53 protein-coding genes (2 of these 53 running past the window's edge) are annotated in these 57,671 nt (G+C 59.4%); 16 read left to right on the top strand and 37 right to left on the bottom strand.

The window, feature by feature from the left end:
- The 9 genes from tolB to ruvC form a co-directional block, all read right to left on the bottom strand.
- A protein-coding gene (gene tolB / locus ACR3EM_RS01930) for a Tol-Pal system beta propeller repeat protein TolB (protein WP_480469134.1) crosses the window boundary here: on the bottom strand, positions 1-832 show its 5' portion. Its footprint begins 488 nt before the window's first position; the window shows 832 of its 1,320 coding nt (coding positions 1-832); its start codon is at positions 830-832; its stop codon lies beyond the left edge, outside the window.
- Positions 829-1,947 (bottom strand): energy transducer TonB, encoded by a 1,119-nt coding sequence (locus tag ACR3EM_RS01925; RefSeq protein ID WP_480469133.1) that lies wholly within the window; start codon positions 1,945-1,947, stop codon positions 829-831. The genes tolB and ACR3EM_RS01925 overlap by 4 nt, the downstream gene beginning before the upstream one ends.
- A gap of 15 nt (positions 1,948-1,962) precedes the next feature.
- Positions 1,963-2,433 carry a protein TolR gene (gene tolR, locus ACR3EM_RS01920; protein WP_480469132.1) on the bottom strand — a complete coding sequence of 157 codons (471 nt, stop codon included), beginning with the start codon at positions 2,431-2,433 and terminating at the stop codon, positions 1,963-1,965.
- A 2-nt stretch (positions 2,434-2,435) separates the two neighbouring features.
- Complete coding sequence (tolQ, locus tag ACR3EM_RS01915) at positions 2,436-3,131, bottom strand: protein TolQ (RefSeq protein WP_170397391.1); 696 nt, start codon at positions 3,129-3,131, stop codon at positions 2,436-2,438.
- Positions 3,132-3,236: 105 nt separating this feature from the next.
- Complete coding sequence (gene ybgC, locus ACR3EM_RS01910) at positions 3,237-3,620, bottom strand: tol-pal system-associated acyl-CoA thioesterase (protein WP_480469131.1); 384 nt, start codon at positions 3,618-3,620, stop codon at positions 3,237-3,239.
- Positions 3,617-4,240, bottom strand: a complete 624-nt coding sequence (locus tag ACR3EM_RS01905; protein WP_480469130.1) for a hypothetical protein — start codon at positions 4,238-4,240, stop codon at positions 3,617-3,619. The genes ybgC and ACR3EM_RS01905 overlap by 4 nt, the downstream gene beginning before the upstream one ends.
- A gap of 61 nt (positions 4,241-4,301) precedes the next feature.
- On the bottom strand, positions 4,302-5,321 hold the full coding sequence (gene ruvB, locus ACR3EM_RS01900) for a Holliday junction branch migration DNA helicase RuvB (protein ID WP_480469129.1): 1,020 nt from the start codon (positions 5,319-5,321) through the stop codon (positions 4,302-4,304).
- Positions 5,322-5,325: 4 nt separating this feature from the next.
- Positions 5,326-6,000, bottom strand: a complete 675-nt coding sequence (gene ruvA / locus ACR3EM_RS01895) for a Holliday junction branch migration protein RuvA (protein ID WP_480469128.1) — start codon at positions 5,998-6,000, stop codon at positions 5,326-5,328.
- Positions 5,997-6,494 carry a crossover junction endodeoxyribonuclease RuvC gene (gene ruvC, locus ACR3EM_RS01890; RefSeq protein WP_480469127.1) on the bottom strand — a complete coding sequence of 166 codons (498 nt, stop codon included), beginning with the start codon at positions 6,492-6,494 and terminating at the stop codon, positions 5,997-5,999. The genes ruvA and ruvC overlap by 4 nt, the downstream gene beginning before the upstream one ends.
- A 333-nt stretch (positions 6,495-6,827) precedes the next feature.
- On the opposite strand from ruvC, the gene ACR3EM_RS01885 reads away from it, so the two are divergent.
- Positions 6,828-7,043, top strand: coding sequence for a DUF1127 domain-containing protein (locus ACR3EM_RS01885; RefSeq protein WP_480469126.1), 216 nt, complete (start codon positions 6,828-6,830; stop codon positions 7,041-7,043).
- A 105-nt stretch (positions 7,044-7,148) separates the two neighbouring features.
- On the opposite strand, the gene ACR3EM_RS01880 is transcribed toward ACR3EM_RS01885, so the two are convergent.
- The 4 genes from ACR3EM_RS01880 to ACR3EM_RS01865 all read right to left on the bottom strand — a co-directional run bounded on the left by ACR3EM_RS01880 (position 7,149) and on the right by ACR3EM_RS01865 (position 12,073).
- Positions 7,149-7,493 carry a hypothetical protein gene (locus tag ACR3EM_RS01880; protein ID WP_480469125.1) on the bottom strand — a complete coding sequence of 115 codons (345 nt, stop codon included), beginning with the start codon at positions 7,491-7,493 and terminating at the stop codon, positions 7,149-7,151.
- A gap of 104 nt (positions 7,494-7,597) precedes the next feature.
- Positions 7,598-8,470 (bottom strand): 50S ribosomal protein L11 methyltransferase, encoded by an 873-nt coding sequence (locus ACR3EM_RS01875; RefSeq protein ID WP_480469124.1) that lies wholly within the window; start codon positions 8,468-8,470, stop codon positions 7,598-7,600.
- A 65-nt stretch (positions 8,471-8,535) separates the two neighbouring features.
- A complete protein-coding gene (locus tag ACR3EM_RS01870; protein WP_480469123.1) occupies positions 8,536-9,768 on the bottom strand; it encodes an MFS transporter in 1,233 nt (410 codons plus the stop codon).
- A gap of 79 nt (positions 9,769-9,847) precedes the next feature.
- Positions 9,848-12,073, bottom strand: a complete 2,226-nt coding sequence (locus ACR3EM_RS01865) for a primosomal protein N' (protein ID WP_480469122.1) — start codon at positions 12,071-12,073, stop codon at positions 9,848-9,850.
- Between the two features lie 59 nt (positions 12,074-12,132).
- On the opposite strand from ACR3EM_RS01865, the gene fsa reads away from it, so the two are divergent.
- From fsa to ACR3EM_RS01845, 4 genes are all read left to right on the top strand, one after another.
- Entirely contained in the window at positions 12,133-12,786 is a 654-nt protein-coding gene (fsa, locus tag ACR3EM_RS01860) for a fructose-6-phosphate aldolase (protein ID WP_480469121.1), read from the top strand.
- A gap of 195 nt (positions 12,787-12,981) precedes the next feature.
- Positions 12,982-13,689: a DUF484 family protein gene (locus tag ACR3EM_RS01855; RefSeq protein WP_480469120.1), complete on the top strand. Its 708-nt coding sequence runs from the start codon at positions 12,982-12,984 to the stop codon at positions 13,687-13,689.
- Complete coding sequence (locus ACR3EM_RS01850; protein ID WP_480469119.1) at positions 13,686-14,606, top strand: tyrosine recombinase XerC; 921 nt, start codon at positions 13,686-13,688, stop codon at positions 14,604-14,606. Before ACR3EM_RS01855 ends, ACR3EM_RS01850 begins: the two co-directional genes overlap by 4 nt.
- 66 nt (positions 14,607-14,672) lie before the next feature.
- Positions 14,673-15,368 carry a CDP-alcohol phosphatidyltransferase family protein gene (locus tag ACR3EM_RS01845; protein WP_480469118.1) on the top strand — a complete coding sequence of 232 codons (696 nt, stop codon included), beginning with the start codon at positions 14,673-14,675 and terminating at the stop codon, positions 15,366-15,368.
- 2 nt (positions 15,369-15,370) lie between these two features.
- Here the strand turns inward: ACR3EM_RS01845 and ACR3EM_RS01840 are convergent, their stop codons facing one another.
- From ACR3EM_RS01840 to ACR3EM_RS01795, 10 genes are all read right to left on the bottom strand, one after another.
- Positions 15,371-15,838 carry a hypothetical protein gene (locus tag ACR3EM_RS01840; RefSeq protein ID WP_480469117.1) on the bottom strand — a complete coding sequence of 156 codons (468 nt, stop codon included), beginning with the start codon at positions 15,836-15,838 and terminating at the stop codon, positions 15,371-15,373.
- A 77-nt stretch (positions 15,839-15,915) separates the two neighbouring features.
- Positions 15,916-16,371, bottom strand: a complete 456-nt coding sequence (locus tag ACR3EM_RS01835) for a methylated-DNA--[protein]-cysteine S-methyltransferase (RefSeq protein WP_480469116.1) — start codon at positions 16,369-16,371, stop codon at positions 15,916-15,918.
- Positions 16,372-16,506: 135 nt separating this feature from the next.
- On the bottom strand, positions 16,507-19,425 hold the full coding sequence (gene ileS / locus ACR3EM_RS01830) for an isoleucine--tRNA ligase (protein WP_480469115.1): 2,919 nt from the start codon (positions 19,423-19,425) through the stop codon (positions 16,507-16,509).
- A gap of 163 nt (positions 19,426-19,588) precedes the next feature.
- Positions 19,589-22,279 (bottom strand): DUF2339 domain-containing protein, encoded by a 2,691-nt coding sequence (locus ACR3EM_RS01825; protein ID WP_480469114.1) that lies wholly within the window; start codon positions 22,277-22,279, stop codon positions 19,589-19,591.
- Between the two features lie 97 nt (positions 22,280-22,376).
- Positions 22,377-22,856 (bottom strand): DUF2269 family protein, encoded by a 480-nt coding sequence (locus ACR3EM_RS01820; protein WP_480469113.1) that lies wholly within the window; start codon positions 22,854-22,856, stop codon positions 22,377-22,379.
- The gene (locus ACR3EM_RS01815; RefSeq protein ID WP_480469112.1) at positions 22,856-24,160 is read right to left on the bottom strand and encodes an SDR family oxidoreductase; all 1,305 of its coding nucleotides are present in this window, start codon (positions 24,158-24,160) and stop codon (positions 22,856-22,858) included. Before ACR3EM_RS01815 ends, ACR3EM_RS01820 begins: the two co-directional genes overlap by 1 nt.
- A 95-nt stretch (positions 24,161-24,255) precedes the next feature.
- On the bottom strand, positions 24,256-24,966 hold the full coding sequence (locus ACR3EM_RS01810; RefSeq protein ID WP_480469111.1) for a VIT1/CCC1 transporter family protein: 711 nt from the start codon (positions 24,964-24,966) through the stop codon (positions 24,256-24,258).
- 54 nt (positions 24,967-25,020) lie between these two features.
- Complete coding sequence (locus tag ACR3EM_RS01805; RefSeq protein ID WP_480469110.1) at positions 25,021-26,010, bottom strand: YcjF family protein; 990 nt, start codon at positions 26,008-26,010, stop codon at positions 25,021-25,023.
- On the bottom strand, positions 26,003-26,458 hold the full coding sequence (locus ACR3EM_RS01800) for an N-acetyltransferase family protein (protein ID WP_480469109.1): 456 nt from the start codon (positions 26,456-26,458) through the stop codon (positions 26,003-26,005). Before ACR3EM_RS01800 ends, ACR3EM_RS01805 begins: the two co-directional genes overlap by 8 nt.
- Complete coding sequence (locus ACR3EM_RS01795) at positions 26,455-27,870, bottom strand: YcjX family GTP-binding protein (protein WP_480469108.1); 1,416 nt, start codon at positions 27,868-27,870, stop codon at positions 26,455-26,457. Before ACR3EM_RS01795 ends, ACR3EM_RS01800 begins: the two co-directional genes overlap by 4 nt.
- Before the next feature lie 107 nt (positions 27,871-27,977).
- On the opposite strand from ACR3EM_RS01795, the gene truA reads away from it, so the two are divergent.
- Positions 27,978-28,745 carry a tRNA pseudouridine(38-40) synthase TruA gene (gene truA, locus ACR3EM_RS01790; protein ID WP_480469107.1) on the top strand — a complete coding sequence of 256 codons (768 nt, stop codon included), beginning with the start codon at positions 27,978-27,980 and terminating at the stop codon, positions 28,743-28,745.
- A gap of 2 nt (positions 28,746-28,747) precedes the next feature.
- On the opposite strand, the gene ACR3EM_RS01785 is transcribed toward truA, so the two are convergent.
- From ACR3EM_RS01785 to ACR3EM_RS01770, 4 genes are all read right to left on the bottom strand, one after another.
- Positions 28,748-29,686, bottom strand: coding sequence for a nickel/cobalt transporter (locus ACR3EM_RS01785; RefSeq protein WP_480469106.1), 939 nt, complete (start codon positions 29,684-29,686; stop codon positions 28,748-28,750).
- Positions 29,671-30,318: a DUF1007 family protein gene (locus ACR3EM_RS01780; RefSeq protein WP_480469105.1), complete on the bottom strand. Its 648-nt coding sequence runs from the start codon at positions 30,316-30,318 to the stop codon at positions 29,671-29,673. Before ACR3EM_RS01780 ends, ACR3EM_RS01785 begins: the two co-directional genes overlap by 16 nt.
- 70 nt (positions 30,319-30,388) lie before the next feature.
- Positions 30,389-31,189, bottom strand: a complete 801-nt coding sequence (locus tag ACR3EM_RS01775) for a thioesterase family protein (protein WP_480469104.1) — start codon at positions 31,187-31,189, stop codon at positions 30,389-30,391.
- 15 nt (positions 31,190-31,204) lie between these two features.
- Complete coding sequence (locus tag ACR3EM_RS01770; protein WP_480469103.1) at positions 31,205-32,440, bottom strand: acyl-CoA dehydrogenase family protein; 1,236 nt, start codon at positions 32,438-32,440, stop codon at positions 31,205-31,207.
- A gap of 126 nt (positions 32,441-32,566) precedes the next feature.
- On the opposite strand from ACR3EM_RS01770, the gene ACR3EM_RS01765 reads away from it, so the two are divergent.
- Positions 32,567-33,502 (top strand): 2-hydroxyacid dehydrogenase, encoded by a 936-nt coding sequence (locus ACR3EM_RS01765; RefSeq protein ID WP_480469102.1) that lies wholly within the window; start codon positions 32,567-32,569, stop codon positions 33,500-33,502.
- A 3-nt stretch (positions 33,503-33,505) separates the two neighbouring features.
- Here ACR3EM_RS01765 and ACR3EM_RS01760 read toward each other — a convergent pair whose 3' ends face one another.
- Positions 33,506-33,862 carry a hypothetical protein gene (locus ACR3EM_RS01760; protein ID WP_480469101.1) on the bottom strand — a complete coding sequence of 119 codons (357 nt, stop codon included), beginning with the start codon at positions 33,860-33,862 and terminating at the stop codon, positions 33,506-33,508.
- A 174-nt stretch (positions 33,863-34,036) separates the two neighbouring features.
- On the opposite strand from ACR3EM_RS01760, the gene ACR3EM_RS01755 reads away from it, so the two are divergent.
- From ACR3EM_RS01755 to ACR3EM_RS01745, 3 genes are all read left to right on the top strand, one after another.
- On the top strand, positions 34,037-34,870 hold the full coding sequence (locus ACR3EM_RS01755; RefSeq protein WP_480469100.1) for a bifunctional allantoicase/(S)-ureidoglycine aminohydrolase: 834 nt from the start codon (positions 34,037-34,039) through the stop codon (positions 34,868-34,870).
- A 101-nt stretch (positions 34,871-34,971) separates the two neighbouring features.
- Positions 34,972-35,295 carry a hypothetical protein gene (locus ACR3EM_RS01750; RefSeq protein ID WP_480469099.1) on the top strand — a complete coding sequence of 108 codons (324 nt, stop codon included), beginning with the start codon at positions 34,972-34,974 and terminating at the stop codon, positions 35,293-35,295.
- 55 nt (positions 35,296-35,350) lie between these two features.
- On the top strand, positions 35,351-36,337 hold the full coding sequence (locus tag ACR3EM_RS01745; protein ID WP_480469098.1) for a type I glyceraldehyde-3-phosphate dehydrogenase: 987 nt from the start codon (positions 35,351-35,353) through the stop codon (positions 36,335-36,337).
- Positions 36,338-36,427: 90 nt separating this feature from the next.
- Here ACR3EM_RS01745 and ACR3EM_RS01740 read toward each other — a convergent pair whose 3' ends face one another.
- Complete coding sequence (locus ACR3EM_RS01740; RefSeq protein ID WP_480469097.1) at positions 36,428-36,913, bottom strand: ureidoglycolate lyase; 486 nt, start codon at positions 36,911-36,913, stop codon at positions 36,428-36,430.
- Positions 36,910-38,328, bottom strand: a complete 1,419-nt coding sequence (puuE, locus tag ACR3EM_RS01735) for an allantoinase PuuE (RefSeq protein ID WP_480471879.1) — start codon at positions 38,326-38,328, stop codon at positions 36,910-36,912. The genes ACR3EM_RS01740 and puuE overlap by 4 nt, the downstream gene beginning before the upstream one ends.
- 166 nt (positions 38,329-38,494) lie before the next feature.
- Here puuE and uraH point away from each other — a divergent pair, with 166 nt between their 5' ends.
- Positions 38,495-38,851: a hydroxyisourate hydrolase gene (uraH, locus tag ACR3EM_RS01730; RefSeq protein WP_480469096.1), complete on the top strand. Its 357-nt coding sequence runs from the start codon at positions 38,495-38,497 to the stop codon at positions 38,849-38,851.
- Positions 38,852-39,057: 206 nt separating this feature from the next.
- Here the strand turns inward: uraH and ACR3EM_RS01725 are convergent, their stop codons facing one another.
- Positions 39,058-39,978, bottom strand: a complete 921-nt coding sequence (locus tag ACR3EM_RS01725) for a LysR family transcriptional regulator (RefSeq protein WP_480469095.1) — start codon at positions 39,976-39,978, stop codon at positions 39,058-39,060.
- Positions 39,979-40,074: 96 nt separating this feature from the next.
- Between ACR3EM_RS01725 and ACR3EM_RS01720 the strand changes: the two genes are divergently transcribed.
- The 3 genes from ACR3EM_RS01720 (at position 40,075) to ACR3EM_RS01710 (ending at position 47,320) form a co-directional block, all read left to right on the top strand.
- On the top strand, positions 40,075-41,298 hold the full coding sequence (locus ACR3EM_RS01720; protein ID WP_480469094.1) for a urate hydroxylase PuuD: 1,224 nt from the start codon (positions 40,075-40,077) through the stop codon (positions 41,296-41,298).
- Between the two features lie 134 nt (positions 41,299-41,432).
- The gene (locus ACR3EM_RS01715) at positions 41,433-43,238 is read left to right on the top strand and encodes an autotransporter assembly complex protein TamA (protein ID WP_480469093.1); all 1,806 of its coding nucleotides are present in this window, start codon (positions 41,433-41,435) and stop codon (positions 43,236-43,238) included.
- Positions 43,238-47,320, top strand: coding sequence for a translocation/assembly module TamB domain-containing protein (locus ACR3EM_RS01710; RefSeq protein WP_480469092.1), 4,083 nt, complete (start codon positions 43,238-43,240; stop codon positions 47,318-47,320). Before ACR3EM_RS01715 ends, ACR3EM_RS01710 begins: the two co-directional genes overlap by 1 nt.
- 53 nt (positions 47,321-47,373) lie before the next feature.
- On the opposite strand, the gene ACR3EM_RS01705 is transcribed toward ACR3EM_RS01710, so the two are convergent.
- The 6 genes from ACR3EM_RS01705 to ychF form a co-directional block, all read right to left on the bottom strand.
- Complete coding sequence (locus ACR3EM_RS01705; protein WP_480469091.1) at positions 47,374-48,336, bottom strand: porin; 963 nt, start codon at positions 48,334-48,336, stop codon at positions 47,374-47,376.
- Positions 48,337-48,918: 582 nt separating this feature from the next.
- Positions 48,919-51,702, bottom strand: a complete 2,784-nt coding sequence (fdhF, locus tag ACR3EM_RS01700; protein ID WP_480469090.1) for a formate dehydrogenase subunit alpha — start codon at positions 51,700-51,702, stop codon at positions 48,919-48,921.
- Between the two features lie 13 nt (positions 51,703-51,715).
- Entirely contained in the window at positions 51,716-53,419 is a 1,704-nt protein-coding gene (locus ACR3EM_RS01695) for an NAD(P)H-dependent oxidoreductase subunit E (RefSeq protein WP_480469089.1), read from the bottom strand.
- Positions 53,420-53,504: 85 nt separating this feature from the next.
- The gene (locus ACR3EM_RS01690; protein ID WP_480469088.1) at positions 53,505-54,386 is read right to left on the bottom strand and encodes a LysR family transcriptional regulator; all 882 of its coding nucleotides are present in this window, start codon (positions 54,384-54,386) and stop codon (positions 53,505-53,507) included.
- 163 nt (positions 54,387-54,549) lie between these two features.
- On the bottom strand, positions 54,550-54,984 hold the full coding sequence (locus tag ACR3EM_RS01685) for an ester cyclase (protein WP_480469087.1): 435 nt from the start codon (positions 54,982-54,984) through the stop codon (positions 54,550-54,552).
- Between the two features lie 68 nt (positions 54,985-55,052).
- Entirely contained in the window at positions 55,053-56,150 is a 1,098-nt protein-coding gene (ychF, locus tag ACR3EM_RS01680) for a redox-regulated ATPase YchF (protein ID WP_480469086.1), read from the bottom strand.
- Between the two features lie 199 nt (positions 56,151-56,349).
- Here ychF and ACR3EM_RS01675 point away from each other — a divergent pair, with 199 nt between their 5' ends.
- Positions 56,350-56,835: an acyloxyacyl hydrolase gene (locus ACR3EM_RS01675; RefSeq protein ID WP_480469085.1), complete on the top strand. Its 486-nt coding sequence runs from the start codon at positions 56,350-56,352 to the stop codon at positions 56,833-56,835.
- A 70-nt stretch (positions 56,836-56,905) separates the two neighbouring features.
- Positions 56,906-57,671 carry the 5' portion of a tryptophan synthase subunit alpha gene (trpA, locus tag ACR3EM_RS01670; protein ID WP_480469084.1) on the top strand. The gene runs 26 nt beyond the window's last position, so only the first 766 of its 792 coding nucleotides appear in the window; it begins with the start codon at positions 56,906-56,908; the stop codon falls past the right edge of the window.

Raw genomic sequence — 57,671 nt, 5'->3', positions numbered from 1 at the left:
TCCAAAGGTCGGTATTCCCGCCCTGCGTCAGCGAATAGACAATCGAGCGTCCATCCGGCGAAAAGCGCGGAGAAAAGCTCATTGTACCTTCCAGTGTCGGCAATTCCTGACGTTGTACGCGCCCCACATCCAGCAGATAGATCCGTGGTTGGCCAGTCTCATAGCTGGTGTAAAGCAACCGATCGCCGGTGGGCGAGAACCGAGGGGCCAACACGATGGCCGCACTGTCTGTCAGATACTGTACATTCGCGCCATCATAATCCATGATCGCCAGCCGCTTAAGCCGCTGATCCTTAGGCCCGCTTTCCGAAACAAAGGCCACACGGCTGTCGAAATAGGCCCCCTCGCCCGTTATCCTTGTATAGACCTGATCAGCCACCTTATGCGCCATGCGCCGCCAACCGTCCGTAGTGCCCGCAAACTGCAACCCGTTGCCCAGTTCCTGACCCGAGAACACATCCCACACCCGGAACCGCACCGTCAGCCGCTTGCCCGAGACATTCACGGCCCCCGTCACAAGCGCCTGCGCGTTGATCGCCTTCCAATCCGCGAACTGCACCGGAGCATCAAAGCTGCTGACCCGGCTGATGAATGCATCCGACGAAATCTCGCGGAACAGGCCGGTTCCCGTCAGGTCCGACACCACCACGCGAGAGATGTCCTGCGCATATTGCGCAGCCGCCGCGTTGTCCGGGACGAAGTTTGGGACCGCAAAGGGCATCGGCTCAATGATGCCTTCGTCAATTTCCAGACGAAGCGGCCCGCTTTGAGCATAGGCCGGAGCCGTCAGCAGGGTCAGGCCAATAAAGAGGCTGGTCAGAAGTTTCATCATTTGATCCGCATCCTCTCGGGATTGAATGTAATCTCAATATCCTGCCACTGGTTGTATTTGTCAGCAGGCAGGTCGTATCCTTTTGCTCCACAGCGTAAAACCGCGCGACGCGCAGCTTCATAAGCTTGTTTGGCAGACGCCGCAGAGCCGCCAGAGCTATCCAGCATCCTCAGGCTACCGCCGACTACCTTACCATCTGGTGTCAGCGAAAAACCGACGACCACCACGGTCTGCAGCGCGTCGGTCGACAACGATCCGACATTCCAGCACTGCGACACGGCCACCCGCATCGCATCCTTTTCCCCGCTGGTCAGCGGCGGACCTGAAGGCTCGGAGCCACTCCCCAATGCCTCGGCCAGTGCGTCATTGATGGCCTGCTCATCCTGAACGGGCTCGGTCGGTGCAGGTTCTGTCGGCGCGGGCTCGGGCGTCTCGGCCACCTCGGGTTCGGGCTCAGGCGTCGGGCGATTGGGGCGCACACGCGGGCGTGGAGAGGTGCGCGGGGCCGGATTTTCAACCTCTTCCGCCTCGGTCACGATCTCGGGCGCGGCCTCTTCCGGCGCGGTCTGATCCTGCTGCTCCTGCTGCGTCTCTGCCCCTTCGTCCAATGAGACCGGAGGGGTTTCGATGTCATCCGGTTTCGCCTCTGGCGGAGGCGGTGCAATCGCCTCAGGTGCAACTCTGTCCGCAGGCTGCGGCTCAGCCTCAGGGCCCGGAGGCACAGGCAGTGCGGCCACTTCCGGTTCGGGCTGATCCAGCGTTGGCAGCTCCTCGATCAGTTCAGGTTCAGGCGCGATCTCGACGGTTTCCGGCTGGACCTCCGGCTCGGGCTCTGGCTCCGGTTGCGGTACAGCTTCCGGCTCTGGCGGAGTGTCCGGCACGGGGTCCGGTGCGGTGATCTGATCCGGGGTCTCGGGCTGCTCGAGCTCTTCCGGATCGGTTGGCATTTCGGGTGCATTGCGCTGCGCGCTCAGCGCCGCAAACTGTTCGGATGAAATCACCGAGACATCCTGCACAGCCATCGGCAGCGGCTCGGATCGGAACGTGCCTCCGAACAGCGCCCAGCTGATAAGGCTGACATGCGCAATTGCAGAAATCTTGGTGCCGGTATCCACCGTGCGACCTCACTCTCACCCATCGTCCAGCGTTGGCCCGCCGGTATCGGTCACAAGGCCCACATTGGAAAACCCACCCGCATTAAGCGCGCCCATCACCTGCATCACTTGCGCGTACGGGATCGCACCATCCGCGCGCAGGAACACCCGGTCGCTGCTGCGTTCTGCCGCAATCGCGCGCAGCCTGCCAATCAACTCTTCGCGCTGAATGTCGGTGGTCTGAATCTGCACCCGCCCATCGGCCGTGAGGGTCACGGTCAGCGGTTCTTCGTTGTCACCGGGCAAAGCGCTGGCAGCCGTCTTGGGCAAATCAACCGGTACGCCGACCGTCAGAAGTGGCGCGGCCACCATGAAAATGATTAGCAGCACCAGCATGACATCGACAAAAGGCGTCACATTGATCTCTGCCATCGGCTGCGCGCGCCCACGCCGCCGCCCGCGCCTGCGTCCGTTCCCACCCGAGCTTTGCTGAACCGCGGCACCCATCGTCAGCTATCCAACTGACGCGACAGGATGGTGGCGAACTCGTCGGCAAAGGCCTCATACCCGCCAACGATCCGATCACTATCCGCGCTGAGCTTGTTGTAGAAAATCACCGCCGGGATCGCAGCCAGCAGGCCAAGACCCGTGGCCAGCAGCGCCTCGGCAATGCCGGGGGCCACGACGGCGAGGTTTGTGTTCTGTTGCTCGGCAATCTCGATAAAGGCGTTCATGATACCCCAGACCGTGCCGAACAGACCGATGAACGGAGCCGTCGAACCCACGGTTGCCAGAATGGGCAGCCCCTTTTGCAGCCCTTCAGCCTCTTTGGCGATCGCCACATCCATCGACCGGTCAATCCGCGCAGTCGCCCCCGCGATCAGCCCGCCATCGGTGCGGTGTGAGCGCCGCCATTCGATCATGCCAGCCGCAAAAATCTTCTCAGAACTGCCATCGGGCTGCGTTCCGATCTGTTCGAACAGTTCATCCAGCGGATTGCCAGACCAGAAGCTCTCATCGAACACCTGCGCCTCGCGACGCGCAGCGCGGTAATTGATCAGCTTCTGAATGATAATGCCCCAGGACCAGATAGATGCACCGATCAGCATCAGCATTACCAGTTTGACGATAAAGGTCGCGCGGGCATACAGCCCCCACATGGAGAAATCGATCTCCTGCGCCAGCGCCAGCGTTTCAGCTTCCATGAACCTGCTCTTTGTTTTGCCTGATGGCCATTTGGCCTTGTTTTGCCAAACGCTAGCGCAGATGGATGTGAAAAGCCAACAGAACCACCCCCAAGGGTGAAATTGTTACATCAATGCGCGAATCTCTGCCGGAAGGCGCACCGGTTTGCCCTCGGCATTCATGCAGACAGCAGTTACCTCGGCGCGGAAAACTTCCGTCTCGCCGCGTTTGACCGACTGGGACATCGTCAACCGCGCACCCGACAGCGAGACCATCTCGGTCTCGACCATCAGCTCGTCTTCAAACCTAGCGGCTGCGAGATAATCCGCCTCGATCCGTCGCACGACCCAGACAATACCCGCATCCCGCATCGCGTTCTGATCATTGCCCAGCTTACGCACCCAGTCTGATCGGGCGCGTTCGATGAATTTCAGATAATTCGCATGATAGACCACGCCGCCCATGTCGGTGTCTTCGTAATAAACACGGACCGGGTAGTGATGCTTCATTGCGGCGGCTCCAATCTGGCGAACAAGCGCAACGCATGAGAGGGGTCCTGCGCAGCACCGGGCAGAATAGGATCGTAGGCGGCCTGGATCAAAGCGGCAATATCGGGCCGCAGGATCGTCGCCTCACCGGCGATAGCCAAAGGTGAAGTGCTGCGAAATGCAGCATCGGACCACAGCAGGATGGTCTGTACCACCTGGCTGAGCGCCAAGGTCTCTGCCGGCACTTTGGAGAGTTCTTTGTCCATGCGCAGAAATACAAAAGCCGCCCGAATGGCACCATCTTCCTCGAACCGGAAAATACGGTACTGGTTGGCGTCAGCAGCCACCAGTCGTTCGACCAGCGGTGCCAAATCCGGGATAAGCCGGTCCAGATCGGGCACCTCAAGCAGCTCTTGCCAATCGCGGAAGAAAAAAACCATGCAATTGGCGCCGAGTTCGGGATCCGTCTCGGCCATCTTGTGACCGGCCAACGTGACGACTGCTTCAAACGCGCCCTTGACGGTCGAGAGCGTCTCATCCTCGACACCGAACACGATCGGCACGATGGGACGCCCCCAACGCGCAAACAGGAATTCTCCACTTTCGCGGGTGAACAGCGCCTCAATCTCTTCCGGAGTCACGCTTGGCCCTTCATTCTAACAAATCTCTCACCGAGAGGCATAAGTTCTTAAGCGCACAGCTTCAACCAAACAGATCGCTCTGCCCCTTGGGTGCCGCCATTCCCAGATGGGTCCACGCCTTCTGCGCCAACATCCGCCCGCGCGGTGTGCGCTGGATCAGGCCTTGCTGCAGAAGATAGGGCTCGATCACCTCTTCCAGCGAATCCCGGCTTTCGGACAAGGCCGCCGAGAGGGTTTCAATCCCCACGGGACCGCCCGCGTAGTTCTCGGCAATCAGTTTCAGATAGCGGCGGTCCGCCCCGTCCAGTCCCAGATTGTCCACGCCAAGCCGGGTCAGCGCCCCGTCTGCCAGATCACGCGTGATCCGCCCATCGCCCTCGACAATGGCAAAGTCCACTACCCGTCTCAGCAAGCGCCCTGCAATCCGCGGCGTTCCACGCGAACGCCGCGCGATCTCGCGTGCGCCCTCATCATCGGCAGGCGCGCCCAACTTGCGCGCATTCCGCGTGACGATCTCGTGCAACTCATCGACGGTATAAAACTGCAATCGTGTCGGAATGCCAAAGCGATCCCGGAGCGGGGTTGTCAGCAACCCCATCCGCGTGGTGGCCCCGACCAGCGTAAACGGCTGCAGCTCGATCCGGACGGTCCGGGCGGCAGGGCCTTCGCCGATCACCAGATCCAGCTCGAAATCCTCCATCGCGGGGTACAGCACCTCTTCGACCGCCGGGTTCAGGCGGTGGATCTCATCGATGAACAGCACATCGCGCGATTCCAGATTGGTCAGGATCGCCGCCAGATCACCCGCCTTGGCCAACACCGGCCCCGAGGTCATGCGGAAATTCACCCCCAATTCCCGCGCCATGATCTGCGCCAGCGTCGTCTTGCCCAATCCCGGAGGGCCATGGAACAACGTATGATCCATCGCCTCGCCCCGTTGTCGGGCCGATTGGATGAAGATGCGTAAATTTGCACGTGCCTCTGCCTGACCGATGAATTCATCCAGGCCTTGCGGACGCAAGGCGCGGTCATTGTCCTCGGGCATCGGCTCGGGACGCAGGGTGGGGTCGGCGTCTACCATTCAATCACCCTTTCGGAGCCAGCAGTTTCAACGCGGCGCGGATCAGTTCGGCCTCACCTGCATCGGGCAGGTTCGCCGCTGCTTCAGCCACCGCCGAGGCCGCCTCGGACGGGCCATAGCCCAAATTACCCAGCGCAGACAGCGCCCCGGCCGAGGCCGCCGCTGAGCCCGAGACCGGTTTCGCCACGCGCGCCGGTGTAGGCGAAGGCTCAGTTTCGACCACTTCCAGCGCCGGTCCATCCATCGCTTCGGTCACGGTGCCCCCCATGGCCATCACGCCCGGGGCCTTGTCCTTGAGGTCCAGCACAATGCGCTGCGCCGTCTTCGGGCCAACGCCTTTGGCCGCCTTGACCGCGCCCCAATCGCCCAACGCAATCGCGCGGCTCACGCCATCCGGCCCCAGCGCACTGAGAATGGCCAGCGACACCTTGGCGCCCACACCTTGAACCGAGCACAGCAGGCGGTGCCATTCTTTCTCAACCAAGGATAGAAACCCATAAAGCTGCATCAGGTCTTCGCGTACGACCATGTCGGTGTAGATCGAGACCGCCTCACCCACACCCGGCAAAGCTGCCATGGTCCTGTCCGAGCAATAGACGATATAACCGACCCCGCGCACGTCGATCAGAACATGATCCGCGGCGCGGTAATCCAGCCGTCCCGTAAGTTTGCCGATCATGCACGCACCTCTTTCACCCGCGCCCGCGGGGTGGCCCCATAGTAGGAATGACAGATCGCGATCGCTAGAGCATCCGCAGCGTCCGCACCCTTGGGAGAGCACCCCGGCAGCTGTAACTTGACCATATGCAGAACCTGCTCTTTCTCAGCATGGCCGAAGCCGACCACAGTTTTCTTGACCCGATTGGGGGCGTATTCGCCCACAGGCAGGCCCGCTTGCGCCAAGGTCAACAACGCCACACCGCGCGCCTGACCCAGCTTCAATGTCCCTGCCCCGTCTTTGTTGACAAAGGTCTGTTCTATGGCGGCCTGATCGGGCTGATGCTCGGCAATGACTTCGACAATCTGGTTGTGCAGCGACAGAAGCCGTTCACCCAGATCATCGCCGTCGGATTTGCACAAGCCGTTCGCCACGTGACTTAGACGGCTGCCTGTCGATTCGATGATGCCCCATCCCAGGGTCCTGAGACCCGGATCAATGCCCAGAATTCGCATATTTTGTATTGGCCTGCTCGGGTTCGTGTGACCTTTTTCCATCGATTAGCACGAAGCGTGAACATTTTCCAAGGAATTCAACACACGATCTGAAAACGACATCCATGTCGCACCTGCAGCATGGAGGCTTGTTTGCGACAGCAATCCGTCTGTTTTCGACGCTTTTATAAACTGGAATTAATCAATGAATTAAGGGGCTTTCATGAATTTCGAGCATTGCAAAAAACGCATAGGACACATGCAAATTCTGCGCTTGCATGGGGCGGTATACATCCCTAGATGCCCGTCAGATCGCAAGATCAGAGATTAACGCAAACCAGAAGGAAACAGGATATGGCTGCATTGGATACCACCCGCACCACCACTGGCTCATTCGGCCTCGTCGGCCGTATCGGCGTAACTTTCGCATCGGTCGCAAACGCCGTTGTAGAATGGAATGACGCCCGCGCAACCCGCAACGCGCTGAGCGGTCTGACCGACCGCGAGCTGGACGATATCGGTCTGTGCCGCGGCGACATCGACGTTGTTGCCGAAGGCCGCCGTTACTAAGTCAACGCAATACCGCTCACGCCCCTTCCTCCTCCCTGTGGGGCGAACAGAAACACCGCGCGCCGAATGGCCCGCGGTGTTTTCGTTAGGAAGGACATCTTATCCTTAGTAAAGAACCTTGGTCAGCTGGGCTGCGAGGAGTTGAGTAACCGGATCCGCCTGCATGATCCAGGCTCCGGCCTTTTCAACGGGTGTACCCTGATCCAGGCTTGCAACGCGTGTGTCATACGCAGATGCGCCGATATTCGACAATAAGAATGCTTTGAAACCGAAGAAACCCAGCAAACAAAGAACCAGAACCTTCGCCGGGATGGCCGATCTCATCCGCTGAGGTTTCATAACAACCAGTCCATCCGAGCGCATCGTGGCCCGATAGCCCCGGCTGAGTTTCTGGTGTTTCTTGTTCAGACGCGTGATGCGCTGATCGAATTCGAGTTGTTTTCCTGTCATGGCAGCCTCCGAAAACCGCCCCCCGATTGCATCCAAAGACGGTAATTAGAGAATGCGACGAAAACGTGGCAAAAAACCACAAAACTCCTGCAAATGGCCCAGATTTAGCCCTGTTTGCTTAAGATTAGCGTCGTCCATTCACCAATCTCATCCCTGCGGACCAGATTGAACGCGTTTTGCAGATAAACCGAGATCACGTCATCGGCCTGTTCATTGAGGATTCCCGACAGGATCGCCTTACCGTCTGCGCGCAGATTCGCCCCGATTTCGGGGGCCAGTGCCACAAGCGGGCCTTTGAGAATGTTGGCAAAGATCAGATCATAAGGCGCGTGGGCCTTAAGTTCCGGGTGATCGAAACCGGCGGCTTCGACGCAGTGGACCTGACCGGCCATACCATTTGCCCTCAGGTTGGCCTCGGCCACATCGACCGCAACCTCGTCGATATCACTGGCGATGATATCGCCATCCCAGACCCGAGCTGCCGCCATCGCCAACACGGCAGTACCACACCCGATATCGGCGACCCTGGAGGCCGAAAAACCCTGGTCCAGAAGAAAATCCAGAGCTTTCAAACAGCCCAGAGTCGTTCCGTGATGACCGGTGCCAAAGGCCATCGCGGCCTCGATCAGCAACGGAATGCTGCCTTCGGGCAGCTTATCTGCATCATGACTGCCATAGACAAAGAAGCGTCCGGCCTCGACCGGGGCCAGCTCACGACGGACATGGGCAACCCAATCGGTTTCGGGTAGTTCCGAGACTACGAAAGGCTTGGCCTCAAACGCGGTGGCCAGAAGGGCCAGCGCTGCCTCGTCCGGGGTTTCGGTGAAATAGCCGCCCACTTCCCACAGACCCGAACCATCCTCAACCTCGAACACACCTACGCCGGTGGGTTCGGGTTCCAGACGTTCCATGGCTTCGCCCAGGCTTTCGGCCGCTTTCTTGCCGGTCAGAGTGGTCAGCGCGGTGAATGTGGGCATGGAGGCCTCCTGTTTCATTTGAAACAGCGCCTAGGCCCAGAGGCCGCCAAGGTCAAGCGCGGTGCTCACTCGGCGGGTGCAGGGGCATATTTCGACAGAATGGTTTCGTTGCCCGGTTCCGGATGGCGCGGGATCAGCAGGGACAAGGCCAGAGAGACCAACGCCATCGCCGCCGCCAACCCAAAGACCGCACCCGGAGACACCACCCACAGCAACCCCAACAGCGCTGGCAGGAACACAGCAGCGATGTGGTTAATGGTAAAGGCCACGGCGGCGGTGGGTGCGATATCCGCCGGATCGGCGATTTTCTGGAAATAGGTCTTCAACGCCAGCGCCAGTGCGAACAGCACGTGGTCGATCACATAGAGAATTGCGGCCAGCAATACGCCCCAGCTGAACCAATAAATCCCGCCATAGGCTGCGAAGACGATCGCCAGACCGGTGTATTCAAAGATCAGCGTGCGGCGCTCACCGAACTTGGCCACTGCTTTGCCCAGAAGAGGCGCCGCCATCATGTTGATCATCAGATTGATCAGATAGAGGCTTGTCAGTTCATGCACTTTGAAGCCGAACTTCTCGACCATCATGAAACCAGCGAAAACGACAAATATCTGCCGTCGGGCACCTGCCATGAACTGCAACGCATAATACAGCCAATACCGTTTGCGCAGGATCAGCTTCTTGGTCTGCGGTGTGGGGGCCTCGAACTGCGGGTAGGCGATCAAGCAGAACAGCGCCAGCAGGGCAGTCACACCACCCGCCGCCATGAAGACAAAGTTATAAGACAGATCGAAACGATCCCATGTCAGCACGATCAGCCCATAGACCACCGCCGTCGCGGCCGAACCCATCGCCACCAACCATCCCAGCATCTGCGGAGCGCGATCCTTGGGCAGCCATTGCAGTTGCAGTGACTGATTTACGGTCTCGTAATAGTGAAAGCCGATCGAACTGAACAACGTCACGAACAACAACCCGCCCAGGCTGGGGAACCAGGCCGTGACCGCCGTCGCAACCCCCAGCATCATCAGCGAGATCATGGCCAGAACCTGTTCGCGGATAAAGATGATCACTGCGATCACACCAACGGCCAGAAATCCGGGAATTTCGCGCACCGTGTGCAGCAGACCTATGTCGGCCCCGTCGAAATTCGCCACTTCGATGACGAAGTTATTGAGCAGCGCACTCCACGCGTTGAACGCGATCGGCATCATCAACGCCATCATGAACAGAAGCGTCATGGGACGGCGCCAGAATGGCAGGCTCTTCGCCTCGGAAAGCGGCATGGGTTTCAACATGGGACTCCCTCTACGCCCATTTTTGCGCTTTGGCGAGGGCCAAGGATGCGGCGCACATTGGCTCTGCACTGGCGCAGGGTCAGTAGAAGCTTTGCGGGTCGATATCGACGGCAAGGCGAATGTCGCCTTTTAGACGCAGGGGCGCGATCCAACGTGCGATGGCGTCCTGAATGGGCGCACCTTTGGGGGCTTTGACCAGCAGGCGCACGCGGTGTCTGCCTCGGATGCGCGCAATCGGCGCTGGTGCCGGACCAAATACCTGCGCTCCGATTTCTCGCAGAGGCGCATCGTTTCGCGCCATCGCGTTGCCGATGTCAAACACCGGCCCGACCTCAGGCCCGGACAAGACGATGCCCGCCATGCGCCCATAGGGCGGCACTCCGGCGGCTTGTCGACCGGCGGCTTCGGCTTTCCAGAACCCCTCTTCATCGCCTGACAGAATGGCGCGGATCACCGGATGTTCCGGTTGAAAGGTCTGCAACAACGCCTGACCCGGCTTATCCGCCCGGCCTGCCCGTCCAGCAACCTGCCGCATGAGTTGAAATGTCCGTTCTGCCGCGCGCAAATCAGCGCCGTGCAGGCTGAGATCTGCGTCAATCACCCCCACCAGGGTTAACTTGGGAAAGTTATGCCCCTTGGCCACCAGCTGCGTGCCAATGACAATATCTGCGTCCCCCTCGGCAATCTCTTCGATCTTGGCCTTCAGCGCCCGCGCCGAGCCAAACAGGTCAGAGCTGAGCATCGCAATTTTGGCCTCGGGGAAAGTCACCTCGGCCTCTTCCGCCAGCCGTTCGATCCCCGGCCCGACCGGAGCCAGCTTGCCTTCGACCCCACAAGACGGGCAGGCCTCGGGCATCGGTTTGGTCTCACCACATTGGTGGCACATCAGACGTTTGAGGAACCGATGTTCCACCATCCGCGCATCGCAATGATCACAGGCGATCTGCTCCCCGCAGGCCCGGCACAGCGTAACCGGCGCATAGCCTCGGCGGTTGATGAACAGCAGCGATTGTTCGCCCTTTTCGATCCGTTGCCGCACCGCCTGTCGCAGAGATGGAGAAATCCACGTCCCTGGCTGCATCTGCTCGGCCCGCATGTCGATGGGCTTCATCTCAGGCAGTACCGCCGCCCCAAAGCGCGAGGTCAGGTCAAGCCGCTCATACTTCCCGGCCTCGGCGTTGGCCCAGCTCTCCAGCGAAGGCGTCGCACTGGCGAGTATCACACGTGCGCTGCAGATTGAGGACCGCAGAACAGCCATGTCCCGTGCGCTGTAATGCACCCCGTCTTCCTGCTTGTACGAGGTGTCGTGTTCCTCATCGACGACGACCAGCCCCAGATCGCGGAATGGCAGAAACAATGCCGACCGCGCGCCCACGACCAACTGCGCCTCCCCCTGCCCGACCATGCGCCAAACCCGGCGGCGCTCGGTCATGGTGGCGCCGGAGTGCCACTCGGCTGGACGCGCGCCGAACCTCGCCTCAACGCGGGTCAAGAATTCGGCGGTCAAAGCGATCTCAGGCAGCAGAACCAACGCCTGCCGCCCCATGCGCAGCGCTTCGGCCACGGCCTCCAGATACACCTCGGTTTTGCCCGATCCGGTCACACCTTTGAGCAACGTGGTGCCGTAATCTCCGGTCCGCTGCCCGGCTTGAAGCCGCGCAACTGCAGCTGCCTGATCTTCGGTCAGATCTTTTCCCGGCAGATCGGGATCAAGATGCGGATAGGGCAGATCGCGCGGGCTGTCCTCTTCCCTTACAGCGCCCTGTTTCACCAGCCCCTTGACCACGGACGAAGTCACCCCCGCCTGCTCGGCCAGTTCTTTCAAGGTGAAGGCCAACCCGCCATACTCGCGCAACACTTCCAGCACACGGGTTCGCGCATCGGTCATCCGATCCGGTTCCGCGTCCCCCAACCGGTAGATCTTGCGCATCGATGGAGGATCACCCAACCCCGGCGCGCGGGTTGCCAGTCGCAGCATCGCAGGCATCGGTGTCAGGGTATAGTCGGCCACCTTGCCCAGAAATACCCGCATCTCTTCGCGCATCGGTGCAACTTCAAGCACCCGGATCACCGACCGCGCCTTGGCCAGATCAAAACCGCCCCGCCCCGGCCCCCAGACCACACCCAGCACCTTGCGCGGCCCCAGCGGAACCTCGACAAACGCGCCCAGAAAGCACCCACCCTCAGGCGCTTTATAATCCAGCGTCCGGTCCAGCGGCTGCGTGGTCAGCACCGCCACCAGCTCACCTTGGTCGAAATACTCCTGAACGCTCACCGCATATCCTTGGCCGGGGGGTTTCAGCATGTCTCTCTTTGGGGTAAAGCCATCCGCGACCAAGGCCAACCCATCAAAGGACTGCCCGCATGAAATTCTTCGTAGACACAGCCGAGATCGACGCCATCGCCGAACTGAACGATCTGGGCATGGTGGACGGCGTGACCACCAACCCCTCGCTGATCCTGAAATCGGGCCGCGACATTCTGGAAGTGACCAAAGAGATCTGCGATCTGGTCGACGGTCCAGTCTCGGCCGAAGTTGTCGCCACCGAAGCCGAAGACATGATCGCCGAAGGCCGCAAGCTGGCTAAGATCGCCCCGAACATCGCCGTCAAAGTGCCACTGACATGGGCTGGCCTGAAGACCTGCAAGACGCTGACCGATGAAGGTCAGATGGTCAACGTGACCTTGTGCTTCTCGACCAATCAGGCGATTCTGGCCGCCAAGGCGGGCGCGACCTTCATCTCGCCCTTCATCGGACGCCTTGACGACATCAACCTCGACGGCATGGATCTGATCGCAGACATCCGTCAGGTTTATGACAATTACGGGTTCGAAACCGAAATCCTCGCCGCGTCGATCCGCACTGTGAACCATGTGACTGACAGTGCCCGCATCGGGGCTGACGTGATCACTGCGCCGCCCGCCGTGATCAAAAAACTGGCCGACCATCCGCTGACCGACAAAGGTCTGGAAACCTTCCTAGCCGATTGGGCCAAAACCGGTCAGAAAATCCTCTGATCACTGGTGCTGCCGCGCGATGCCGTCAGGCATCGCGCCCGGCCCAACGGCCAAAGCTGATCTCTGATCAGCACATGGCGGGCGGGAGCCCCGCCACAGCGCAAACGAATTTCGCCCTTTGCGTGCATTTTTCCCAAGGCAAATCCGGCAACTCATGGTATAAGCCCGCAAAACAAAAAAACGACCGGACGGGACATGAGCAGCGACCCCAAATTGAAAGACAACCTCCGCGCGGCGATTCTGGCCGAGCCTGACGCCGTTCTGGACGACAAAGATCTGATGCAGGCCCTTGTTGCCGCCAACGAACAGGCGCGCGGCGATAACGTTATCGATCTGCGCGGAATCGCGATGCAGCGGCTCGAGGAACGTCTGGACCGGTTGGAAGACACCCACCGCTCGGTCATCGCAGCAGCCTATGAGAACTTGGCGGGCACCAATCAGGTCCACCGCGCCATTCTGCGCTTGCTGGAGCCCACGGTGTTCGAGGACTTCCTGCGCGCTCTGGGCAATGACGTCGCCGAAATCCTGCGCGTCGATCACATTACTTTGGTGCTGGAAACCACCGTCGTTCAGGACGATCCCGCCGTGGCTCAGCTGGGCGGTGTTTTGACCATCGTTGAGCCTGACTTTATCGACGGCTATCTCAGCACCGACCGTAGCGGCGCCACGCGAGATGTCACTCTGCGCGAGATCAGCCGCCCCAACCCTCAGGTCTATGGCACACAAGCCGAGGATTTGCGGTCCGAGGCCTGCCTCAAGCTGGACCTCGGCACCGGTCGGCTGCCCGGCATGATCGTCATGGGCGCCCGCGATCCACGGCATTTCACGCCGCAATTGGGTACCGATCTTCTGTCATTCTTCGCAGGCGTATTCGAACGCTCCATGCGCCACTGGCTGTCGTGAGCCTGATTTCACCAGCCTGTCGCGATGCATTACAGCACTGGCTGGACAGCCTGCGGGCGCTAGAAGGCCGGTCCGAGAATACCCAGAACGCCTATCGTGGGGACGTGACCGAGTTCCTCTCGTTCATGACCCTGCACCATAGCGAACGACAGGGGCTGGCCGCGCTCGAACGCATCACCGTCTCGGATATGCGGGCGTGGATGGCAGATCAGCGCGGTTCGGGCGTCGGCGCACGATCGCTTGCCCGCAAGCTTTCAGCTGTCAAAAGCTTCTACCGCTGGCTCGCCGAACGGGAAGGGTTCGAGCCCACCGCCGTCCTATCCACGCGCGCGCCCAAGTTCACCAAGAAGCTCCCCCGCCCTCTGGCCGAGGACGCTGCCCGCGCCATGATCGAAACGGTCGAGATGCAGTCGACCTCGGATTGGGTCGCAGCGCGCGATGTCGCGGTCGTGACCTTGCTTTACGGTTGCGGCTTGCGCATCTCCGAGGCCCTGTCGCTGACGGGACAGGACGCACCGCTACCAGAAACACTCCGCATCCTCGGCAAAGGTGACAAAGAGCGGATCGTCCCGGTCATCCCTGCTGCCCGCGCAGCTGTCGACCGCTATCAGCGGCTCTGTCCTCACCCCCATTCGCCCGAGGCCCCTTTGTTCCGAGGCGTCCGCGGTGGCGCGCTGAACCCGAGCGCAATCCAGGGTGTGATGGCCAAGGCACGCATGCAACTCGGCCTGCCTGCAACCGCCACCCCCCATGCCATGCGCCATAGCTTTGCCACCCATCTTCTATCCGCCGGAGGTGATCTGCGGGCGATTCAGGAGTTATTGGGCCACGCCTCTCTCTCAACCACTCAGACTTATACCGCCGTGGACACCGCCCGCCTGATGGAAGTCTACAATCGCGCCCATCCCAAAGCCTGACGTAAATCCCTTCACCGTACGTCTTTTTGCTTTGCATCTGCCGCACGCATCGTACATGACACGCCCATGACACTCAGATTCAAAGCTCTTTCCGTTCATCTATTTACTGCTACCGGAGCCGTTTTCGCGATGCTGGCCATGCTGGCCGCTGTCGAGGAGAAATGGAGCCTGATGTATCTCTGGCTGGTGGTCTCGTTCATCGTCGACGGGATCGACGGGCCGCTGGCGCGTCACTACCACGTCAAGAAGAACGCCCCCGAGTTTGACGGAGTGCTTCTGGACCTGATCATCGACTACCTGACTTACGTCTTCATCCCAGCTTTTGCGCTGTTCAAATCGGGCCTGATGGACGGGTGGACAGGCTGGTTTGCCATCATTGTCATCACCTTCGCCAGCGCAATGTATTTCGCTGATACGCGCATGAAAACCAAAGACAATTCTTTCTCTGGCTTTCCGGGCTGTTGGAACATGTTCGTCATCGTGATCTTCGCGCTTGAGCCGAATTTCTGGGTAATCCTGATGCTGGTGACACTACTGTCGATCGCGATGTTCGTCCCGCTGAAGTTCGTCCATCCGGTCAGAACCGAGCGTTGGCGGTCCCTGACACTACCCATGGCCTTCGGCTGGACCTTCTTTGCCGGCTGGGCTGCATGGGTTGATTTCCACCCCGAAAGCTGGGCCCATTGGGGTCTGGTGATCACCAGCCTCTATCTGGTCTTCGCGGGTATTGCGCAGCAGATCATCCCACCGCGCAAGGCCTGAGGTTACAGAACCTCCTGCACTTCAAATTCGGTCCCGTTGTGGGTGAACACATCCCCCTCCTGCAGGCCAGTCATGGCCAGATAGATCGGACTTTGGGTTGAAATGCCCATATAGGTCTTCCCGTCCACTTCGAACCGTGTGGTCGACACGCAAACCACGAAACATCGGTTGTTGAACTTAACCACAGCACCAGGCTGCACCCTGTCGGTCAAACTGAAATCAGTGTTTTCGATTACGTCGATCTTGGCATGATGCGCATGCACCGGCGCGTCGAAAGCCGCCGCCAAGTCTGCATTTTCGCGCGACGCGGCAATATCGTCTTTATCGTGTCCTTCCCGGTCATCCAGCTGGGAATCCTTCAGGAACGCATCGTAATGGGCCTGCGCCGTCGCAAGCTCTTCCGCCTCAAGCGACATCAGGTGATCGATAATGGCTTTCTTACGTGCTGCAGGGTCTGTCTGGCCGGTCATATGATCAGGTCCTTCAAATTCGGTATTTGGTATAAGTTGGAACCGAGCCTCTCTGATTGCAACAGCTATTTGCGGTCTCAGATCAATAGGCTCGCGGCGCCCTCATGGCGCAGCAAAGCCACTTTGGTTTCAACCCCTCCGGCTCCGGAGAACCCTCCCAACCCTGTTGCGGACAAAACCCTGTGACACGGAATGATCACGGGAATAGGATTTGCACCGCAAGCCTGACCCACGGGCTGCGCCGGCTGTCCCAGTTGCTTGGCAATATCACCATAGGTCAGCGTCTCACCAAACGGGATGGCATACATGATGTCGCAAACCTGCTGTTGAAACCTGGACCCATCCACGCGATAGGGCAGATCAAACCGCGTTAGTCGCCCTTCATCATAGGCCCGCAGTTGCGCCGCCACCTCAAGTAACAAGGGCGTCCTGGCACCCTCATCACGACCGTTCCAGACAAGGCGCGTTACCGCCCCGTCTTCTTCTTCAATCCCAAGGCGTCCGAACCGGGTATCCACTGCAATCATAGGCATGGCCAGATGCTGACAGCGTTTGCAGGTAAAGCGCAACCCAGATCATGCGCTACCTCTGCCTCTTCCGTTCAAAAAATGCGTCGGAGCGCGGTAGGGCCTTACAGTAGGCCCTACCAAATGCGCTCCGCCACTGATTTAGCTTAGGGCTTCGTCACACCGTCCGCAGACACCCGAATGCGTGTGAAGCCCGACGTCGGGCAGAATCTTCCAGCAGCGCTGGCATTTCGCCCCTTCGGCCTTCTCGAACACCACTCCGACACCTTCGATTTCCGGCACACGGAATGCTTCGGCAGGTTTTGGATCTCCCGTGACGGTCAATCCCGAAGTGATGCACAGATCGTCCACATCAAAGGTGGCCAGCAAATCACGCGTTTCCGCATCCGCGACATAGACGATCGGAGCGGCCTCAAGGCTTGATCCAATGACCTTCTCTTGCCGCTGCACTTCCAGGGCGGCGGTTACGGCGCGGCGCACGCGGCGCACCTTGGCCATGTTGGCCTCAAGCTCTGTATCGCGCCAGTCGGCGGGTGTGTCGGGGAAATCCACCAGATGAACAGAACTGTCATCGCCGGGGAAACGCTCCAGCCAGACCTCTTCCATGGTAAAGACCAATACCGGTGCCAGCCATGTGGTCAGGCGGTGGAACAGGACATCGAGGACAGTTCGCGCAGCACGGCGGCGCAACGTATCGCCATCGCAATAGAGCGCATCCTTACGGACGTCGAAGTAGAAGGATGACAGGTCAACCGTGGCAAAGGTGAACACGGCACTGAATACGCCCTGGAAGTCAAACGCGGCATAGCCCTTGCGCACTTGCTCATCCAGCTCGGCCAGACGGCTCAGCACCCAGCGTTCCAGACGCGGCATATCCTGCGGCTCCACCCGGTCAGCCTCGGTGAAGTCGGCCAGCGAGCCCAGCATGAACCGCATGGTGTTGCGCAGGCGGCGATAACTGTCGGCGGTGCCTTTCAGGATCTCAGGCCCGATCCGCTGGTCAGCGGTGTAATCGGTCTGAGCCACCCACAGCCGCAGGATATCGGCGCCGTATTGCTTGACGACCTCTTCCGGCACGATGGTGTTGCCCAGCGATTTGGACATCTTGTTGCCCTTGGCATCCAGCGTGAAGCCGTGGGTCACCACGTTTCGGTAAGGCGCGCGGCCCTTGGTGCCACAGGCCTGCAGCATGGACGAATGGAACCACCCGCGGTGCTGGTCGGTGCCTTCCATATAGACATCGGCGATGCCGTCCTCGGTGCCGTCTTCGCGGTCGCGCAGCACAAAGGCATGGGTCGAGCCGGAATCGAACCACACGTCCAGCACGTCGAACACCTGATCCCAGTCATCCGGGTTATAGTCATTGCCCAGGAACCGCTCTTTCGCGCCGTCCAGATACCAGCAATCCGCCCCGTCCTGTTCAAACGCGTCCTTGACGCGGGCATTCACTTCCGGGTCGCGCAGCAGGTAGTCGGCATCGGTCGGCAGAGCGCCCTTTTTGGTGAAGCAGGTCAGCGGCACTCCCCAGGCGCGCTGGCGCGATAGAACCCAATCGGGCCGCGCTTCGATCATCGAATACAGGCGATTGCGCCCGGTCTGCGGCGTCCATTTCACCAGCTCATCGATGGACCGCAACGCCCGTTCGCGGATGGTGTCGCCCATCTCACCCATGCCATCGTCCAGCTTGCGGTCAACGGATGCAAACCACTGCGGCGTGTTGCGGTAGATGATCGGCGCCTTCGAGCGCCACGAATGCGGATAGCTGTGCTTGATCTTGCCACGCGCCAGCAACCCGCCAACCTCGACCAGCTTGTCGATGACGGCTTTGTTCGCGTCACCCTCGCCGCCCTTGCGGGACAGGATGTATTTGCCGCCAAAGAACGGCAGATCGGCGCGAAAGCTGCCATCGTCCATCACGTTATAGGTGATGACTTGCTCGAGCATACCAAGGTCGCGATAGAGTTCGAATTCCTCCATCCCGTGCGACGGCGCACAGTGAACGAAGCCGGTCCCTTCAGTATCGGTCACGAACTCAGCAGCGCGGAAATCGCGGATGTCGTCCCATTCGCCATTGCCACCCTCGGCCCCGGCCAACGGGTGGGTTAGCTGGATCTTGGCCAGATCTTCCTGCGTGACATCGCACAAACGGCGATACATCGAGTCATCCAGACGCGCGCGCGCAAACACGTCCGCCGCGCGATCATCGGCCAGCAGATAACGCTCACCGATCCGCGCCCAGCATTCCTCGGGGCGACCTGTAACCTCGTAGAGACCGTAGGAGATGTCCTCACCGTACACCACGGCCTTGTTCGACGGCATGGTCCATGGGGTCGTCGTCCAGATCACCACATAGGCATTGTCCAGCGTTACATCGCCCGTGTTCACGACCTTGAACTTCACCCAGATGGTGAAGCTTTCTTTGTCGTGATACTCGACCTCGGCCTCGGCCAGAGCTGTCTTCTCGATTGGCGACCACATCACGGGTTTCGAACCTTGATAAAGCGTCCCATTCATCAGGAACTTCATGAACTCATCCGCAATCACGGCCTCGGCGTGATAGTCCATGGTGATGTAGGGATCGGGCCAGTTTCCGGTGATGCCAAGGCGCTTAAACTCTTCGCGCTGGATGTCGATCCAGCCTTCGGCAAACTTGCGGCATTCCTGACGGAAGTCGACAACGTTCACCTCATCCTTGTTCTTGCCCTTCTTGCGGTACTGCTCTTCGATCTTCCATTCGATGGGCAGACCATGGCAGTCCCAGCCGGGCACGTAACGTGAGTCAAAGCCCATCATCTGATGCGACCGCACGATCATGTCCTTGATGGTCTTGTTCAGCGCGTGGCCGATATGCAGGTGACCGTTCGCGTAAGGAGGGCCGTCATGCAGGGTAAAGGGTTTGCGGCCCTCTTTCTCGCGCAGGCGGTCGTAGACGCCGATCTTTTCCCAACGCTCCAGCCATGCGGGTTCGCGCTTGGGCAATCCGGCGCGCATGGGGAAGTCGGTCTTGGGCAGGTTCAGCGTGTCTTTGTAATCAGGTGCTTGGGTCGTGTCGGCGCACATTTGGGGCGTCCTCAGGATGTTCGGGTCGTGTATGGATCGAAGCGGTCAGTGCGATATCTCAAGCACCTTTGCCCGGCGTCTCGCGATATCAGAGCGCCGGGGATATAATTCGAATAATGATGGCCAAACGGTCATGCATGGCGGGCTTATAGGACGCCACAGCCTAATGGTCCAGAGGTTCCGAGCCTTGCGGCGAATGGCGCAGTTTGGCCCAGCGATTGAGCCACGCCAACCCCGCCAGTGCGAGGCCCAACGCGAGCAGTGAGAAGACCCGGATCAGCCCGCCCAGCCCCGCGATATCGATCAGAAACACCTTAGCCACGGCCAGCCCAATCACGGCCAGCCCTGCCTTGCGCATCAGATCGGACCGGCGGGCCAGCGACTGATAGAACAGCGCGCCCCCAACCACCAGCAAGGTGATGGTATAGGTGTAAAGCTCGGGCTGCGTGACGCCATTGCCCTCGAACATGCCACCAGCGCCCTGCCAGACATGCCGGATCGCCAGCCCCAGCCAGACAGCGGCCAGAGCGCAGGCGCTCCCATAGCTGGCCTGCCTCAGCAAAACCGGCATCGTTGGAATACGCCAAGCGGAAAAGCCGATAGCCAGCGCAGGAACAAGATAAGCCACCGCAAGAGTATTCAGAACTGGCGGGCCAAGCACAGGGTCTGTCAGCGGATTCAGCAACGGATTCGCCTCGGACAGCGCCTGCGCCAGCCGCGCGATCCCGTGCGCGGCAAAAAAACCAGCCAGGAGATAGCGCGCGTAGTTCAGCTTGCCGCCGAGTGAGAAGCGCTGAACCTGCGCATAGGCCAGCAGCAACCAGATCACCGCCAGCAGGCCCAGCCCCCAGTGACTGTCTTTCGCCCCACCTTCGCCGAACCCCTCAAGCCAGCGCAACACAAGCAGCGACAGTAGGATGCCCGCCGTCGCCCAGGCCGCGCTTTCCAGCAGCAGGGACGCGATGGGTCGGTTCAGTGGCCTCAGCAAAGCCCAACCCGCCACAAACCCGACCACGGCAGCGGCATAGACCAGCACCATTTCGGCCAGCGGTGCGGTGTTGGCCCAATCCAGGCCCGGATCCAGCACCAGCCGGACCGTCACCGTGAGCACTCCGGCCCAGATGAACCAGCTCATTGGTGGCAGCGCAAATCGCCGGTCCAATGCTGCGGCCACAACGATCATGACGGTTAATGCAACTGTCAGCGCGGCTGAACTGAGTACGATGATGCAGGCAAAGCTCAGACAGGACAGCGCTGAAAGCGTGGCCAGAGAAGCCCGCATGCAGTTATCTCCGTCCACCCGCGCAAACCGCTCGGCCAGAACAACCATCATCGCCCCCAGTGCGATGGCGTGTAGTGCCCAAGGGTAAGCTCCGATCACCTCAGCCGGATGCCACCCAACCTCAAGCGCAATCGCCATCAGCGGCGCGAACAGAACCGCAGCCCCAGCCCAGATCACAGCCACGCGTCCGCCTGAGAAAGATCGCCACGCCGCCAATACCGAAATCAAGGCACCCAATCCCACCAGCAGAGTGACAATCCGCGGGAAATCGGCCTCAACGGTTTCCGCATAAGTATCTGCAAAAGTGCGCGCCGCTGCGCCAAAATCCAGACCATGCACCAATACAAACCAGACCAACCCCAACGCAGGCAGCACCGTGAGATCCTGCAACGCACGTGCATCTTTTGCCCATAGAATCAGCGCCAACGTCAGTCCGACTAGCAGCATCACGCCCAGCCAGAACTCGCTGGCCGAATCCGCCCAATGCACCGACAGGATCACCGAACTGGCCGCGACCGCACCAAAGGCTAATCGAGTAGGAAACTCGGGCCAGAGATCACCTTTCCGTCGTCGAACCAACTCAGCGATCATTGGGCCGGAATGGCTTGGCCAGAAACGCCGGACCGGGATCGCGATAGCAATCAATGCGAAGGCTGTGATGCAGGTCAGATATCCGGGCTCGGTGAGCGGTGAGGACAGCACCAAAAGAAACGCTGCGCCATAAGCTCCGACAAGCGTCAGAGCGGATATCCAGGCCCAGCGCCGGACCGTGTCTATACCCAGCCCGAGAACGGCGATCACGAAGAAATAACCATAGAGCCACGTGGGGTCATCTGATGATCCGCCAACAACAAAGGGGGCCGCGAAGGCTCCGATCAGGCCAACCGCTGCCAGCAGCGGGCCGTGGAACCAGCCAAGCACCAAGCCAATCAGGGCAACGGCAATCATACCCGTCAGGGCAATTTCGGGACTTATGAGGTCATACAGCTGACGCGCGGCCAGAATGGCACCGAAAAGTGTTACCAGCCCGGCGCCCGAGAAAACCGAAGGCAGATACGCGGTCGCAGCACTTTCGTCATCGCCAAAGCGACGGCGCACCACTTCTCCAGCTGTGATCAGCACTGCGCCAAAGATCAAAGCGGCTGCAACGCGCGCGGTCGGAGGCAGCAATCCGTTCTCGACCCCGTATTGAACCAGAAATATCCCTGCCAGCGCCAATGACAACGCCGAGACCGCGTAAAACCAATTCTCGCGCAGCCATGCGCCAAGCGCTGCAAAACGGTCCTCGCGCAAGACGATCGCGGCAGAAGGCACATCATCGGGGGGCTCATGGGGCTCTTCGGTGAAGATTTCCTCTTTTGGTCGTGATGCCCATGGTCCTGGCTTGGTCTCCGTTGCAACCGGTTCAACCGGAGCCTCGGTCTCAGCAGGGGGCTCGGGCAATTGCCCGGCTAGTTGCCGCTCCAACTGCTCAACCCGCTTGCGTAACCGGGACTGGCCGATCAACAGAACGATGATCGAAACAGGAATGGCCAATACGATCAGACCAACAAGGACAAGCAAGGATTCCAATCGAGACCTCCGCGCGGCGATGTCTCGAATTTACGCTTCGCGCGCTGAGGTTAATAGTCTGGAAATCCCGATACCTACGACCAATTGCTCAGGTAGGTTAAAACAACGCAAAATCGGGTCGCGCAAGCATCAGCCACAGGATCGCCAATACTGCGGTAAAAGCTGGTATGCCGCAGGCAAACCAGATGCGAAACAGACGGAAATAGGCCAGCGGGAGTTCGCTACCGGTGCTTGCAGCGTCTTGCGCATAAGCGCGCAGGCGGATTTGTATCCAGACCACCGGCAGCCAGAACAAGCCGGTCACGACATAAAGAATGATCGACATCAGCAACCAACCTTCACCAAGCGACCATCCAAGCCGCCACGCCAGCAGAAAGCCTGTGAGAGGCTGCAGCACAACCGCCGAGCTCGTGAACAGCAGATCGGTCAGCACGACAATACCCGCAGTGTGGGCAATAACGCGTGCGTCCTTTGTGCGATGTGCCATCAACATGAAGAACGCAATCCCAGCGCCGGTTCCCAGCAATACGCAAGCCCCGATCACGTGTAACCAACGCAGGATAAGGTCGGGATCCATCAGCGGCTCTCAAGCATAGGGATTGCGGTCACGGACAGCAAAAGCGCCGGGATGACCTTGAGCAGAGGTCCCAGCGGATCGAGCCATAGCGCAGGCACGAACAGTGTCGCCGCAATCAAATAGAAAGCGGCGACTGCGGCCTGAGCCAGACAAACTCGCGCCGCCCAGGGCCGCCACAGCAACGCCATCCCCAATGCGATATCAACCAGCGACCACAGCACGACGCTTGTACCTGTCCATCCGGCGGACCACCCGGAACGGATGAGAACTTCGGATGCCTGCGACAGCCCTGTCAGGCCAAACAGCCCCGACAGCAGCCAGAACAGGCATAATGCGCCGATCACTACGGGCATCAGCAGTGTCATCCGAGCGCTCAACCGGTGTTCACGCGCGCAGGTTAAGTTATCGTAAATCTCGCTAAGTCCGCGCAGGGACCGACCAGTCGCAGCGCGGAAAGGTTCAGGGTCACCCACGACGCCCTGTTCCATCACAGTCATCGCGGTGCTGCGCAGGGGTGACCTCCATCCCAGCCGCGTAAGTTGGTCGGCAGCCCCAGCAACCGCTTTGGTTAGTACGAAAGGCACCGATATGACACGGTGTGCGACAGGAAACCCAAGCCAATGGCGGGTGGCCGCCAGAACCTCAGCCAGCGTGTGTGGACTGTCTTCAACCAGATCATAGTCGCCTTCGGGCAGATCGCCCTGAACGCATGAGAGGATCACGGTACATAGGTCCTCCATGCCGACGCATTGAACTGGCGTCTGCGGATAGGCAATGGGTTGCACGATAGGCACCGCCGCCAGCATGCGCAGCAGAGCGGTGCCGCCATAGTCACTCTGCCCGATGACCAGACCTGGCCTGAGCACCCACAGTACGGCACCACTGGCGCGCAGGGCTGCATCGCCCTCGGCCTTACTGCGCATGAAGTTGGTTGTAGCGTCAGGCGAGGCCCCGATGGCCGAGACCTGAATGATCGACACCTCGTTCTCCGCGCAGGCTTGTCCCAGAGCCGCGATTGCCAGCTGATGCACTGCACGCAGATCGTCCTGCCCGCCATCCTGCAATGCCCCGGCGCAATTCACCACGACATCAATCTCGCGCAGGATGGCCTGCCAGTTGCGGACCTGCGTGAGCGTTCGAAGATCGCCTTGGATAAGTTCAACATCTGGCAAAACCCGAGCAGCGATGCCGAGGTTTCGCACCAAACCCCTGACCGCAATACCCTCGGCTCGCAATCGCCTCACAACAGATGCGCCGATGAAGCCATAAGCACCCAGAACCAATACGGTTTTTGTCTCGCGCATGATAAACGCCTGTCTCATCGGAGCTGTTTGAAACACCCTAGCGGGTCATACAGACCGCACCAGCTTTGGTCTTACATCTGCGACACCATTGCCCATCACGGGTGAAACAGTGATCCGACCCAATAGGCGATGGTCGCCGCAGCCCCTCCGATCAACAGGGTTTCACCACCTGACCGCCACCACGGCGCAAGGGACCAACGGCTTTTCATCGCGCCGATGGCAAAGAACACACCTGCCGTCATCCAGGCCGACACGGTGAATGCATTCGCGATCGACAAAAGGAACGGCAGCAGCGGGATCATCCCCGCGACCAGAAAGGCAAAGAATGTCGCCATCGCGGCTTTGAGAGGGTGTGGATCGACGCTTCCCAACCCATATTCGCCCTCAATCATCAGGTTGATCCAGTTGTCATGGTTGGAGGTGATCTCATCCGTCGCCTCGTCCAGCACGCTGCCCGAGAGGCCCTTTTGTGCAAGGATTTCCCTTACTTCGTCGCGCTCTCCATCCGGATAAAGCTTGATATGCCGTTCTTCAATCGCGCGGATCCGGTAGATGTTGTCGAGTTCGGCTTTGGTTCCTGAATAATTCCCCGCCGCCATCGAAAAGCCATCCGCCAGCACATTGGCCAGCCCGAGGGCAACAATGACAAAAGGCGATAACCCCGCGCCTGCGACACCTGCAACGATGGCGAAGGTTGTGACCGAACCATCGATGCCGCCATATACCACATCGCGCAGCACCCCACGCCCCGGAGGGGCGTTGATCCGCTCGGAAATCTCTTGCTGACTGTGGCCGTGGTCGGTCATGGCTGGCTCCGCCCTGTTTATGCAGGACGGCACCAGACACGGCCTTGCGCCAGATCAAGTCTTGGAAAACAGCCCGCTGAGCGCGCGTTTGATCATGCCGCGGGTCGAGGGTTTGTGGCGTGTCGAGAAAGGCAGCGGACGGCAGACCTCCATCGCGGCAACGCCCACGCGGGCAGTAAGCGCGCCATTGACCAGCCCCTCGCCGAACCGGCGGGACAGTTTGCTGAGGACTGAACCGCCCAAAATCGGTTCCAGCAGATCATCCCCAACCGCCACTGCACCGGTTGCGACCAGATGCACGAATACGGCGCGGGTCAGGCGCCAACTGCCCAAGGCACCTGCGCGCCCGCCGTAGATTTCCGCAATCCGCCGGATCATGCGCAATGAACTTGCCAGCGCCGTCGCGACATCAGCCAGCGCAAGCGGAACCAGAGCGGTCACGGTCGCGACCTGCCGGGCTGCGGCCTCGACCTCGCGGCTGGCGGCAGCATCCAGCGGGGCCAGAAGCTCGTCTTCGGCCAGCGTCAGAAGGGTTGCCGCATCGAATTGTTCACCCATCCGCTCCTTCAGGCGATCTCGACCCCAGCGCGTTTCGTCGCGTCCGTTGTAGAATGTGATCAGGCGATTGGTGACGGCGCGAGCTTGCGACAGGTCTTCATCCGCCAATGCGGCATCAGCGGCGCGGCGCAGCCCATCTACGCGAGACAGGCGGCTGATTGCAGCCAATTCACGCAACGCAATGATCAGCACAACCAGCAGCAGAGCGGCGATCAGGCCGGTAACGATCCAACCCAGAATTGGTGCGCGCTCCAGTAGCGAGATGGCGAAATCCCAAGCCGCGACCGAAACCACCGCCCCCACGACCGCAAGAGCCAAACCCCAGAACCAGCGTGCCAAGGCCGAAGGTTTCCGTGCCGCAAACCGTGCCGCTGCCTGCATCGCCTGCCCCTGCGGCGGCGTGATATCGGGTACCGGAGGTGCGGTTGAAACGTCCGCTGCCTGCGGGTCGTCTTCCAGATCGATCAGGACCGGACCTTTAGCCATCGGTCACCTCCTTGCGTTTCCAGATATATTTGATGTCGGGTAGGTTTTCGTCATTCTCGGCCCCATCGCCGCGTGAAACCTCGGCAAATCCATTGCGTTCATAGAAGCGGCAGGCGGGGTGATTAGCCTGAAACGCATAGAGATTGAGCTCTATGTGTTGTGCTTTCGCGTGATCCAGCAATTTCTGCCCAATCCCCTGCCCGCGCGCAGGGGCTGCCAAATAGAGTGACTGCACCTCGTCGCCGTTCAGCGCAAGAAATCCGACCACCTGCCCCCGCATTTCAGCCACCGTGACCCAGCCGAGATCAATCATCTTGCCACAAAACGCGATGGTTTCAGCCTCGGAATGCAATTCCGGCATCCAGTCGTTCTCGCGCGCGAACCCATGTAGAATCGCGCCTGTGGTTCCAGCATCAGTGCTGCGCGCAGGGCGGAGGATCGCGTTCACAACCGATCTCCGATCAGAAACTGCGCGGCTCGGTCTAGCCGGATATGCGGGGGTCCGTCGCCAGGGTTCAGGGTCAGATGGGCGGGCGCAAAGGCCATGTAACCATAATCCTCGTCCAACCAACCCTCAGCCCCGTTGCGCGCAGGGCCCAGTAGATGGGCCGGGTCTTCTGGCAGATCACCGGGATAAAAAGCCGCCTGCTTGCCGCTGTCCAGCAAGGTGCCGCGCACGCAAGGAAGTTCGACGCCGTTATGGCTGCGCATCTCTTCCGTGGTGGTCCGGAGCGAGGCCAGCGACAGCGCCGCCGTCTCAGCCCCGGCAAAACTGGCGCGATCACGCGCCTCACGGGTCAGGGCTTCGATGATTGAGGTCAGGCGCGGGTGCTGCAGGTGGTGCAGGTGATCGGCTTTGGTGGCGGCAAACAGGATACGCTCAACCCGCTTGCCCAGCAGCAGCTTGTTCAGCCATGCGTTGCGACCGGGGCGGAAGGCCGACAGGATATCGGCCATTGCGCGGCGCATATCCTCGACCGCCTGCGGGCCTTTGTGGATCGCGCCCAACGCATCGACCAGTACGATCTGACGGTCGATCCGGGCAAAATGATCGCGGAAGAACGGTTTGACCACTTGCGATTTATAAGCCTCATAACGCCGCTCCATCTCGCGATGCAGGGACCGGCGGCGCGACGCCTCCGACACCGACAAAGGCGCGAAGGTAAGCACAGGGGAACCAGCGAGGTCCCCCGGCAGAAGGAACCGACCGGGAGTGCAATCATAGAACCCTGCCTCGCGCGCGGCGTTCAGATAGGCTGTGAAGCGGCGAGCAAGGTCCTGGGCCTGCGGCTCATCATGTGGGGCCATTGGGTCGACCGCCTGAGCCTTAGCCAGAAATGCCTCGGCCTGTGGACGGTTCGAAATATGGTCCAGCGTATCCCGCGACCAAGCCTCGTAGGATTTGTCCAGCAGGGCCAAATCCAGCAGCCATTCGCCGGGATAATCCACGATGTCCAGATGCAGCGTGCGAGGCCCCTGCAGACCTGACAACAACCCCGCAGGCTGGACTTTGAACGACAAGCGCAGTTCGGACACGGCGCGGGTGCTGTCCGGCCAGTGCGGAGTGGGATCGGTCAGAGCGGCCAAGTGGGATTCGAAATCAAACCGGGGCACGGTATCGTCGGGTTGCGGTTGCAGATAGCTGGCGGTGATCCGCCCCTCTTGCTGCGCAACAAGGCTGGTCATGCGGCCTCGATCCAGCAGGTTGGCCACCAGAGATGTGATGAACACCGTCTTGCCGGACCGCGCCAATCCCGTGACGCCCAACCGGATAACCGGCTCGAAGAATGTCTCAGACACGCGGTCGCCCACGGATTCGACGCCGCGCACCAAGCTGTCTGCCAATGATGAGATGACCAAGCCGTCGCCCCGCAATTATCGTTTCGCCCAAGATAGGTAGCGGTCGCGGCACATGCCAGAGCTTTCGCCCTCTTGCCCGCCCGCCCAAGGCGCGATACCAGCGCCCCATGCCCAGATATGCGTTAAAAGTCGAATACCAGGGGGAACCGTTCGCCGGATGGCAACGGCAGAAAGAACTGCCCTCAGCTCAGGGGGCAATCGAACAGGCTTTGTCACGGATCGAACCCGGAGACCACACCATCGCCGCCGCCGGTCGTACTGACGCGGGCGTTCACGCGTTGGGGCAAGTGGCCCATTGCGATCTGGTCAAGGACTGGGACCCGTTCCGCCTGTCCGAAGCGTTGAACTATCACCTCAAGCCGCAGCCTGTCGCCATTATCAAAGCTGCGCGGGTCGATGACGACTGGCACGCGCGCTTTTCAGCGCTCGAGCGGCAGTATCTGTTCCGCATCCTGATGCGCCGTGCGCCCGCGACCCATGATCGGGGGCAAGTCTGGCAGATCAATCATTCGCTCGATGTCGCGGCGATGCAGGCCGGGGCGGATATGCTGATCGGACGACATGACTTCACTACCTTCCGATCCTCCATCTGTCAGGCCGCCAGCCCGGTCAAAACATTGGATGAGCTGCGCGTAGAGCAGGTTGAAGGCTTCTCGGGCCCCGAAATCCATTTCCACGTCCGCGCCCGGTCGTTTCTGCACAATCAGGTGCGCAGCTTTGTTGGCACGTTAGAGCGTGTGGGGGCCGGAGCATGGACGCCGAAGGATGTGCGCGATGCTCTGGAGGCCGTTGATCGTGCGGCTTGTGGCCCGGTTTGCCCGCCGCAGGGGCTCTATCTGGCGCGGGTCGGGTATCCTGGGCCGGTTTTCGACTAAGATCACAAAGCGCGCATCAACAGCCCGCTTGCAATCACGGCGATGATAAGACCTGCCACCAGTTCGATGGTCGGGGCCAGCACCGACGCAAAGCGCGTGGACGAGGCTGAAGCCAACAATCCACCGCGCAACCCAAAGGACGTCCACCCGACCAGAGTCGTGACAGTTGCGGTGCCCAGCGCCATGGCGAATGCGCCTGCAATACCAACCATCGCGATACCCATTTGCCATGTCAGGATGAGCACAAACAACGCGCCTGTGCAGGGGCGTGCGGCGATGCCTGCGATCAGAACCAGCGCCTCGCGCAGGCTGCCGACCTGAGCGACCTCTTCGGCGGTCGGACCATGGCGGTGACCACAATCCGAACAGACCTCATGGTCGTGATGATGATGGTCAAGATCATGCGCATGGTGATCGTGGTCATGCATATGCGATGCTCGGTTTTTGTGACGCCGCGCGAAACTGCGAAGCGCGCGAAAGACCAGCCACAAGCCAATCACAGCAATCGCGCCATAGCTGATCGGGGCCATAACCTGTTCGGTGGTGCCGACCAGCGACTCGCGCGACATCTGGAATACCAGAACCCCTGCATAGACCAGCACAACGGCGGTAACCGCCTGCCCAAGGCTCGACAGGACGCTAATGGCAGACAGTCGCCAGAACGCCACGCGACGACCCAGCCCATAGCCTCCGATCAGGACCTTGCCGTGGCCCGGCCCGATGGCATGGAAGAACCCATAAGCAAAACAGACAGTCAGCAGCGTCGCGACAGCCTCGGGCTGTTCGGCACGCGCCGCGCGCAGGGCGCGGGCGATCTGGTTCTGGAATTCCCGCTGCTCTCCGGCGGCCCAGGCGGCGAGATGGTCAAAGCCGCCGCTGCCCCAGAACCACAGAAGCGCCCCGCAAGCGATGGCGACGGGAACGATCAGGTATTTGGACATGAAAGCCGGATCTCGGTTGCGAGTTTTTCGCCAACAAACGGGATATCATTTTCCTCAAGATCGTAATTTGTATCGAGCGTCAGCAAGAATGCCTGCATCTGCGCCAGCTCTGCATCTATATCCGGGTCGGTTCGCTCGACCTCGCAAGTCGTAGGGCCCGAGACCGTGACGGGACGGGTCATTTCATACGCGGTATAAAAGCTCTCATCGAAGGCTTTGATCGACAAGGCGTTTGCCGGAACCGGCCCACCTTCGACCGCGCGCAGATGGGTGGTGACGATGCGCGCATCCTCGGTCGTGGCCTGAGGCTCCAACGGACCAGAAAGCGGGACGTTTGTCTCACCTATACGAATGACCAGATCGCCATTGTACCCATCGACCCATTGCGCATCGAAACCCGACAACTGCTGTTCTTCTGCTTCGGTCAGGACGCCATCCGCATCCTGATCCAAACGGTATTCCTCGAGAACCAGTAGCGAGTAGAACTCATCATAGGCCCAAGTTACGCGCACATGGGTCAGATTGCCTGCGTCGTCCACAATGAATTCCAACCCCGTGTCGATGAAGACATGCGGGTGGGCCAAGGCCGGAATCGGCAGGCAGCAGGTCAGAGAGAGGGCAAGCCAACGCATGGCAAAAAGATAGGCCAGACGACAGGCATCGGCAATCCGATTGCGCGAAATCGTGCAGAAACCCGCCGCCTTAGCCTGGCGGGAACAGAACCAATGTCTGCAGCGCCGTCCCAACTGGTCCCTGCGTGTCAAACAGCACCGACTGCGACATGCCAATGCCAGAGGATTGCCAATGCGAGATCGACTCGGAGGCCAGCCAATCCGAAACCGGCTCTCGGTGAATTTGCACTGTCAGATCCGTGTTCATGAACCCCATCTCGGTCGTGGGCGCATTCCACGAGATACCATTGCCGCAATCAGCCAGCGGACAAAGGGCCTGAATAGGCGACGGCTCTTCTCCGTCCAGCAATGGGGGCGTGCGCATCCAGACCGTTTTGGGACCCGCCCCCTGATTGCCGCCTGCGGGATAGCCGATTTGGGAGTGATGGGCGAAGCCCGGCAGATCATGCCGCATTTCACCAATTGGGAACGGCCCGTCGACCATTTCCTCGACCCGCGGCGCGGGTAGGTCGACATCGGGCACTGACCCAAGGTCTTTGCGTATCATGTGCATCGTGGTGGCCGTGGCGCAAAGCGTGTCATCAAGGTCATGTACCGTAACCCGCGTGGTCGCCAGCGTCTTGGTATGGCGCGTGGTCTCGGCGGCAACCCTCAGGCCCGCCAAAGGCAGCGGACGCAGCAGATCGACTGTCAGCCGGGTCAGCATCTTGTCAGGGCCCACTTCGGTTTCTGCCGCCCGCACGATCAGACCACTGACAGGCCCCGCGTGGCAGTGATCCGCAGACCACGGCCCGCGCGCGGGATCATTGCCGACAAACACACCCTGCGCATTCTGATGGAAATACGCTTGCCCCAACACATCCAATGCCATCGTGGTTCTGTCGCCTCAGACTTTCTCTTGCGTGTATTTCTTCAATTCTGCGCGCGCGACCTGACGGCGATGCACTGCGTCTGGCCCATCCGCTAGACGCAGGGTACGCACATGAGTCCAGGCATTCGCCAACGGTGTATCCTGACTGATCCCCTGTGCGCCGAACATCTGCACGGCCTCGTCGATCACCTTCAACGCCACTTTAGGTGCCACAACCTTGATCTGACTGATCCATGGGGCCGCTGCACGCGCATCACCCTGATCCATGTACCACGCCGCCTTCAGACAGAGCAGACGCGCCATCTCGATCTCCATCCGGCATTCGGCAATGATGTCGTAGTTTGCGCCCAATTGCGCCAGCTTCTTTCCGAACGCCTCGCGCTGCAGCGCGCGCTTGCACATCTGTTCCAGCGCCGCCTCAGCCTGACCGATGGCGCGCATGCAATGATGAATACGGCCCGGCCCCAACCGGCCTTGGGCGATCTCGAATCCGCGCCCCTCACCCAGCAGTATGTTTTCAGCCGGCACCCGGACATTCGTGAACCGTATGTGCATATGCCCGTGGGGGGCGTCGTCGTGACCATAAACCTCCATCGGGCGCAGCACCTCGATCCCCGGAGCATCCGCTGGAACCACGATCATCGACTGGCGCTGATGCTTGGGCAGATCGTCTCCGCCCGTTTTGACCATCACGATATAGACCTTGCAGCGTGGATCACCTGCGCCAGAAGACCACCATTTCTCGCCATTTAGAACGTAGTCCTCCCCGTCCCGTACGCAGGACATCGAGATATTGGTGGCATCTGATGAGGCCACATCAGGCTCGGTCATCAGATAGGCAGACCGAATCTGCCCGTCGAGCAACGGCTTCAGCCACTGCTCTTTCATCGCGTCGGACCCGTAGCGTTCAAAAACCTCCATGTTCCCGGTGTCTGGGGCCGAGCAGTTGAACACTTCCGCGCCTAATGGAGTCTTGCCCATCTCCTCGGCAAAATAAGCGTATTCAACCGTGCTGAGGCCAAAACCCTTGTCGCTGTCGGTCAACCAGAAGTTCCACAGGCCCGCCGCCTTGGCCTTAGCCTTGAGCCCTTCGAGTATCTCAGACTGGCGCTCGGTATATTGCCAGCGATCACCTTTGTTGATCTCGGCTTGGTATTCTCCCTCCAGCGGCATGACCTCATCACGGATCATGTCGGCAACACGCTGCAGCAGGGCGCGGTTTTCCTCGCGCAGTCCGAATGTCATGGTCATGAAAAATCCTCCGTCCGGTGGCGCGCCGGCCTTTACCTTTGCCAAGAGGATGGCTTAGCTGCTGGGGCGCTGTCCAGTTGAGTGACGGCACGTCACTTGGACAAAATGAATGAAGGAGCGGCGCAAATGGCGTTGTTGGTGGATACAGGCCTTTCGGGCTGGCTGAGCAACGAAGAAATCGCGCGCGAAATCCAGAAGCACGATCCGGAGACAGATGTGCGCACCCCCGAAACCGTGGGGAACGTAGATGAGATCACGATGATCGCAGTCTCGGTCTTGAAAGCGGACCTCCCCCAACGGCTGTCCAATCTGAAACTGGTGCAAAAGCTCGGGGCGGGAGTTGAGACAATCGTCGGCCATCCCAGCCTGCCCGATCATGTCCGCGTGACGCGCCTGAAGCCCGACGCTCCGGCACAGGGTATCGCCGAGTGGTTTCTGGCCTATATTCTGCGTGCCCAGCGCCATATGGCGCAATACGAAGGCGCGCAAGCGCGCGCTGAATGGGCTCCGCAAGCTCCGATCTTTACGCCAGATACCGTGGTCGGCGTTTTGGGGCTGGGACATATCGGCGGACGAACCGCCGATATGCTGCGCGCCGTGGGGTTTCAGGTGATGGGGTGGAGCCGCTCACCCAAACAGTTCGAAGGTGTCAAATGCCTGCATGGCGATGACGCCCTGCCTGAACTGCTAGGCCAATGCGATCATGTCTGCGCCATTCTGCCGTCGACGCCCGCAACGGTGAATCTGTTCGACGCGCGTATGCTGGCCACTATGAAGCCCGGCAGTCACCTGTTGAACGCGGGTCGCGGAGATCTGATTGACGAGGCAGCGTTGATCAGCGCCTTAGATCAGGGCACGCCCGCCCACGCGGTTCTAGATGTCACACGACAAGAGCCGCTGCCCGCGGAAAGCCCTCTCTGGCAGCATCCGGGCGTGACGATTACACCTCACGTCTCGGGTTGGCATCTGGGCGATGCGCTGTCGGATGTGGCCGAGAATTTCCGCAGGCTGCAATCCGGCACGGCACTTCTGCACGAGGTCGACCGGCAGTTGGGTTACTGAAGCTTACGGCGCCAGCAACCAGTTGCCATCTGCGCTCTTGCACCGACGGGTTCTGATGTCGCGCGTATTGCCAGTGCCCTCGGGTTGGACAACATGCTGCAGAACCACGCAGTTGCCTTGTACGCTTTGAATGCGAACCGTCCCGTTTGAACCTGTGTCTTCGTTGACCCAAGCCCTCTCTGCTCCGACTGAAGGCGTGCCCGCGTTCAGCAACCCGTTCGATGTGGCGCTCACCACTTCGAAATCGGCGGGGCTCAACCCCATTTCGGCGATGATCCGTGAAATTGATTTGGCCTGCACGGCTCCGCCTGCGGCGAAGGCCAATGCGGCAGCCAATACAACAGAAATTCGGGCTTTCATGAGCGTCTCTCTGAGCTGAAATACATTTGCTCTCAAGGATATACCGCCAAGCGATCGCGGCCAAGCCCCAGCCTGCCACCTTCAAATTATCCCGAACAAACCTATCGCAAGGCAGCCGCTAGGATGCGTGCGGCATTCAGCAGATAGTGACGCAAGACGCAGCAGAGGCTTTCGATGACACATCCACAGTATTACGCGCCCACCGGCGGGCATCCAGGGCAAGAGCAACTTCTGACCGATCGCGCCATGTTTACTGATGCTTATGCGGTGATCCCCAAAGGCACTATGCGCGACATCGTCACCAGCTTTCTGCCATTTTGGGAAGGAACGCGCCTTTGGGTCCTGTCCCGCCCGCTCAGCGGGTTTGCCGAGACCTTCTCGCAATACATCATGGAAGTTCAGCCCAATGGCGGCAGCGATCAGCCCGAAACCGATCCGAACGCACAAGGGGTGATCTTTGTGGTTGAAGGGCGCGTGACACTGACGCTCGGCGGATCAACGCATGAACTGGATACCGGCGGCTACGCTTATATCCCGCCCGGCAGCGATTGGACGCTGCGCAACCTGTCCGAGACGGTTGCCCGCTTCCATTGGGTACGCAAAGCCTATCAGGCAGTGCCCGGCCTGCCCGCCCCTGACCCGATCATCACCAACGAGCGCGACATCGCACCTACACCGATGCCCGGAACCGAGGGGCGTTGGGCCACCACCCGCTTTGCCGACCCCGAAGACCTGCGCCACGACATGCATGTCAACATCGTCACCTTTGAGCCCGGCGGCGTGATTCCCTTTGCCGAAACCCACGTGATGGAACACGGGCTTTATGTGCTTGAAGGCAAGGCCGTGTATCGGTTGAATCAGGATTGGGTTGAGGTTGAGGCAGGCGATTACATGTGGCTGCGCGCCTTCTGCCCGCAAGCCTGTTACGCCGGTGGTCCGGGCCGGTTCCGCTATCTGCTCTATAAGGACGTAAACCGCCACATGCCGCTTTCGATGCCTGCCCGCTGATCCGCGATTGACCGCCTCATGGTCAAATTGCCGTACAGGGGTTCCCAGAATCGCTGGAATCTGATGAAATCACATGAGTTTTCAGCACTGGAGATAGTTCGATGTTACTGCGCGGAACGATGATTGCATTGGCGGCCACCCTTGGGCTTACGGCATTTAACGCGGCTCCGGTCGCGGCCAAGGAAGAAACCAAGTCCGTCTTCGTCATGAGCCGCACCTGGGCGGTTACGCAGGTCGCGGACGCGCCGGTGGTCTATCGCGCAACGCGCGACAACAACAATCTGAACCCGTTCGGCCCTCCGCCACGTTTGCGCACGATCCAGGCGATTGCCGCCATTCAGCAGGCAACGGGCTGTAAGGTTATTGTTTCCAGCATGTATCAGAACATCTCTGGCCAGTTCTTCTCGCAGGTCAGCTGCAGCTGAAAATTGGTACAATCCAATCATTGAGGTCGCATAATCGGCCTGCCATAGCTTGGCCATGAGAATAGCGATCAATGGATTCGGCCGCATTGGCCGCACGCTTCTGCGTCAGGTCCTCAGCCTGCCGCAGTATTCGGATATTGAGCTGGTGTTGATCAACGACATCGCGCCGATCGAGACCTGCGCTTATCTGTTTCAATACGACAGCACCTTCGGACCCTACCCCGGCTCCGTCACACATCAGGACGCCACGCTGATCGTCGATGGGCGCGCCATTCCCATGTCGCATAGCACCGATCTGGCGCGCGTAGATCTGTCCGGCGTAGACGTCATGCTGGATTGCACCGGCATCGCACGGACCTCTGATGTCGCCAGTCGAGGGCTGAGCGCGGGTGCTGGCAAAGTCCTGATTTCCGGCCCCTCTCCCGCCGCCGAAGTGACGGTGGTTCTGGGTGCGAACGAGGATCAGCTTGGTAACGCGCGAATCGTGTCCAATGCCTCGTGCACCACAAACGGCCTCGCACCGCTGGTCAAACTGCTTGATACGCTGGGCGGGCTGGTCTCGGCCCATATGACCACGATCCACTGCTATACCAACAGCCAGCCCATGGTCGATGCCCCGCGCGGCGACCTTGCGCGATCCCGCGCAGGCGCGCTGTCGATGGTCCCGACGACCTCCAGTGCCACACATCTGATCGATGTGGTCCTGCCCCATCTGGCCGGTCGCATCTCGGGTGCGGCGGTTCGGGTTCCCACTGCCAGCGTCTCGGCCGTTGACCTCGTGGCAACGCTCGAACGCGGCATGACCGCCAAGCAGTTCGACGACGCGCTGCGAGACGCGGTTGCTGCGACCGCTGTTCTTGGCTGGACAGATCATCCCCTCGTTTCATCCGACCTACGCGCGCGCGCCGAATCCCTGATCCTCGCAGGCCCCGAGACCCGTCAGATCGGAGACCATCAGATCCGCGTGTTCGGATGGTACGACAATGAATGGGGGTTCTCGGCGCGGATGCTGGATGTGGCCCGCCTGATGATCAGCGCCTGACCGCAGCGGGTGGGCTTGCCCGCGCGCTGCTTGGCCCAACCGGTCTTGGGGCATCTTCGATGCACCCCGACCGGGCGGGAGCATCCCGGCTCAGCCTTGGGCCACATCGTAAGGTGTCTCGAACCAGAACTCTTCCAGATTGTCGCCTTCACCGATCCGGTCCACCACCGCAAACAGGCCCGGACCATGCAGCGGCGTCAGCACACCATGCCAGATACCACGATGATAGTTCACCGCCTGCCCCGGTTGCGTGACAAAGGCCCGAGGACGCCCCGGTCGTCCGCCCGCATCCGGGGCGACAATCACCAGAAACGGTTGATGTGTCATTGGGACAAATGCCTGGCTGCCTTCTGGATGCCGTTCGACCATCTCAAGCCGATAGGGCAGAGCGCGCGGATTGGCATTGAACAAACTGAGGCCCGCGCGCCCCTCGGCAAACTCCAACGATGCCCGGTCATGATACCGCCCGCACTGCCCTTGATTGATGATCTTGTCCGGCTCCCCCGCGACTTCAATGAGGTCCCCAAAGGGTGCAAATTCCTCAACCGAGATCGGCTCAACCACGATGCGCGTCATGAGGGCAACAGGTCTTGCAGGCGGAATTCGGCGATACGTTCGACCTGACGGCAGGCTTCGGCAAACTCCGTGTCCCGATCCTGATCAATCCGCCGTTCAAAAGCCTGCAGGATCGAAGCCTTGTCATGATCCCGCACCGCAATGATGAACGGAAACCCAAACCTTTCGGTGTAGCGCTGGTTCAGTTCGGTAAAGCGCGCACGCTCGGCATCCGTCAACGCATCCAGCCCTGCCGAGGCCTGCTCGGATGTGCTTTCCTGTGTCAGCCGCTTGGCCTGCGCCAGCTTGCCTGCAAGATCCGGATGGGCGGTTAGCACGCCCAGGCGTTCCTCCTCAGAGGCTGAGCGAAACATCCGCACCAACGCATTGTGCAGCCCGCCAGCCGTATCATGTGCTGGTCCCAATTCCAGATCATAGGCCCGTTCGGCAATCCATGCCGAATGCTCAAAGATACCCCCATAAGCGGCTACAAACGCGGCGCGATCCATCTGCGATGGTTTGGGGTGCTGCGCGGGTGGATGCGTCTCGGCCCAGTGTTCAGCAATTTGCAGCCGCGTGGCGAACCAGACATCCGAGAAACCGCGCGCATAATCCAGAAAACGTTTCAGCGCCATGACCCGTCCGGGGCGTCCGATCAGGCGGCAGTGCAAACCAATCGAGAGCATCTTCGGCGCACCGGCCTCACCCTCTTCATAAAGCGCATCAAAGCTGTCCTTGAGATAGGAGTAGAACTGTTCGCCCGCGTTGAACCCTTGCGGCGTGGCAAAGCGCATGTCGTTGCAATCCAGCGTGTAGGGCACAATCAATTGATCACGCCCACCTGTCTGCATCCAGTACGGCAAATCATCGGCATAAGTGTCTGCCACATAGGCGAAGCCGCCTTCTTCCGCCACCAGACGGACCGTATTGTCGGAACAGCGCCCGGTGTACCAACCGCGCGGCCGTTCTCCGACCACTTCGGTGTGCAGACGGATGGCCTCAGCGATCTGTGCCCGCTCGTCGTCTTCGGGCATATCTTTATGATCGACCCATTTCAGCCCGTGGCTGGCGATCTCCCACCCGGCGGATTTCATTGCGGCGACCTGATCGGGCGAGCGCGCCAGAGCTGTCGCGACGCCATAAACGGTAATCGGTAGGTCCTGCAACAACCGATGCAACCGCCAGAACCCGGCGCGTGCGCCGTATTCATAGATCGATTCCATATTCCAGTGCCGCTGCCCCGGCCATTGCGCGGCACCGACAATCTCGGACAGAAAGGCCTCGGACGCGGCATCGCCGTGCAGCACACAATTCTCGCCGCCTTCTTCATAATTCAGCACAATCTGCACCGCCAACTTTGCGCCGCCCGGCCATTTGGCATCCGGCGGGGTGGCTCCGTGTCCGATCATGTCCCTTGGGTAACGAGGCGGCTGCATGGTCTCTTCCAGTTTCATTTTCTGTTCCCAACAGCCATAGCCCAGAAAGTCTGGCGGGATTATCAAATCAATCCGAACGCTGTTTCCGGTTCTTTCGGCATTTCCACTGTTTGGAACTTTGCGCCAGACTGTGGCAAACCGAAAGACAAATCATAGGAGAAGGCGAGTGGCAGGCTATCTGACGACCCATGTTCTTGATACGGCGCGCGGCTGTCCGGCTGAGGGACTGCGCATTACGCTCTATCGGATTTCCGGCGAAGAGCACCACAAACTCGCCGAGACAGAAACGAACGAGGACGGACGCACCAACAGCCCGATCCTGCCACAGGATGTGTTCGAAACCGGCACCTACGAGTTAATCTTCTTTGCCGGGGACTACTTGCGTGCAACCAGTCAGGATGGCGATGATCCGCTGTTTCTGGATCAGGTGCCAATCCGCTTCGGTATGTCCGACCCCGACGCACATTACCATGTGCCGCTGCTGTTATCGCCTTACGGCTACTCCACCTATCGCGGCAGCTAATCCCAAACACTCCCGCCCGTCGGACGCCCCCTTGCGGGGTCGCTTCCCGTTGGGCGAGGCAGCGCGCCATGCTGGCGCGCTGCGGCTTCGCACGTATCCGCACGTACACGCGCGCATTCAGAGCGCAACTGCGCCGCGGCTTTGCCGCGGCGCCCGGCCCAACGCTGTGCGGTGCCGGAACGGCACAAACAGGGGCGGGAGCATTCCTAGGATGAATATTCCGCAGTACGGACCACCTTGCCGATCCGCTCGATCATGAAGTCCATAAAAAGGCGGGCCTTGGGGTCTTGATGGCGCCGATGGGTATAAAGGCACGCCATCTGAACTGAGACTGGCGGCGTCTCGGCAGCCACTGGCACCAGACTACCCGCTTTCAGGTGGTCTGATACTTCAAACACTGGTTTCATGGCGATGCCCTGTCCAGACAGCGCCCAATCAGTCAGGACGTCTCCGTCATCGCATTCAAAACGCCCGGACACTGCAAACCGCTTCGGACCGTCAGGCGTTTCCAGCATCCACTGAAATTCTGTCGCGCCGGGAAAGCGAAGATTCAGGCATTCATGCTTATCTGCGATCAAATCGGCACCGGTCGCTGGCATGCCTCGTCGTGCAACATATTCGGGGGCCGCGCAGAGCACGCGCTGGCAATCGGCGATCTTACGAATGCGCAAGGTGCTATCCTCGGGCTGACCAATGAAAAAAGCCAGATCCAGCCCCTCGGTCGTCAGATCAACCGATCGGTCCGTCAATCGCAAGCGGACATCGATCTCCGGGTATTCCGACAGAAAATCAGGCACATAGGGTGCCAACAACCGTCGCCCTACACCCAAAGGCGCGGCAACGAACAGCGAACCGCGTGGCGCTTCGGTCAGATGGGTAACCTGCGCCTCGGCCTCGTCCACCGCATCCAGCACCGCCACGGCACCGGGGTAAAAAGCCTTGCCCTGCTCGGTCGGAGACAGGTTGCGCGTGGTGCGTTGAAACAGGCGCACCCCGAGATGATCTTCCAACTGAGAAATTCGCGCCGAAGTCACAGCTGGCGAAATCCGCAGGTCACGCCCGGCGGCAGACATGCTACCCAGATCGTAAACTCTGACGAAGGTGCGAATATTGTCGAGATAGGACATCTTATCGTTTTTTTTGATACAGTTTGACAATATACGGGAATACCGAAGAAAAGCCCGTTTGCCTAGTGTGGCGGTAACTTATCGGAGACCTAATCGATGTACGACTTAGCCGTTTTCTGGGATTGGATGGGTTTTGGTGTGCGCTGGCTGCATGTCATCACCGCCATCGCCTGGATCGGATCGTCCTTTTACTTCATTGCGCTGGACCTTGGCCTGAACCGCAACATCCCCAGCCCGGCGGATGGCGAAGAATGGCAGGTACATGGCGGTGGCTTCTATCACATCCAGAAGTACCTGGTGGCCCCGGAACGGATGCCAGAGCATCTGACGTGGTTCAAATGGGAAAGCTATGCGACCTGGCTCAGCGGTGCGGCGCTGTTGATGATCGTCTATTGGGTGGGTGGAGAGCTCTATCTGATCGACGCCCAAAAGGCCGATCTGGCGTTGTGGCAAGGTATTCTGATCTCGGCTGCGTCACTGACAATTGGTTGGCTGGTCTACGATTTCCTTTGCAAATCCGGGCTGGGTGAGCGACCGACGCTGCTGATGGTTCTGCTGTTCGTCCTGCTGGTTGCCATGGGCTGGGGGTATAACCAGATTTTCACCGGCCGCGCGATGATGCTGCATCTGGGCGCGTTCACTGCGACGATCATGACCGCCAACGTGTTCTTCATCATCATGCCAAACCAGCGCATCGTGGTGGATGATCTCAAGAACGGCCGCACGCCGGATCCGAAATACGGTAAGATCGCCAAACTGCGTTCGACCCATAACAACTATCTGACCCTGCCAGTCGTGTTCCTGATGCTGTCGAACCATTATCCGCTGGCCTTTGCGACGGAATATAACTGGATCATCGCTGCGCTGGTTTTCCTGATGGGGGTCACCATCCGGCATTACTTCAACACCCGCCACGCCCGCGCCGGGAATCCCACTTGGACCTGGGCAGTCACCGCGCTGCTGTTCATCGCCATCATGTGGCTGTCGACCGCGACGATGCACCAAACTCTGGAAGAGGCCGAGGCCGCAACGCTCACACCCTATGAACAGAAATTTGCTGCTGCGGACGGGTTTGAAGAGGCGCATGACGTTGTGCTGGGCCGCTGCTCGATGTGCCACGCGCGCGAACCGGTTTGGGAAGGCATCCTATGGGCCCCGAAAGGCGTTCTGCTGGAAACCGAGGCGGACATTGCCAGAAATGCACAGCAGATCTATCTGCAATCGGGCGTGACCCATGCCATGCCTCCGGCCAATGTGACCTATATGGAACCCGAGGACCGCGAAGCGATCATTCGCTGGTTCCGCAACGCCGATCTATAAGCCATTAATCCTGTGGTTCTGGCGTTTAGTGCTTCCCCTGCGCGCCTTCAGATGCTCTAACAAGAACTCAACAAGCCGCGGTAATGTATTTCGCGGCCGTAGTGATTTCGACTTGGGGCAGTTGGAGCCATAGAATGACAGGGAGCAGACCGCGCAGCGCTCTGAAAAGCTGGTTTTTTGGTACGCTTGTAGCCCTGTCCCCCACCCTTGCTTCTGCGCTGGAAACAACGCTGTCCGCACCGGGCGCATCAAAAGCTCTTGTTGAACGACTGGAGGAGACGTCTTCGGTCTTCAACGCAGACTCACGAGATCTGGATACCTCGCTTGAGATTCTATCGGCGGCACTATCGGATTATCGCACCATCGTGCAGATCATGTATGACGAAGGATATTTCAGTCCCGTGGTCAGCATCAAACTGGACGGGCAAGAAGCAACCAAGATCAACTCGCTGAACGTGCCGGCGCAATTTGGCCGCGCCACGATATCCGTTCAATCTGGACCGAAATTCAAGTTCGGCACAGCGGTCGTGCAACCTCTGGCCCCCGAAACGGTTCTGCCCGAGGATTTTTCGACCGGCAAACTGGCAACGACCGGCGCTATTCAGCAGGCGGCCTCGGCCGGGGTTCAAGGCTGGCGAGATGCAGGCCATGCCAAAGCAGAAGTTGCAGATCAGAAAGTGATTGCCCGTCATGCGCAGGCCCGGCTGGATGCAACAATTGATCTGAATCCGGGGCGGCGTCTGACATTCGGCAAGATGATCATTCAGGGCGATACGCGAGTCCGGCACAAATCGATCAGAGATATCGCCGGTTTCCCATCGGGTGAGGTGTATTCTCCACAACAGGTACAAAAGGTGGGGACCCGGCTGCGCCGCACAGGCACGTTCAGCACTGTGTCGATACAGGAACGCGAGACACCAAACCCCGATGGCACCCTGGATTTCGATGCCACATTCGAAGACCTGCCGCCGCGCCGGTTGACATTCGGGGCTGAGATTGCCTCGCGCGATGGGGTCGATGTGACAGCCACATGGACCCATCGCAACGTGTTTCGCCGGGCCGAGCGTCTGCGGTTCGAGGCCGCCATCCGCAATATCGGCGGGGCCGAGGATATCGACGGACGTATTGGCCTGCGTCTGGATCAGCCCGACCGGCTGGGCCCCGACGACAATACCTTCTGGAGCGCACTGCTGGAGCGTCGCAATACTGAGAATTACAACGTCTCGGTCGCTTCGCTTGCCTATGGTGCGCGACGCACGTTCTCGGACCGGCTCTATGCCGAAGCATCAGCTGGCTTCCAGTGGTCGGATGCGGATGACGCCTATGGGGATGGGCGAAAGTTCAGGTATTTCATCATTCCGTTCCGATCGGAATGGGATGAACGCGACAGCAAGGTCAGCGCCACGCGCGGCTATTATCTGGATTCGCAGATCATGCCATTTGTCGGCTTTTCGGGCTCGGACTCAGGCCTGCGAATGTTCTTTGACGGGCGCGCCTATAATGATCTGGGCACAGGTGGGCGATTGGTGCTGGCGGGACGTGTCCAGCTGGGCTCGGTCCTGGGGCCGCCTGCCGATGGCGTGACCCCGGACTTCCTGTTCTTCTCGGGTGGTGCGGGCACCGTACGCGGGCAGCCGTTTGAAAGCCTCGGCATCCCCATCGGCGACGAAGTCGCAGGCGGCAGATCCTTTCTGGGTCTGTCTGCCGAAGTACGGGGACGCGTGACCGACGCCATCTCTCTGGTCGGATTTTATGACTATGGCGTTGTCGACACCTCATCCTTCGTGGGTAACGGGTCACAGGAACACTCTGGCGCGGGGATTGGCATCCGCTATGATCTGGGTGGTTTTGGCCCCCTGCGTTTTGACCTTGCAGTACCGGTTCAGGGCGATACCGGCAGCGGGCTGCAATTCTACCTTGGGATCGGACAGGCCTTTTGATGCGTCGCGTGACATATCCCCTGCTGCTCTGCTCGGTGGCCTTCACCGCACCTGTCCCTGTGGCCGCGCAGGACGAAGGTGGCAGCATGATCGAACGCTTCCTACAGGATACCCTGTCCGGCGACGATCAGAATGTCCGCGTGATCGGGTTGCAAGGCGCGCTGAGTTCGCGCGCGACCATCCAGGAGATCACAGTTGCCGATGATCAAGGCGTCTGGCTGACCATCAAAAATGCCGAGTTGGACTGGAACCGGCTGGGGCTGCTGCGGGGCCGTTTTTCAGTCAATGCGCTGACAGCGCAAGAGATTGACATCGCGCGCGCGCCCGGAACGACAACCAAGGATGCGCCCCCTCCCTCTGCCGAAACACAGCCGTTCCAATTGCCCGAACTGCCCGTCTCGATAGAGATCGGAGAGCTTCGTATCGATGATCTGTCGCTGGGTGAACCCCTGATCGGTGTTGCCGCCGAATTGCAGGTCAATGGGAACCTTTCGCTGGCCGATGGTGCGCTGGATACCACGCTCGACATCGACCGGCTGGACCGAGCAGGTGACACTATCGATCTGACTGCCGGGTTCGACAACTCAAGCCGCCAGATAGACCTTGACCTGACCGTTGCCGAGGCATCGGGCGGGTTGATTGCCACCGCGCTAGGAGTTCCCGACACGCCGCCAATCGAGTTGACCGCGAAAGGGTCAGGCCCTGTCAGTGACTTCACCGCTGATATCGGTCTCAGCAGCGATCAGCAGTTGCGGGTCACCGGACAGGTTCGGCTGCGTAGCGCTGTCGAGGGCGGCACGGCGGCGGACGGCATCGCCTTCACTGCCGATCTGGGCGGCGATCTGACCCCGTTTCTGGCCGAAGAGATGGACACATTCTTTGGCACCGATACCAAGCTGTTCGTGGATGGGCGGACACATCCGGACGGCGCGCTGGATATCTCGGATATCGAAATCACGTCGCAGGCACTGGAATTGAAAAGCCAGCTCAGCCTTGGGGCAGGAGGCACACTGGAACTGGCCGCGTTGCAAGGCCGGATAACGCCGCCGGAAGGAGACAGTGTCGTGCTGCCGATCAGTGGTGGCGACACCTCAATCGGAGCGGCACAGATCTCGGCCCTGTTTAACGCCGAGAACGGCAACCTCTGGGATTTGAGCCTGACCACGAACGCGGTCACAACGCCTAATCTGAAACTGGACGATGCTCGGATCTCTGGCCAAGGCACGCTGGATCAGACCGACGGGCTGTCGATCGAGGGCGATCTACAGGCGGCCCTGAACGGTATCGACCTCGCCGATCCGGCGCTCAACAAAGCCGTTGGGGATCAGGTCACACTGGACGGACAATTTGACTACGGCAGCGATCAGTCCCTGCAGCTTTCCGAGTTCGAGCTGGTAGGCAGCGACTATACGCTCGGCGCGGATGCGTTGATCAGTGGGCTTGCAACGGGATTGCAGGTCGACGGCGCTGCAACGCTAAAGGCCACCGATCTGTCACGGTTTTCCGATCTGGCACAGCTTCAGCTGGGTGGCGAGGCTTCGGTTCGGGTGCAGGGCAAGGGTTCACCGCTCGAACGCAGCTTTGACGGCACGGTGGTCGTCAACGGACGTGACCTGTCGACAGGTCGTGATGATATCGATCCGGTGATCACGGGCGAGACCGAGATCACACTGGATGCCAAACGTGGGTCCGATGGCGTCACCATCCGAGCGTTCAGCATCGACGGCGACGCACTGACCGCTCAGGCTAGCGGCACTGTCACAACACCTGATGGCAATGTCACTATCGACGGTCAGGCTAGCGTAAATGCGCCTGATCTTTCGGTCTTCTCTGGTCTGGCCAAACGCGAATTGGCCGGAACTGTTCAGGCACGGCTGGACGGCAAAGGTACCGTTCAGACGCTTGAGTTTGACGGCCAGGCCAGCGTGATCGGCACCGATATCCAGACCGGGATGAGCGATATCGATCCCTTGCTAACGGGCCGCATCACGATCAGCTTCGATGGTGCGCGTTCGGGGGACCAGATCGTCATTCGCGATGCCACAGTGAACGGCAAAGCTCTGACAGCGCAGGTCTCAGCAACGATTGACGACCCCACGGGAGACTTCGCTGTAGATGGCTCAGCCAAGGTAGATGTGCCTGATCTGTCACTGTTTTCCGGCCTCGCGGGGCGTGAATTGGCTGGATCGGTCAATGCCGACCTCTCGGGAAAGGGTGCTCAAGGATCCAGGACCTTCGACGTGAAAGGCAACGTAACGGCCGATGACATCGGCACCGGGATGGATGTGGTTGACAACCTTGTTCAGGGTCGGACCACGCTCAACGTGGATGCCGTGAATGACGATCAAGGGCTGAACATTCGCACCTTCCGCCTGAATGGCACAGCGCTGACCGCAAACGCCTCGGGTCAACTGGATCGCTCGGCTGGCGGCTTGACCTTTTCAGCAGCGCTGGACGATATGGCCCGTCTCTCGCCCACCCTGTCGGGTCCGTTGCGGTTAGAAGGTAATGTTGCCCCCACGGCGTCTGGGCTGGAAGGGACCGCGCGGCTTTTGGGGCCAGAGAGTTCATATGCCAGCCTGTCGGGAGATTTCGATACCAATGGCTCGGCCGATCTGGATTTTGATGCCCGACTCAATCGGATTGAACGGTTTGCACCGGATTTCCCCGGCACCATCTCTGCGACGGGCAAGGCCCAACGCGATGCGGGCAAATGGGTTATCGATGCCAGGGCAGAAGGTCCGGCACAGATCAACAGCACGGTCACCGGCACGTTTGATGAAACCAGCGGTACCGCCGATCTGAAAATGCGGGGCGGCGTCAATATTGGCATCGCCAATACCTTTATCACCCCGAACAGTTTGCAGGGCACTGCGCAATTCGACCTCGCCCTGAACGGAGCGCCATCGCTTGGCGCGCTCAGTGGAACGATCTCAACCTCGGGCACATCAATGGCGCTGCCGGAAGTCGGTCAGACAATCACCGGTATCAGCGGCGCAGTCACGCTCGGGCAGAGCCGTGCCACAATCGACCTGCAAGGCGGCGTGCGCGCCGGAGGCGGCTTTACAGTCAGAGGCCCGGTCGATCTGACGCCACCGTTCAACGCACAGATCACCACGGCAATCAACAATCTGGTTCTAACTGACAAGTTGCTGTTCGAAACTACGCTGAACGGCCAGATTGCGATGACAGGGGCATTGGCGGGCAACAGCTCGGTCGCCGGACAGATCAATTTCGGCGAGACAAACATCAACCTTGCCGCAGCGTCCGGCGCGGTTGGTGCCGCCCCGATCCCATCAATCGAACATCTCAACGAAAGCCAGGCTAGCTTCGTTACCCGAGAGCGCGCCAATCTGGTAGAACGCGAGGACGCTGAAAAGAGCAACTCTCGCATCGCGCTGGATATCGCTCTGCTCGCCCCGAAGGCGGTCTTTGTGCGGGGCCGTGGCGTTAACGCGGAACTGGGCGGACGCATTCAGATCGGCGGCACGACGACAGCGGTCGTTCCCTCCGGTCAGATCGAACTGATCCGGGGCAACATCGACATATTGGGCCGCCGTCTGGCATTAACCAAGGGTGTGGTCACGCTGCAGGGTGACCTGACGCCCTATATCGAATTCGAATCCTCAACCAGCACATCCGATGGCACCGCGACCATCGAGATTGAAGGTCCGTTGGATGCACCGGAAATCGATGTATTCTCGGACCCTGAACGCCCCACTGAAGAGGCATTGGCGATGCTGCTGTTCGGCAACCGTTTCTCAGAGCTTTCGCCGTTCGTGATTGCGCAGATGGCGGCCTCGCTGGCACAACTCAGCGGCGCGGGCGGGGATGCCACCAAAGGCGTGCGCGATGCAACCGGGGTAGATACGATCGATATTGGCGCGACCGAAGGCGGCGCAGGCCGTCTGGGCGCCGGTGCCTATCTCAGCGATAACCTTTATACCGATTTCACCGTCAACACTGAGGGCGATACCGAAGTGAATCTGAATCTGGATGTCACCGACAGCTTCACGGTTCGGGGCACAGTAGACGGGCGTGGCGAGACCGGACTGGGTATCTTTTTCGAGCGCGACTACTAGGGCAAAAAAAGGGGCTGCCCTATGGGCAACCCCCTCTTTGGTTTCGAAACGGCTCAGAAATTGAAGCGAACACCAAAATCGGCAAGCACCTGGCCGTCACCTTCACGGCCAACTTTTTCGCGCCCAACAGCGCCGCGCAGCGAGGCACCACCGCCCAGATCGTGAATAATACCAACGCCATACTGCTGCGTATCGCCTTCGGCAGAACCATCACCATATGCCGCAGTCAATGTGGTCGCTGCGCCAATGTTATAGGCCAGTGACAGACCATAGGTCGTACCATCAGTTTCTTCACCAAAATCATTGTCAGGCGTATCACCGTCACGACCGACAAGCAGGGTGCCGCTGAAATCGCCAAAATCGGCACCCAAAGCCAGAACGACAAGATTCTGGCTGCTCTCTCCGTTTACACCATCGGTCTTACCGTAGATCAGCGTGGCTGAAATGTTGTCTATGGCGTAAATAGCGCTGACATCCCAACGATCTGCACCTTCTTCGCTATCGGAATCATAGGACCCGGTGAAGGAAAAACCATCAATATGGTACTGGAAGAATACGGCGTTCGAACCTGCTCCGGTCGATGAATATTCAAGGAACTCATAATCGACCCCCGAATACTGACCCAAAAATTCTTCCAGACCCGGCTCATTCCCGAAATAGAGGTCCGAGTTGTCAAAGGAGCCTGCAACGTTGCCAGCATCAATTCGTAGGCCGCCATAGATGACAGAGAACCGCGCGCCGTTCAGCCCGGCCTGATTAGCCTCACCAGTGCTGCTGCTTTCGTCCGCCTGAAGACGAACTCGTGCCGAGAATTTGATGCCTGTATCGGTTTCCGCATCCCCGTCGAGATTCAGGCGGAAGCGCGAAACCAAAATGGTGTCGTCAACATTTTCATCAGCTGAGCGATCTTCCTGATAGCCGATACCAAAGCGGGCAAAACCACTGAACTTTACGTCAGCCACGGCGACGTTTGCGGTCGCAAACAGCGCCGCAGAAGCGAAGAGAACATGTTTCATGTCGTGTTCCGTAATTTGAGTGAATGAGCTTGCTGCAAAAGCTGGCACGGGTCCTCATCGGTCAAATCCGATTGACCTGCAATACGCCCGGGTCAATTCAGGAAAGACCACACGATATCTGCCCCTCTGGATCGGATGTGCTTAATGAAGATCAATTCACAAAAAAACAGAAATCGGGCCACATGACAGGTCCATAAATTCGCCCACGATGCACTCATAACATTTTGATAAATATAACTTATTATATCAGGATTCGCGCGACTTCACTTGTCAAATCCCATTCTTTCGATTGCGCTATACTCGCAAAATGCCTTTTGTTTCTCAGCCTTCGACGCGGCCTGAAAGTCACAGATTTCGGCATAACGTTATCGTGTGTCTTACCAACCATTGAAACGTTACATTGAGTGATTAATGGCCCGTTTTTTCCGATGAACCCGTCCGTTCTCATGAGCGATTGCACTGGGCAATCGAACGTTGGCAGCCAGCAAATTCAACATCTTTATCGCGGGTTTCGATGGTGAAACAAAAAAGGGCGGCCTTGTTCAGAGCCGCCCTAAAAATTATGTCAAATCACTGCTTCCGCTATTCCGCAGCGATGGCGTCTTCGATCTTTTCAATCCGGACTGCCGAGAACTTGAACTCTGGGATCTTACCATAAGGATCGATGGCCGAGTTGGTCAGGATATTCGCCGCCGCCTCGACATATGCAAACGGGATGAACACCATATCCTCGGCAATCGCCCGGTCCGCGCGAACCATGATCTCAATCGAACCGCGACGGGTGGTCAGACGGATCGTTTCACCCGGCTCAATCCCCATCAGTTTGAGCGTGCGCGGGTTCATCGAGCAGTTCGCCTCGGGTTCCACCGCGTCCAGAACGGTTGCACGTCGAGTCATCGAACCTGTGTGCCAATGCTCCAGCTGACGTCCGGTGGTGGCGATCATCGGATAGTCTTCATCCGGGGCCTCATCCGGCGGGATGATGCTGGCCGGTGTGAATCTGGCCTTACCATCCGCGCGGGGGAACCCGTCGCCGAACACGATGGACTGCCCTGGATCGGTTTCGCTGAGAGACGGGTATGTGATCGTCTCGCTCTCAAGCCGTTCCCAGGTGATATTGTTCAGCGACTCCATGGTCAGCTTCATCTCGGCAAAGACCTGAGACACATCGGTGTAATCCCAGTTCAATCCGATGCGCTGCGCCAGCTCGACGGTGATCCGCCAATCCTCGCGCGCCTCACCCGGAGGGGTCACAGCCGGGCGCACCCGCTGAACCTGACGGTTGGTGTTCGACACGGTGCCGTTCTTCTCATACAGCGCTGAGGCGGGCAGGATGATGTCGGCATAGTTCGCCGTTTCGGTCAGGAAGATATCCTGCACGATCATCAGCTCCAGCTTGGCCAGAGCCTCGCGCGCGTGGCCCACATCAGGGTCGGACATGGCCGGGTTTTCACCCATGATGTACATACCCTTGATGTTGCCTGCATAGGCCTGGTCGATGATCTCGGTAACGGTCAGCCCCTTCTCGTTCGAGAAATCGTCCGAGCCCCAGACATCCGTAAACTGCGCCCGGATACTGTCATCCGTGACCGTCTTGTAGTCCGGCAGGAACATCGGGATCAGGCCTGCGTCAGACGCACCTTGCACGTTGTTCTGACCACGCAGCGGGTGCAGACCCGCACCGGGTTTGCCGACATTACCGGTCATCAACGCAAGGCTGATCAGGCAGCGCGAGTTATCCGTGCCGTGGATGTGCTGGCTGACGCCCATGCCCCAGAAGATCAGACCGGCCTTGGCCTGCGCAAAGGTGCGCGCAACACGGCGCAGCTGATCCGGTTCGATACCGCAGATCGGCGCCATCGCCTCGGGCGTGAACTGGCGCAGGTGTTCTTTCTCTGCCTCCCAGTTTTCGGTCCAGCGATGGATATACTGGCTGTCATACAGCTCTTCCTCGACGATCACGTTCATGATCGCGTTCAGCATCGAGACATCCGCGCCGGGGCGGAATTGCAGCATTTCATCGGCAAACTTGCGCATGCCAACGCCGCGCGGGTCCATGACGATCAGCTTGCCGCCGCGTTTGGTGAACTGCTTGAAGTAGGTGGCCGCAACGGGGTGGTTTTCAATCGGGTTGGCCCCGATGATGATCGCCACATCCGCGTTTTCGATCTCGTTGAAAGTCGCGGTCACGGCACCCGAGCCAACGTTCTCGATCAGAGCCGCCACAGACGACGCGTGGCACAGACGGGTGCAGTGGTCGACATTGTTGTGTTTGAAGCCCTGACGGATGAACTTCTGGAACAGATAGGCCTCTTCGTTGGTACACTTGGCCGAGCCAAAGCCTGCAACGTTGCGCGGGTCTTCCTCACGCAAGGCCATCAGTTTGGAGGCAGCCAAATCCATCGCCTCTTCCCATGTCGCTTCGCGGAAATGGGTCGACAGGTCCGATGGATCGACATTCAGACCTTTCTCAGGCGCATCCTCGCGTCGGATCAGCGGTTTGGTCAGGCGATGCGGGTGGTGGATGTAATCAAAGCCAAAGCGGCCTTTGACGCAGAGGCGGCCTTCGTTGGCGGGACCGTTAATGCCCTCGACATATTTGACCTTACCATCTTTGACCTTCAGCGAGACCTTGCAGCCAACCCCGCAGAACGGGCAGACGCTTTCGGTCTCGGAATCGTAGTCTTTGCTGTCGCCCTGTTGCTGGTCATCCAGCACCGTAGCGGGCATCAGCGCTCCTGTCGGACAGGCCTGAACGCATTCACCACAGGCCACGCAGGTCGAGGCGCCCATCGGATCGTTCTGGTCGAACACCACCTGCGCAGTGTGACCGCGACCGGCCATACCGATTACGTCATTCACCTGCACGTCACGGCAGGCGCGGACGCAGAGGTTGCAGTTGATGCAGGCATCCAGATTGACACGCATCGCAACGTGGCTGTCATCCAGCAGCGGGATCTTCTCGGCCTCTTTGGCTGGGAAACGGCTTTCACTGACATCGTTCAGCTTGGCCATGTCCCAGAAATGGCTGGACGTGTCGTGTGCTTCTTCAGGCTGGTCAGCTACCAGAAGCTCCATGACCATAGCACGCGACTTCTCAGCACGCTCGCTGTCGGTCTTCACAACCATACCGTCCGCTGCAGGGCGGATGCACGAGGCGACCAGCGTGCGCTCGCCTTCCACCTCGACCATACAGGCGCGGCAGTTGCCATCGGGCTTGTAGCCCGGCTGTGGCTTGTGGCACAGGTGCGGGATGGTGAACCCCTGCCCCTTGGCGGCTTCCCAGATGGTCCAGCCTTCGGGCACGGTGACATCTTCGCCGTTCAGGTTGAAGGTGACGGTCTTGTTTGGGCTTGCATCAAGCATGGCTCTGTCTCCCTCAGATTTCGTCAGCGAAGTGTTTCATGACAAGGCGGATCGGGTTCGGGGCCGCCTGCCCCAGACCGCAGATCGAGGCGTCGCCCATCACCTGACACAGGTCTTCCAGCAGGTCCTGATCCCACTTGTCGGCCTGCATCAGCTTCACCGCCTTTTCACAGCCGGCACGGCAGGGCGTACACTGGCCGCAGCTTTCGTCTTCGAAGAAGCGCAGCATGTTCAGCGCCGCATCGCGCGCGGTGTCCTGATCGGACAGAACCACCACGGCGGCGGAGCCGATGAAGGTGCCCAGCGGCTGCAAGGTGTCGAAGTCCAGCGGCACATCGTCAATCGATGCGGGCAGCAGGCCCGAGGACGGGCCGCCCGGCTGATACGCTTTGAACACATGACCTTCGGCCATGCCTCCAGCAGCTTCGATCACATCCAGAATGGTTGACCCCGCAGGCAGCAGGTAGACCCCCGGCTTGGCCACTCGGCCCGAGACCGAATAGCTGCGCAGGCCCTTACGGCCATTCTTTTCAGTGCTGTTGAGGCATTCCGGCCCCTCGCGGCAGACTTTGGTCACCCAATAGAGCGTCTCGACATTGTGCACCAAGGTCGGGCGGTTAAAGACCCCAACCTGCGCCACAAACGGAGGACGGTGACGCGGCAGGCCCTTCTCGCCCTCAATCGATTCAATCATCGCGGATTCTTCGCCGCAAATGTAGGCACCGGCACCCCTGCGTAGGTCGATGTAACCTTCTTCAACGATCCCAGCCTCTTCCAGCGCGGCAATCTCACGGCGCAGGATTTCCAGCACCGCCGGATATTCGTCACGCATGTAGATAAAGCAGGTCTCGGCCTCGACCGCCCATGCGGCGATCAGCATCCCTTCAAGGAAGACATGCGGCGTGCGTTCCAGATAGTAACGGTCCTTGAACGTGCCGGGCTCGCCTTCGTCCCCGTTCACGGCCAGATAGCGCGGGCCTTCGTTCATGCGAACAAAGCCCCATTTCTTGCCCGACGGGAATCCTGCGCCGCCCAGACCGCGCAGTCCCGAGGTCAGGACATCTTCCTGTACCTTTTCCCAATCACCGCCATCGCGCAGTTCTTTCAGCTTGGCGTAACCGCCATCCGCCTCATAGGCCGCGAAGGTTTCGTAGTCGGGCAGATGAGCGTGGGTGTCATCGGCAGCAATTGCGGCCTGCACCTTTTCGGGGGTCGCATGGTCGATATGGTTGTGACCGATCTCAAGCACCGGAGCCGTGTCGCATCGGCCCATGCAGGGCGCGCGGACAACGCGCACCTCAGCCGGGTCCAGACCGTCTTCCAGAGCTTTCTGCAACTGTTGGGCACCAGCCATCTCACAGGACAGAGAATCACAGACGCGGATCGTCAACGCAGGAGGAGGCGTCTCGCCTTCTTTCACGACGTCAAAATGGGCATAGAAGGTGGCGGTCTCATAGATCTCGGCCTGACCGATGCGCATCTCAACCGCAAGTGCTGCGATGTGGTCGGCGCTGATGTGGCCGTGTTCGTCCTGAATCAAATGCAGGAATTCGATCAGCAGGTCGCGACGTCGCGGGCGGTCGCCCAGCAGGCGATGGATCTCTGCCTGTGCCTCGTCCGAGAATTGACGGCCTTTGGGCGTGTGCCGCCCCTTGCCTTTACCTGACTTCCAGACGCCCTTTGGTGCGCCTGATGGCTTGGTATCTAATGGTGCCATGATGCCCTCCGATTGAGGCTCCGTGTCTCATCAGAATAGCATATCGTCAAATCGCTTATCGTAATCGCACGATAACGACAGCTTATCACCGCAAAGACGTCACCACGGCACGCAAAGCCTCGACCGTTGGCAGTTCAGGGTCACGGGTCAGGGTCGCGAGACAAATCGGTTTGCTGACAAGAGGATCGACCAAAGGCAGCACTTTTGTCCCCTTCAAATCGCCCAGCGCGCGGACCAACACCCGGGGAACCACGGTAGCCGCCAACCCCTCGCGCGCCATCACCATCGAGGCGGTAAAACCGCTGGTTTCCGCAACCACATGGGGATGCAGGCCCTGCTCGGCAAAAATACGATCCAGAATACGCCGGTTCTGCATCTGCGGCTCCAACAGGCTGATCGGAAACTCGGCAACCCGCGCCCACGGGATCGGGTCGGTTTCATCCGTCATATGCGATGGAACCAACAAAACATAAGTTTCCTCATAGAGCGGCTGCACCTGCCTCAAATCTGTGCCGATACTGTCGCCATATGTAATGCCCGCATCCAGACTGCCTTCATCTAACCGGTGCTGGATCGCTGTCGCGGACATGGTTTCGATTCGAGAGAGAATACGCGGATGCGCCAACTGCAGGCGCTTTATCAACCGGCCAGTGAAGGCGATCGCCGTCGGAATCACGCCCAAGATCAATGTACCTGTAATTTCACCCTTCGAGGCAAGCACCTGCTGCTCCAGGGCCTTGGTATCGTCAAGGATACGCCGCGCACGCTGCACGATCATCTCGCCCTCTTCAGTCAGGCCCTGAAACCGGTTGGCGCGACGGACGATGGAGACGCCCAGACGATCCTCAAGATTGCGGATGCGCATTGAAAACGCAGGCTGAGAAATTCCGCATTCTTCCGCCGCCTTGGCAAAATGCCGATGCCGCGCCAAGGCGCTGAGGAGTTGTAGGTCACGGATTTCAATCATCTATCTTTTCTCGGGTTACGGGTCGGCCCAACACTACAGCGTATCGGACGGAAAAAAGTAAGCCCGCATCTATTCTTCTTAGCGTCCTGATTATGTTACTGAAACCCGGCGCTTGGATTTCAAACACAGATAGCATTTTAGGGCTATAGTGCGCGTGCTTTGACTAACCAGTTGGAGTGTTTGCCAATTGCTGCCTGAGCGTATTCTCGTCCTGCAATCCCCAAAATTCGGAGAGCTTTCCGTCTTTGATTTTATAGATACTGATAATCTTGAACTTTACCGGGTGCCCGGTCGCAGGAACGCCCAACCACTCAGCCGTATGCGTTCCCGTAAGCGTCTTGTACGCGACAACGTTATCGCCCTCGGCGATCATCATTTCTACAGTTGCATGTAAATCGGGGAACGCCTGCAAGAAAGTTGCATATCCATTTTTTAGACCTTCAATGCCGCCGACAAACGCACCTCCCCCGCTCGATGTGTGATCGACGAAGTCTTCCGCGAAAATGTCGTAAATAGCGTCGAGCGAATGACCGTTTTGTATTTCGTCGATATATCTCTTCACAACGGCCTTGTTTGCTTCGAGAGTTGCGTTTTCCATCCCAACCCAACCAAGTTTAGAAAAAACTCCGTTGCAGATAGCACATTTCTCGAAGCAATTGCACCGCTTCAGGTATTGAAGAGGAAGTGCATCACATCACCGTCCTTGACGATGTAGCCCTTGCCCTCGGCCCGCATCTTGCCCGCTTCTTTCGCTCCCTGCTCACCATTCGCGGCGATGTAGTCGTCATAGGCGATGGTCTCGGCGCGGATGAAACCCTTTTCGAAATCGCCATGGATCACACCTGCCGCCTGCGGCGCGGCGGTTCCGGTGCGGATGGTCCAGGCACGGGCCTCTTTCGGGCCGACGGTGAAATAGGTTTCCAGTTTCAGCAGGTCGTAGCCCGCGCGGATCAGGCGGTCGAGACCGGGTTCTTCCAGACCCATCTCCTCAAGGAACATCTGCGCTTCGTCGTCTTCCAGCAGGCTGATCTCTTCTTCGATCTTGGCACTGATGATGACATGAGAGTTGCCCTGCTCCGCTGCCATCTCGGCAACCTTAGCCGAATATTCGTTGCCTTCGGCGGCTTCTTCCTCGGACACGTTGCAGACATAGAGCACCGGTTTTGTGGTCAGCAGTTGCAGCATCTTCCACGCCTTGGCGTCTTCGTCCGACACCTCGACCAGACGCGCAGGCTTGCCGCTTTCCAGCATTTCCTGTGCCTCGGCCAACAGGCGGTCCTGCTGCTGCGCCTCTTTGTCGTTGCCTTTCAGCTTGCGCACCAGATTGGCGCGGCGCTTTTCGATGCTTTCCAGATCGGCCAGCATCAGCTCGGTCTCAATCGTGTCGGCATCGGCAACCGGATCAACGCGGCCATCGACATGGGTCACGTCACCATCTTCGAAACAACGCAGCACATGGGCAATGGCGTCAGTCTCGCGGATATTCGCCAGGAACTGGTTGCCCAGACCCTCGCCTTTCGAGGCCCCTTTTACCAGACCGGCGATATCCACAAATGTCATCCGCGTGGGAATGATCTGCTTGGATGACGCAATCGCCGCCAATTTGTCCAGCCGATCATCAGGAACGGCTACATCGCCCACATTGGGTTCAATGGTGCAGAAGGGGAAATTCGCCGCCTGCGCGGCTGCGGTTTTGGTCAACGCGTTGAACAAGGTCGACTTGCCCACATTCGGCAGACCCACAATTCCCATTTTAAAGCCCATCACGGCCTCCTGCATACCGGTTGCGCGCTGCTTCTATGCAGGTCAGCGGCAATGCGCAAGGCATGGGTGTCCGTCTTGCGCCGAGTCCATTCTGCCACATCACGAAAGCGAGATCGCATTGTGTTCTTGCGCGTATTGAAATCACGCACTTACAGTCACCAATAAAAGTAATCAGAAAACGACGGACATAGTAGTGAAGATGAAATCCCTTCTTGTATTGGCATTTACACTGGCTGCAGCAGGTGCAGCTCAGGCACAATCTGTTATCTTTGGCGCAGGATATGCGGACTACTCGGCTGGCTCGGGTGACGATCAGGCAATATTCTCGCTGGAATATCAGCACCGCCCGTTTCACGAGGCAACCCGGTTCAGCGCCACATGGGGGGCTGCCCTGACAGTCGATTCCGATGGTGACACGCATCTGGGTGCCGGTTTGGTCGGGCTCTACAGTTTTGCAGATCGCTGGTTCGTCGAAGGAAGCGTCTTCCCGGGCTACTATAATGAATCAAACGCAGCAAACGATCTGGGTGGTAGCTTCCAGATCCGCAGCCTGCTGGGTTTGGGGTATACGCTCGACAGCGGCAACAAGGTGTCCCTGGCAATCACGCACATCTCGAACGCCAGCACCCAGGATGACAATCCGGGCGTGAACTCGGTGTTCCTGAGATATCATTACGCGTTCTGAGGCAACCGGGATTGATTTTCGGGTCAAGTTTCTGCACATCAGGTCCAAACCTCGTGTGCAAGGAATTCCGATGACCCGTATCGACGCCAAATTCGCCGCTTTGAAAGCCGAAGGGAAGAAGGCCTTTGTTGCCTATATCATGGCCGGTGATCCGGACTATGAAACGTCGCTTGAGGTGGTCAAGGGTTTGCCCGGTGCAGGGGTTGATGTGATCGAACTGGGGTTGCCGTTTACCGACCCGATGGCAGATGGGCCAACCATTCAGGCCGCAGGTCAGCGCGCGCTTGATGGTGGTATGACCCTGCAGCGTACTCTGGATCTCGCGCGCGCATTTCGCGAAACGGATGATACAACCCCGATCGTGCTGATGGGGTATTACAACCCGATCTACAGCCGGGGCGTCGACGCCTTTTTGGAAGACGCCAAAGCAGCGGGGATAGACGGGCTGATCGTGGTCGATCTGCCGCCTGAGGAAGACGAGGAGCTGTGCCTCCCAGCACAGGCCGAGGGTCTGAACTTCATTCGACTGGCAACGCCAACCACCGACGACAAACGTTTGCCACGCGTTTTGCAGAACACATCTGGCTTCGTCTACTATGTCTCGATCACGGGCATCACAGGCGCTGCCGAGGCTCAGGCGACCGATGTCGGCCCCGAAGTGTCACGGATCAAGGCCAAGACCGACCTGCCCGTCATTGTCGGCTTTGGCATCAACACGCCCGAAAAGTCGCGCGCAATCGCCAGTGTCGCCGATGGAGCAGTGGTTGGTTCGGCCATTGTCAGCCAGATTGGCGCGGGCAAACCGGCGGCTGAGGTCCTTGATTTCGTCAAGTCTC

It is taken from the genome of Ruegeria sp. AH3 (genome assembly GCF_056536265.1).
This window is presented reverse-complemented; position numbering and strand designations above follow the sequence as displayed.

Bases quoted from the DNA above. Each gene is read 5' to 3' on its own strand.
- ACR3EM_RS01775 (WP_480469104.1), bottom strand. From the start codon at position 31,189: ATGGCATTGGATGTGTTGGGGCAAGCGTATTTCCATCAGAATGCGCAG.
- ACR3EM_RS01815 (WP_480469112.1), bottom strand. From the start codon at position 24,160: ATGCGCGAGACAAAAACCGTATTGGTTCTGGGTGCTTATGGCTTCATC.
- ACR3EM_RS01740 (WP_480469097.1), bottom strand. From the start codon at position 36,913: ATGACGCGCATCGTGGTTGAGCCGATCTCGGTTGAGGAATTTGCACCC.
- ACR3EM_RS01885 (WP_480469126.1), top strand. From the start codon at position 6,828: ATGGCTGCATTGGATACCACCCGCACCACCACTGGCTCATTCGGCCTC.
- ACR3EM_RS01745 (WP_480469098.1), top strand. From the start codon at position 35,351: ATGAGAATAGCGATCAATGGATTCGGCCGCATTGGCCGCACGCTTCTG.
- ACR3EM_RS01780 (WP_480469105.1), bottom strand. From the start codon at position 30,318: ATGCGTTGGCTTGCCCTCTCTCTGACCTGCTGCCTGCCGATTCCGGCC.
- fsa (WP_480469121.1), top strand. From the start codon at position 12,133: ATGAAATTCTTCGTAGACACAGCCGAGATCGACGCCATCGCCGAACTG.
- ACR3EM_RS01725 (WP_480469095.1), bottom strand. From the start codon at position 39,978: ATGTCCTATCTCGACAATATTCGCACCTTCGTCAGAGTTTACGATCTG.
- puuE (WP_480471879.1), bottom strand. From the start codon at position 38,328: ATGCAGCCGCCTCGTTACCCAAGGGACATGATCGGACACGGAGCCACC.
- ACR3EM_RS01765 (WP_480469102.1), top strand. From the start codon at position 32,567: ATGGCGTTGTTGGTGGATACAGGCCTTTCGGGCTGGCTGAGCAACGAA.
- ACR3EM_RS01855 (WP_480469120.1), top strand. From the start codon at position 12,982: ATGAGCAGCGACCCCAAATTGAAAGACAACCTCCGCGCGGCGATTCTG.
- ACR3EM_RS01675 (WP_480469085.1), top strand. From the start codon at position 56,350: ATGAAATCCCTTCTTGTATTGGCATTTACACTGGCTGCAGCAGGTGCA.
- ACR3EM_RS01870 (WP_480469123.1), bottom strand. From the start codon at position 9,768: ATGTTGAAACCCATGCCGCTTTCCGAGGCGAAGAGCCTGCCATTCTGG.
- ACR3EM_RS01840 (WP_480469117.1), bottom strand. From the start codon at position 15,838: ATGACCGGCCAGACAGACCCTGCAGCACGTAAGAAAGCCATTATCGAT.
- ACR3EM_RS01785 (WP_480469106.1), bottom strand. From the start codon at position 29,686: ATGTCCAAATACCTGATCGTTCCCGTCGCCATCGCTTGCGGGGCGCTT.
- ruvC (WP_480469127.1), bottom strand. From the start codon at position 6,494: ATGCGAATTCTGGGCATTGATCCGGGTCTCAGGACCCTGGGATGGGGC.
- ACR3EM_RS01690 (WP_480469088.1), bottom strand. From the start codon at position 54,386: ATGATTGAAATCCGTGACCTACAACTCCTCAGCGCCTTGGCGCGGCAT.
- tolQ (WP_170397391.1), bottom strand. From the start codon at position 3,131: ATGGAAGCTGAAACGCTGGCGCTGGCGCAGGAGATCGATTTCTCCATG.
- ACR3EM_RS01810 (WP_480469111.1), bottom strand. From the start codon at position 24,966: ATGACCGACCACGGCCACAGTCAGCAAGAGATTTCCGAGCGGATCAAC.
- ACR3EM_RS01705 (WP_480469091.1), bottom strand. From the start codon at position 48,336: ATGAAACATGTTCTCTTCGCTTCTGCGGCGCTGTTTGCGACCGCAAAC.
- ACR3EM_RS01710 (WP_480469092.1), top strand. From the start codon at position 43,238: ATGCGTCGCGTGACATATCCCCTGCTGCTCTGCTCGGTGGCCTTCACC.
- ruvA (WP_480469128.1), bottom strand. From the start codon at position 6,000: ATGATCGGCAAACTTACGGGACGGCTGGATTACCGCGCCGCGGATCAT.
- ACR3EM_RS01695 (WP_480469089.1), bottom strand. From the start codon at position 53,419: ATGGCACCATTAGATACCAAGCCATCAGGCGCACCAAAGGGCGTCTGG.
- ACR3EM_RS01685 (WP_480469087.1), bottom strand. From the start codon at position 54,984: ATGGAAAACGCAACTCTCGAAGCAAACAAGGCCGTTGTGAAGAGATAT.
- ACR3EM_RS01875 (WP_480469124.1), bottom strand. From the start codon at position 8,470: ATGCCCACATTCACCGCGCTGACCACTCTGACCGGCAAGAAAGCGGCC.
- truA (WP_480469107.1), top strand. From the start codon at position 27,978: ATGCCCAGATATGCGTTAAAAGTCGAATACCAGGGGGAACCGTTCGCC.
- ruvB (WP_480469129.1), bottom strand. From the start codon at position 5,321: ATGGTAGACGCCGACCCCACCCTGCGTCCCGAGCCGATGCCCGAGGAC.
- ACR3EM_RS01845 (WP_480469118.1), top strand. From the start codon at position 14,673: ATGACACTCAGATTCAAAGCTCTTTCCGTTCATCTATTTACTGCTACC.
- ACR3EM_RS01805 (WP_480469110.1), bottom strand. From the start codon at position 26,010: ATGGCTAAAGGTCCGGTCCTGATCGATCTGGAAGACGACCCGCAGGCA.
- ychF (WP_480469086.1), bottom strand. From the start codon at position 56,150: ATGGGCTTTAAAATGGGAATTGTGGGTCTGCCGAATGTGGGCAAGTCG.
- ACR3EM_RS01755 (WP_480469100.1), top strand. From the start codon at position 34,037: ATGACACATCCACAGTATTACGCGCCCACCGGCGGGCATCCAGGGCAA.
- ACR3EM_RS01720 (WP_480469094.1), top strand. From the start codon at position 40,075: ATGTACGACTTAGCCGTTTTCTGGGATTGGATGGGTTTTGGTGTGCGC.
- ileS (WP_480469115.1), bottom strand. From the start codon at position 19,425: ATGTGCGCCGACACGACCCAAGCACCTGATTACAAAGACACGCTGAAC.
- ACR3EM_RS01865 (WP_480469122.1), bottom strand. From the start codon at position 12,073: ATGCTGAAACCCCCCGGCCAAGGATATGCGGTGAGCGTTCAGGAGTAT.
- fdhF (WP_480469090.1), bottom strand. From the start codon at position 51,702: ATGCTTGATGCAAGCCCAAACAAGACCGTCACCTTCAACCTGAACGGC.
- ACR3EM_RS01880 (WP_480469125.1), bottom strand. From the start codon at position 7,493: ATGACAGGAAAACAACTCGAATTCGATCAGCGCATCACGCGTCTGAAC.
- ACR3EM_RS01715 (WP_480469093.1), top strand. From the start codon at position 41,433: ATGACAGGGAGCAGACCGCGCAGCGCTCTGAAAAGCTGGTTTTTTGGT.
- ACR3EM_RS01750 (WP_480469099.1), top strand. From the start codon at position 34,972: ATGTTACTGCGCGGAACGATGATTGCATTGGCGGCCACCCTTGGGCTT.
- ybgC (WP_480469131.1), bottom strand. From the start codon at position 3,620: ATGAAGCATCACTACCCGGTCCGTGTTTATTACGAAGACACCGACATG.
- ACR3EM_RS01760 (WP_480469101.1), bottom strand. From the start codon at position 33,862: ATGAAAGCCCGAATTTCTGTTGTATTGGCTGCCGCATTGGCCTTCGCC.
- tolR (WP_480469132.1), bottom strand. From the start codon at position 2,433: ATGGGTGCCGCGGTTCAGCAAAGCTCGGGTGGGAACGGACGCAGGCGC.
- ACR3EM_RS01770 (WP_480469103.1), bottom strand. From the start codon at position 32,440: ATGACCATGACATTCGGACTGCGCGAGGAAAACCGCGCCCTGCTGCAG.
- ACR3EM_RS01835 (WP_480469116.1), bottom strand. From the start codon at position 16,371: ATGCCTATGATTGCAGTGGATACCCGGTTCGGACGCCTTGGGATTGAA.
- ACR3EM_RS01820 (WP_480469113.1), bottom strand. From the start codon at position 22,856: ATGGATCCCGACCTTATCCTGCGTTGGTTACACGTGATCGGGGCTTGC.